Annotated in this window: 57 protein-coding genes, 1 tRNA gene and 1 pseudogene; 22 read left to right on the top strand and 37 right to left on the bottom strand. The window is 52.1% G+C overall.

The window, feature by feature from the left end; translation table 11 throughout:
- Both B3K89_RS00385 and B3K89_RS00380 read right to left on the bottom strand, forming a co-directional pair.
- Nucleotides 1–1,190: pseudogene (locus tag B3K89_RS00385) on the bottom strand (bifunctional metallophosphatase/5'-nucleotidase); the annotation flags it as partial.
- A gap of 190 nt (nt 1,191–1,380) precedes the next feature.
- Entirely contained in the window at nt 1,381–1,551 is a 171-nt protein-coding gene (locus B3K89_RS00380; RefSeq protein WP_244771351.1) for a hypothetical protein, read from the bottom strand.
- 130 nt (nt 1,552–1,681) lie between these two features.
- Between B3K89_RS00380 and yidD the strand changes: the two genes are divergently transcribed.
- Nucleotides 1,682–1,966 carry a membrane protein insertion efficiency factor YidD gene (yidD, locus tag B3K89_RS00375; protein ID WP_293890814.1) on the top strand — a complete coding sequence of 95 codons (285 nt, stop codon included), beginning with the start codon at nt 1,682–1,684 and terminating at the stop codon, nt 1,964–1,966.
- On the opposite strand, the gene udk is transcribed toward yidD, so the two are convergent.
- The 11 genes from udk to B3K89_RS00320 all read right to left on the bottom strand — a co-directional run bounded on the left by udk (nt 1,967) and on the right by B3K89_RS00320 (nt 12,467).
- Nucleotides 1,967–2,578, bottom strand: coding sequence for a uridine kinase (gene udk / locus B3K89_RS00370; RefSeq protein WP_293890811.1), 612 nt, complete (start codon nt 2,576–2,578; stop codon nt 1,967–1,969).
- Between the two features lie 41 nt (nt 2,579–2,619).
- Nucleotides 2,620–3,651, bottom strand: coding sequence for an aldose epimerase family protein (locus B3K89_RS00365; RefSeq protein WP_293890808.1), 1,032 nt, complete (start codon nt 3,649–3,651; stop codon nt 2,620–2,622).
- A gap of 86 nt (nt 3,652–3,737) precedes the next feature.
- Nucleotides 3,738–5,555, bottom strand: a complete 1,818-nt coding sequence (gene lepA / locus B3K89_RS00360; protein WP_293890805.1) for a translation elongation factor 4 — start codon at nt 5,553–5,555, stop codon at nt 3,738–3,740.
- Nucleotides 5,556–5,563: 8 nt separating this feature from the next.
- Nucleotides 5,564–7,531, bottom strand: coding sequence for an ATP-dependent zinc metalloprotease FtsH (gene ftsH / locus B3K89_RS00355; RefSeq protein WP_293890802.1), 1,968 nt, complete (start codon nt 7,529–7,531; stop codon nt 5,564–5,566).
- Nucleotides 7,518–8,954 (bottom strand): tRNA lysidine(34) synthetase TilS, encoded by a 1,437-nt coding sequence (gene tilS / locus B3K89_RS00350; protein WP_345906891.1) that lies wholly within the window; start codon nt 8,952–8,954, stop codon nt 7,518–7,520. Before tilS ends, ftsH begins: the two co-directional genes overlap by 14 nt.
- A complete protein-coding gene (pth, locus tag B3K89_RS00345) occupies nt 8,917–9,477 on the bottom strand; it encodes an aminoacyl-tRNA hydrolase (RefSeq protein WP_293890796.1) in 561 nt (186 codons plus the stop codon). Before pth ends, tilS begins: the two co-directional genes overlap by 38 nt.
- Entirely contained in the window at nt 9,474–10,109 is a 636-nt protein-coding gene (locus B3K89_RS00340; protein ID WP_293890793.1) for a 50S ribosomal protein L25, read from the bottom strand. The genes pth and B3K89_RS00340 overlap by 4 nt, the downstream gene beginning before the upstream one ends.
- A 159-nt stretch (nt 10,110–10,268) precedes the next feature.
- Nucleotides 10,269–10,340: transfer RNA gene (locus tag B3K89_RS00335), tRNA-Gln, on the bottom strand.
- Nucleotides 10,341–10,389: 49 nt separating this feature from the next.
- Nucleotides 10,390–10,671: a septation regulator SpoVG gene (gene spoVG, locus B3K89_RS00330; RefSeq protein ID WP_293890790.1), complete on the bottom strand. Its 282-nt coding sequence runs from the start codon at nt 10,669–10,671 to the stop codon at nt 10,390–10,392.
- A 42-nt stretch (nt 10,672–10,713) separates the two neighbouring features.
- On the bottom strand, nt 10,714–11,595 hold the full coding sequence (locus tag B3K89_RS00325) for a 4-(cytidine 5'-diphospho)-2-C-methyl-D-erythritol kinase (RefSeq protein WP_293890787.1): 882 nt from the start codon (nt 11,593–11,595) through the stop codon (nt 10,714–10,716).
- Between the two features lie 140 nt (nt 11,596–11,735).
- The gene (locus B3K89_RS00320; RefSeq protein ID WP_293890784.1) at nt 11,736–12,467 is read right to left on the bottom strand and encodes a uracil-DNA glycosylase family protein; all 732 of its coding nucleotides are present in this window, start codon (nt 12,465–12,467) and stop codon (nt 11,736–11,738) included.
- A gap of 52 nt (nt 12,468–12,519) precedes the next feature.
- On the opposite strand from B3K89_RS00320, the gene B3K89_RS00315 reads away from it, so the two are divergent.
- The 6 genes from B3K89_RS00315 (at nt 12,520) to B3K89_RS00290 (ending at nt 19,635) form a co-directional block, all read left to right on the top strand.
- Nucleotides 12,520–13,281 carry an HAD family hydrolase gene (locus B3K89_RS00315; protein ID WP_293890781.1) on the top strand — a complete coding sequence of 254 codons (762 nt, stop codon included), beginning with the start codon at nt 12,520–12,522 and terminating at the stop codon, nt 13,279–13,281.
- Between the two features lie 153 nt (nt 13,282–13,434).
- A complete protein-coding gene (locus B3K89_RS00310; RefSeq protein ID WP_293890778.1) occupies nt 13,435–15,144 on the top strand; it encodes an AMP-binding protein in 1,710 nt (569 codons plus the stop codon).
- Nucleotides 15,145–15,168: 24 nt separating this feature from the next.
- Entirely contained in the window at nt 15,169–16,458 is a 1,290-nt protein-coding gene (locus tag B3K89_RS00305; protein WP_320349407.1) for an amidohydrolase, read from the top strand.
- An 11-nt stretch (nt 16,459–16,469) separates the two neighbouring features.
- The gene (gene mtnA / locus B3K89_RS00300) at nt 16,470–17,507 is read left to right on the top strand and encodes an S-methyl-5-thioribose-1-phosphate isomerase (protein ID WP_293890772.1); all 1,038 of its coding nucleotides are present in this window, start codon (nt 16,470–16,472) and stop codon (nt 17,505–17,507) included.
- Between the two features lie 248 nt (nt 17,508–17,755).
- The gene (gene gdhA / locus B3K89_RS00295; protein WP_293890769.1) at nt 17,756–19,117 is read left to right on the top strand and encodes an NADP-specific glutamate dehydrogenase; all 1,362 of its coding nucleotides are present in this window, start codon (nt 17,756–17,758) and stop codon (nt 19,115–19,117) included.
- A gap of 137 nt (nt 19,118–19,254) precedes the next feature.
- Nucleotides 19,255–19,635, top strand: a complete 381-nt coding sequence (locus B3K89_RS00290) for a desulfoferrodoxin family protein (RefSeq protein ID WP_293890766.1) — start codon at nt 19,255–19,257, stop codon at nt 19,633–19,635.
- Here the strand turns inward: B3K89_RS00290 and B3K89_RS00285 are convergent.
- The 6 genes from B3K89_RS00285 to gltX are packed head-to-tail and all read right to left on the bottom strand — an operon-like array spanning nt 19,632 to nt 26,228.
- A complete protein-coding gene (locus tag B3K89_RS00285; protein ID WP_293890763.1) occupies nt 19,632–20,345 on the bottom strand; it encodes an ABC transporter ATP-binding protein in 714 nt (237 codons plus the stop codon). The genes B3K89_RS00290 and B3K89_RS00285 overlap by 4 nt on opposite strands.
- Nucleotides 20,327–21,115, bottom strand: a complete 789-nt coding sequence (locus B3K89_RS00280) for an ABC transporter permease (RefSeq protein WP_293890760.1) — start codon at nt 21,113–21,115, stop codon at nt 20,327–20,329. The genes B3K89_RS00285 and B3K89_RS00280 overlap by 19 nt, the downstream gene beginning before the upstream one ends.
- An 11-nt stretch (nt 21,116–21,126) precedes the next feature.
- Nucleotides 21,127–22,101 (bottom strand): ABC transporter substrate-binding protein, encoded by a 975-nt coding sequence (locus B3K89_RS00275; protein WP_293890757.1) that lies wholly within the window; start codon nt 22,099–22,101, stop codon nt 21,127–21,129.
- A gap of 52 nt (nt 22,102–22,153) precedes the next feature.
- Nucleotides 22,154–23,410 (bottom strand): tyrosine--tRNA ligase, encoded by a 1,257-nt coding sequence (gene tyrS, locus B3K89_RS00270; protein ID WP_293890754.1) that lies wholly within the window; start codon nt 23,408–23,410, stop codon nt 22,154–22,156.
- A 1-nt stretch (nt 23,411) separates the two neighbouring features.
- A complete protein-coding gene (locus B3K89_RS00265) occupies nt 23,412–24,743 on the bottom strand; it encodes a glycine--tRNA ligase (RefSeq protein WP_293890751.1) in 1,332 nt (443 codons plus the stop codon).
- Nucleotides 24,744–24,746: 3 nt separating this feature from the next.
- Nucleotides 24,747–26,228 (bottom strand): glutamate--tRNA ligase, encoded by a 1,482-nt coding sequence (gene gltX / locus B3K89_RS00260; protein ID WP_293890748.1) that lies wholly within the window; start codon nt 26,226–26,228, stop codon nt 24,747–24,749.
- Nucleotides 26,229–26,341: 113 nt separating this feature from the next.
- On the opposite strand from gltX, the gene B3K89_RS00255 reads away from it, so the two are divergent.
- Nucleotides 26,342–27,067 (top strand): HD domain-containing protein, encoded by a 726-nt coding sequence (locus tag B3K89_RS00255; RefSeq protein ID WP_293890745.1) that lies wholly within the window; start codon nt 26,342–26,344, stop codon nt 27,065–27,067.
- On the opposite strand, the gene B3K89_RS00250 is transcribed toward B3K89_RS00255, so the two are convergent.
- From B3K89_RS00250 to pdxA, 8 genes are all read right to left on the bottom strand, one after another.
- Nucleotides 27,064–27,906 carry an alpha/beta hydrolase gene (locus tag B3K89_RS00250; RefSeq protein ID WP_293890743.1) on the bottom strand — a complete coding sequence of 281 codons (843 nt, stop codon included), beginning with the start codon at nt 27,904–27,906 and terminating at the stop codon, nt 27,064–27,066. The two genes, B3K89_RS00255 and B3K89_RS00250, sit on opposite strands and share 4 nt — an antisense overlap.
- 8 nt (nt 27,907–27,914) lie before the next feature.
- Nucleotides 27,915–28,802: a helix-turn-helix transcriptional regulator gene (locus B3K89_RS00245; RefSeq protein WP_293890740.1), complete on the bottom strand. Its 888-nt coding sequence runs from the start codon at nt 28,800–28,802 to the stop codon at nt 27,915–27,917.
- A gap of 6 nt (nt 28,803–28,808) precedes the next feature.
- Entirely contained in the window at nt 28,809–29,456 is a 648-nt protein-coding gene (locus tag B3K89_RS00240; RefSeq protein ID WP_293890737.1) for an RloB family protein, read from the bottom strand.
- A gap of 2 nt (nt 29,457–29,458) precedes the next feature.
- Nucleotides 29,459–30,706 (bottom strand): AAA family ATPase, encoded by a 1,248-nt coding sequence (locus B3K89_RS00235; RefSeq protein ID WP_293890734.1) that lies wholly within the window; start codon nt 30,704–30,706, stop codon nt 29,459–29,461.
- A gap of 35 nt (nt 30,707–30,741) precedes the next feature.
- A complete protein-coding gene (locus B3K89_RS00230) occupies nt 30,742–31,374 on the bottom strand; it encodes a CpsB/CapC family capsule biosynthesis tyrosine phosphatase (RefSeq protein WP_298503965.1) in 633 nt (210 codons plus the stop codon).
- Between the two features lie 79 nt (nt 31,375–31,453).
- Nucleotides 31,454–31,990, bottom strand: coding sequence for a cob(I)yrinic acid a,c-diamide adenosyltransferase (locus B3K89_RS00225; RefSeq protein ID WP_293890728.1), 537 nt, complete (start codon nt 31,988–31,990; stop codon nt 31,454–31,456).
- Nucleotides 31,991–31,993: 3 nt separating this feature from the next.
- On the bottom strand, nt 31,994–33,169 hold the full coding sequence (locus B3K89_RS00220) for a hypothetical protein (protein WP_293890725.1): 1,176 nt from the start codon (nt 33,167–33,169) through the stop codon (nt 31,994–31,996).
- Nucleotides 33,170–33,181: 12 nt separating this feature from the next.
- On the bottom strand, nt 33,182–34,195 hold the full coding sequence (gene pdxA, locus B3K89_RS00215; RefSeq protein WP_293890722.1) for a 4-hydroxythreonine-4-phosphate dehydrogenase PdxA: 1,014 nt from the start codon (nt 34,193–34,195) through the stop codon (nt 33,182–33,184).
- A 119-nt stretch (nt 34,196–34,314) separates the two neighbouring features.
- On the opposite strand from pdxA, the gene B3K89_RS00210 reads away from it, so the two are divergent.
- The 11 genes from B3K89_RS00210 (at nt 34,315) to B3K89_RS00160 (ending at nt 45,636) form a co-directional block, all read left to right on the top strand.
- Complete coding sequence (locus B3K89_RS00210) at nt 34,315–34,593, top strand: hypothetical protein (protein ID WP_293890719.1); 279 nt, start codon at nt 34,315–34,317, stop codon at nt 34,591–34,593.
- 122 nt (nt 34,594–34,715) lie between these two features.
- Complete coding sequence (locus B3K89_RS00205; RefSeq protein WP_320348770.1) at nt 34,716–34,916, top strand: hypothetical protein; 201 nt, start codon at nt 34,716–34,718, stop codon at nt 34,914–34,916.
- 141 nt (nt 34,917–35,057) lie between these two features.
- On the top strand, nt 35,058–36,059 hold the full coding sequence (locus B3K89_RS00200) for an ABC transporter substrate-binding protein (protein ID WP_293890716.1): 1,002 nt from the start codon (nt 35,058–35,060) through the stop codon (nt 36,057–36,059).
- A gap of 206 nt (nt 36,060–36,265) precedes the next feature.
- Nucleotides 36,266–37,264, top strand: a complete 999-nt coding sequence (locus B3K89_RS00195) for an ABC transporter substrate-binding protein (protein ID WP_293890713.1) — start codon at nt 36,266–36,268, stop codon at nt 37,262–37,264.
- Nucleotides 37,265–37,332: 68 nt separating this feature from the next.
- A complete protein-coding gene (locus B3K89_RS00190) occupies nt 37,333–38,283 on the top strand; it encodes an ABC transporter permease (protein WP_293890710.1) in 951 nt (316 codons plus the stop codon).
- The gene (locus B3K89_RS00185) at nt 38,276–39,067 is read left to right on the top strand and encodes an ABC transporter ATP-binding protein (protein WP_293890707.1); all 792 of its coding nucleotides are present in this window, start codon (nt 38,276–38,278) and stop codon (nt 39,065–39,067) included. Before B3K89_RS00190 ends, B3K89_RS00185 begins: the two co-directional genes overlap by 8 nt.
- A 79-nt stretch (nt 39,068–39,146) precedes the next feature.
- Complete coding sequence (locus B3K89_RS00180; RefSeq protein WP_293890704.1) at nt 39,147–40,493, top strand: MATE family efflux transporter; 1,347 nt, start codon at nt 39,147–39,149, stop codon at nt 40,491–40,493.
- Between the two features lie 200 nt (nt 40,494–40,693).
- Nucleotides 40,694–41,773 (top strand): multiple monosaccharide ABC transporter substrate-binding protein, encoded by a 1,080-nt coding sequence (chvE, locus tag B3K89_RS00175; protein ID WP_293890701.1) that lies wholly within the window; start codon nt 40,694–40,696, stop codon nt 41,771–41,773.
- A gap of 56 nt (nt 41,774–41,829) precedes the next feature.
- Nucleotides 41,830–43,374: a multiple monosaccharide ABC transporter ATP-binding protein gene (gene mmsA, locus B3K89_RS00170; protein ID WP_293890698.1), complete on the top strand. Its 1,545-nt coding sequence runs from the start codon at nt 41,830–41,832 to the stop codon at nt 43,372–43,374.
- A complete protein-coding gene (gene mmsB / locus B3K89_RS00165) occupies nt 43,371–44,552 on the top strand; it encodes a multiple monosaccharide ABC transporter permease (protein WP_293890695.1) in 1,182 nt (393 codons plus the stop codon). The genes mmsA and mmsB overlap by 4 nt, the downstream gene beginning before the upstream one ends.
- 52 nt (nt 44,553–44,604) lie before the next feature.
- Nucleotides 44,605–45,636 (top strand): LacI family DNA-binding transcriptional regulator, encoded by a 1,032-nt coding sequence (locus tag B3K89_RS00160; protein ID WP_293890692.1) that lies wholly within the window; start codon nt 44,605–44,607, stop codon nt 45,634–45,636.
- Between the two features lie 2 nt (nt 45,637–45,638).
- On the opposite strand, the gene rsfS is transcribed toward B3K89_RS00160, so the two are convergent.
- From rsfS to rplU, 7 genes are read right to left on the bottom strand one after another with little or no spacing between them, the layout of a single operon-like run.
- On the bottom strand, nt 45,639–45,977 hold the full coding sequence (gene rsfS, locus B3K89_RS00155; protein WP_293890689.1) for a ribosome silencing factor: 339 nt from the start codon (nt 45,975–45,977) through the stop codon (nt 45,639–45,641).
- A gap of 6 nt (nt 45,978–45,983) precedes the next feature.
- On the bottom strand, nt 45,984–46,565 hold the full coding sequence (locus B3K89_RS00150; protein WP_293890686.1) for a hypothetical protein: 582 nt from the start codon (nt 46,563–46,565) through the stop codon (nt 45,984–45,986).
- On the bottom strand, nt 46,562–47,146 hold the full coding sequence (gene yqeK, locus B3K89_RS00145; RefSeq protein WP_293890683.1) for a bis(5'-nucleosyl)-tetraphosphatase (symmetrical) YqeK: 585 nt from the start codon (nt 47,144–47,146) through the stop codon (nt 46,562–46,564). Before yqeK ends, B3K89_RS00150 begins: the two co-directional genes overlap by 4 nt.
- Complete coding sequence (gene nadD / locus B3K89_RS00140; RefSeq protein ID WP_293890680.1) at nt 47,115–47,750, bottom strand: nicotinate (nicotinamide) nucleotide adenylyltransferase; 636 nt, start codon at nt 47,748–47,750, stop codon at nt 47,115–47,117. The genes yqeK and nadD overlap by 32 nt, the downstream gene beginning before the upstream one ends.
- A 10-nt stretch (nt 47,751–47,760) precedes the next feature.
- Nucleotides 47,761–48,843 carry a GTPase ObgE gene (obgE, locus tag B3K89_RS00135; RefSeq protein WP_293890677.1) on the bottom strand — a complete coding sequence of 361 codons (1,083 nt, stop codon included), beginning with the start codon at nt 48,841–48,843 and terminating at the stop codon, nt 47,761–47,763.
- Nucleotides 48,844–48,874: 31 nt separating this feature from the next.
- A complete protein-coding gene (rpmA, locus tag B3K89_RS00130; protein WP_244771398.1) occupies nt 48,875–49,126 on the bottom strand; it encodes a 50S ribosomal protein L27 in 252 nt (83 codons plus the stop codon).
- Nucleotides 49,127–49,138: 12 nt separating this feature from the next.
- A complete protein-coding gene (gene rplU / locus B3K89_RS00125; RefSeq protein ID WP_293890672.1) occupies nt 49,139–49,453 on the bottom strand; it encodes a 50S ribosomal protein L21 in 315 nt (104 codons plus the stop codon).
- A gap of 144 nt (nt 49,454–49,597) precedes the next feature.
- Between rplU and B3K89_RS00120 the strand changes: the two genes are divergently transcribed.
- On the top strand, nt 49,598–50,173 hold the full coding sequence (locus B3K89_RS00120; protein WP_293890669.1) for a TetR/AcrR family transcriptional regulator: 576 nt from the start codon (nt 49,598–49,600) through the stop codon (nt 50,171–50,173).
- Between the two features lies 1 nt (nt 50,174).
- On the opposite strand, the gene argS is transcribed toward B3K89_RS00120, so the two are convergent.
- Nucleotides 50,175–51,938: an arginine--tRNA ligase gene (gene argS / locus B3K89_RS00115; RefSeq protein ID WP_293890666.1), complete on the bottom strand. Its 1,764-nt coding sequence runs from the start codon at nt 51,936–51,938 to the stop codon at nt 50,175–50,177.
- Nucleotides 51,939–51,985: 47 nt separating this feature from the next.
- Nucleotides 51,986–52,960 (bottom strand): biotin--[acetyl-CoA-carboxylase] ligase, encoded by a 975-nt coding sequence (locus B3K89_RS00110; protein ID WP_293890663.1) that lies wholly within the window; start codon nt 52,958–52,960, stop codon nt 51,986–51,988.
- Between the two features lie 83 nt (nt 52,961–53,043).
- On the opposite strand from B3K89_RS00110, the gene B3K89_RS00105 reads away from it, so the two are divergent.
- On the top strand, nt 53,044–53,586 hold the full coding sequence (locus B3K89_RS00105; protein WP_293890660.1) for a biotin transporter BioY: 543 nt from the start codon (nt 53,044–53,046) through the stop codon (nt 53,584–53,586).
- 40 nt (nt 53,587–53,626) lie between these two features.
- Nucleotides 53,627–54,547: a serine O-acetyltransferase EpsC gene (epsC, locus tag B3K89_RS00100; protein WP_293890658.1), complete on the top strand. Its 921-nt coding sequence runs from the start codon at nt 53,627–53,629 to the stop codon at nt 54,545–54,547.
- Here the strand turns inward: epsC and B3K89_RS00095 are convergent.
- Nucleotides 54,544–54,889 (bottom strand): GNAT family N-acetyltransferase (locus B3K89_RS00095; protein ID WP_293890655.1); only part of this gene is annotated, 346 nt, incomplete at its 5' end. The two genes, epsC and B3K89_RS00095, sit on opposite strands and share 4 nt — an antisense overlap.

Genomic DNA, 54,889 nt, shown 5'->3' with positions numbered 1-54,889 from the left:
GGAGCGGGAGCGGGAGCGGGTGCCGGCGCAGGTACTTCAGCCTTCACAACCGGGGTCGCACCAATCTTCGCCACAATGGCCGGATCCTCGGGCACGGTCACCATCAGCGTGTATCCCATCGCTCTGGCAATCGGCTCGTAGGCCTTGGCTATCGCACTCTTGGAAGGCTCGAGAACGTCGGCTGCAGGAAGGAGCATCGGATAGACGGCCTTCACCTCGCCATTCGCAACGCTCAGCTGCACAGCACCAACGCTCTTCAGCTGCTCGTCGGCCCTGACTATCAGGGTGCCGTTCACCGTCTTCGCCATCGCAGACCCGTTGCCGTCAACAATCAAGTCGATGCCGTCGATGTTCTGCGCCACCATCTCGCTGGTGATCGGGCCCTTGTCGCCCAGATCGCTCAGGACTACCAGGTAGTCTGCATATCCCTTGGCAAGGTCGACCGCATACTGGGCATTGTCCAGGACGACGTCGCTGGTGAAGCTCACGCCCTGGATCGGCTTCGGGGCCACCAGGCCGACCACCCCAACCTTGAATCCGTTGAAGTCGTAGATCTGGTAGGGCTGGGCAACCAGGTATCCGTTCGCGTCGAGGGCGTTCACGCTCAGCGGGAGGGCCTTCTTCGTCCCGGCTATGCCGGTGGCCAGCTGGATCGCCTGCGGGGTGTAGGCATCGTAGCCGAGCTCGTCGACGACTTCGGCCGCCAGCATCGCTGCCTCGGCGGGTATCTCACCAACGTTGCCGCTGTTCAGAAGCAGCCAGTTGTCGGTGATCGCACGCCCGGCCTTCAGGGCGGTCGAGAACTTCGCAAGTCCCAGTCCGCCGTTCTCGGCATAGATGTTGCCGTTCAGGTCGTTCGTATGCACGATGAACAGATCGAATACCTTCGCTCCGTCATCATTCTTTACAATTTCCTTCACTCCGAAGGGCAGCTCCATCTCAACAGGGGCCGGGGCTACCGGTGCAGGAGCCGGTGCAGGAGCCGGTGCAGGAGCCGGAGCAGGGGCCGGTACGGGGACCGGGGCGGGCTCGGGGACGGGTGCTGCAGGAGCGACTGGCTCGGGAGCAGGTTCTACAACAGGAGCTGGCGGAATTGGCTCAACCTTGGCGGTGCTCTTACAACCTACAAGGGAAAAAGCCAACAAAGCTACCAGCATTGCTGTCATAATTGTTCTTGAAAGACGTTTCACGTGTTTCCTCCTCATGACGTTCTCATGTGTCGTTGTATACGTACTCAACAACACTATAACACACACTGCTAGAATCGGATACATCAAAAATACGCGAAAAATGCTGATTTAGACCGTTATTTACTGAAAAAAGAAGCCTGTGATTGTTATATTCACAGGCTTATGGTTATAATTTCAGATACGAAAATCCTTACATCAAGTCTTTCGGCTTGCGAGCGGTATTCCCAGATTTCTCGCAATAAGCCACGTGGCGAAGTTTTCCATTCTCGAAAACCGCCTTCATCTTGATCGGGCCGCCCCAGCGGCTCATCATAACCTTTGCCCCTTCACGGCGAGCATTCTTAGATACGTTACCAGCCATATACCTATCCCTCCATACAATTTGCTCAATTCTTGCTTACTATAGCGATTCTCACTTGTCAAGTCAAATCCCTACTTTTTCATTTTACCTGCTTGTTGCAACTTTGACAATCCAAACATAGAATGTTCCTATGAAAAAACCAGCAAAGTTGCTTAGAAACATATTTCTTATCCCGGTATACCTCTACAAAGGATTGCTCTCCCCGTTTTTTGGAGGCGGTTGTCTGTACCATCCAACCTGCTCCACGTATATGGTCGACTCCGTACTCAAGCATGGCATCGCAAAAGGCTTCATCATGGGCTTCGCCCGAATCCTGCGCTGCAGCCGGTGGTACTATGGAGGTGACGACCAGGTCCCTGAAACCTGGTCCTGGAAAGCCATACGGGATGGGTTCACCCTTTTCAGGAAACGATGATCAGCGGGAGAGTTCCTTGACGAAGGGTATCAGCACCGATAAGGCATTTTCGTTGTAGCCGCCTTCGGGAATAATGATATCAGCGAACACTTTCGTAGGTTCAATGAAGTTGAAATGCCCTGGCCTGACCACCTCGAGATACTGGTTGCAGACACTTTCAACCGTTCTCCCACGCTCGGCGATATCCCGTTTGAGACGACGGATAAACCGAATATCGTCAGGAGTATCCACATACAACTTCAAATCGAGCAGATCCCGTATCTGCTTGTCATACAAAACCATCAACCCCTCAATAATCACCAAAGGTTTAGGCTGGACGCTCACCGTTTCATCCCTGCGGCGATGATGCACGAAATCGTACAGGGGCATCTCAATACTCCTGCCTTCTTTCAACGCATTCAAGTGTTCATACAGCAGCTCAATGTCGAATGCATCAGGATGGTCGAAATTGAATGCAGTAATATTCTCATTGCTGATGTACGAAGCAGACCGATAGTAATTGTCCTGAGGAATAAACACGAAATCAGAACAGACTTCTCCGATTTTTCTTACAATAGTGGATTTACCGGAGCCGGAGCCTCCGGTGATCCCAATGATCTTAACCTCTTTCATCATGCACTCCACTGCCCGGCAGCCATACCCGGACACAATCGCTATTTACTTCCAAAACTAAAAACCGTTGTGTGCTTGAAACTTCGTTCCTTATTGAAAATGCAGGAGGGAAACTCAGGATGGTTTGGGCTGTCAGGATAATACTGGGTCTCAAAACACATGCCTGCATGCTTTGGATAGGCTACGTTCCCCTTGCCAATCTCAGCGGCCTTAAGGTAGTTGCCCGTATACAGCTGCACAGCCGGCATCGTCGTGCTGATCTTCATGGTACGGCCGCTGTTGGGTTCATAAATCGACGCAAATTCAACCAATTTTTCAGAACTGCGGGAGAGAATGAAACAATGGTCATACCCTCCGACTTTCTCGATATCACGACCGATCGTTTTCTTCTTGGTGAAATCAAATGCAGTACCGCGAACATCAATGATCCTACCCGTAGGAATGGATGCTGAATCAACTTCCAGGTATCGGTCGCAGTCAAGCTGGAGCTCGTGACCAAGTATGGTGCCGCTTGCAGCTCCGCCCAAATTGAAATACGAATGATTGGTCAGATTGATGGGAGTCGGTCCTGTTGCCGTTGCTTCATAATCCATGCGCAGATTGCCGTCTCTTGTCAGTACATACGAAACCGTGCAGTTCACTGCATGGGGAAATCCGCCATCACCGTCGGGACTGAAAAGGCTCAACACCACCCCCGGGTCACCATTCCAATCAAACGTTTCCACATGCCAGTTGCGCCAGCCCCAGTTGCTTTTACCGCTGTGAAGGTTGTTGTTTCCCTCATTCTTCTCAAGCATGCAGGTCTTGCCGTCAAGCGTGAATCGGGCATTCGCGATTCTGTTGGCAAATCGCCCAACCACCTGCCCGAAATAGGTGGTGGAAGCAAGATTATCCAGCGGGTTGTCAAACCCCAGCACGATATCGCGGATTTCACCGTTGCGGTCAGGAGTCTTCAGGGTCTTGAGAATGGCTCCAAGACTGAGAATCTCTGCAGTGAAATCTCCCTGGGTGAGCGTAATGGAAAAAATATCGTCACCTTCAGCAGTAGTGGCAACCGAGCGTTTGGTCAACATAAGACACCCCTTGTTCATAGTTCTTCTATGAAAGTATACACCCCCTCTCATCGAGGGGGCAATAAAGAATACAGCGGAGAACAGTGTTACTTTGCGTCGTCGTCGCTCTTGAGAACGGCCAGGAAGGCGCTCTGCGGGATTTCAACGTTTCCAACCATTTTCATGCGCTTCTTGCCCTCTTTCTGTTTCTCAAGCAACTTACGCTTCCTGCTGATATCACCACCATAACACTTGGCGGTAACGTCCTTGCGGAAGGCGGAGATTGTCTCACGGCTGACAATGGTGCCTCCGATGGCTGCTTGGATGGCGATCTTGTACTGCTGGCGGGGGATTTCACCTCTGAGCCTTTCACAAACTTGACGGCCGCGTGTTTGGCTGTTTCCACGGAAAACCAACTGGCTCAAGGCGTCCACGGGTTCCCCGTTGACCAGAATATCCAGACGGACCAGATCCGTGCGCTTGTAGCCGATGACCTGATAATCGAAGGAAGCATACCCGCGGCTGATCGACTTGAGACGGTCATAGAACTCAAACAACACTTCCGCCAGGGGCATTTCATAAATCAGCTCAACACGCTTCTCATCCAGATAGTTCATCCCGGTCTGCGTCCCGCGCTTCTCCATGCACAAATTGATGATCGGCCCCACATACTGTGTCGGAGTAATCACATTGGCCTGAATATAGGGTTCTTCAGCGTATTCAACCCGCATCGGGTCGGGATATTCCAAGGGATTGTCAATATTGACGGTCTCACCGTTCTTCAGGTGGACGATGTACTTTACCGAAGGGCTGGTGAACACGATGGACAGGTCGAACTCCCGTTCAATCCTCTCCTGAACGACTTCCAGATGAAGCATGCCCAGAAAGCCGCAGCGGAATCCGAAACCCAGGGCAGCAGAACTGTCCTTCTCATACACGAGGGAGGCGTCGTTGAGCTTCAACTTCTCGATGGCGCTGACCAGCTCCTCATAATCATTTGTATCCACCGGATAGATCGAACTGAAGACAACCGGCTTGACGTCCTTGAATCCGGGAAGCGGCTTCTTTGCCGGATGACTGGTGGTGGTTATGGTATCGCCGACCCGTACATCGCTGATGGTTTTCACACCGGTGATCACATACCCTACATCACCGGCATGCAACTCGCCGGTCTTGATGAGCTCAAGCTGGAAAATTCCGGCCTCCTCAACCTTGTAGACACCGCCGGAGTGCATGAACTGGATTTCGGTACCGACCTTCACGACACCATCGAAAACACGGCAATGAACAATGACACCTCGATAGGCATCGTAGTGCGAGTCAAAAATGAGAGCCTGCAACGGCAATGCATCATTGCCTTCAGGATGCTTGATCTGCTTGACGATGGCCTCGAGCAACGCATCCACGCCAAAACCGGTCTTGGCACTTACCTGGACTGCCAAGGAGCTGTCAAGCCCGAGATCGTGGTCAATCTGGTGCAGGCAAGCCTCAATGTCTGCAGATGCCAGATCAACCTTGTTGATGACCGGGATGATCGTCAAATCATGCTCCATGGCCATATACAAATTGGCCAAGGTCTGGGCCTCGACTCCTTGGGATGCATCGATGAGAAGCAACGCACCTTCACAGGAACTGATAGCCCTCGATACCTCATAGGAAAAATCGACGTGACCCGGGGTGTCGACCAAATTCAGTGAGTAGGTTTTTCCATCTTTTGCAGTATAAGGAATCATCACAGCCTGGCTCTTGATGGTAATGCCGCGTTCCCGCTCGATATCCATATTGTCAAGAATCTGGGCTTGGACGGGGCCTCGCGAAGAGTTGAGGTGAGCCATCTCAATGAAACGATCGGCAAGAGTCGACTTGCCATGATCGATATGCGCAATAATGCAAAAGTTTCGGGTCAGTCTGGAATCAGCACTCATACTCGTCCTTATTCGTTCGGTTGTTCGACTGGATCTTGTCCGGTCTCTTCAGAAGCAGTGGGTGCAATCTGGTCGAAGCCCAGAAGCACGCGAATCTGAGCATCGTCCAAGGTCTCTTTCTCCACCAATTCCTTGGTGAGAATTTCAAGCTTGTCCCGGTTTGTCGAGAGCAACGTCCTTGTCTCATTCATGGCATCATCGAGAATCACATGAATCTCTTGGTCAATTCGTTTTGCCGTCTCTTCACTGTAATCCTTGTGCTGGGTTATCTCGCGTCCAAGAAACAAGGGTTCCGATTCATCAGCCAGATTGACGAATCCCAAGCCGCTCATCCCCCATTCGGTAACCATGCGTCGAGCCAGGTCGGTTGCCTGTTTGATATCGTTGCTGGTTCCCGTGGTGGTTTCTCCATAGACCAGCTCTTCGGCTACATACCCGCCCATGCATACCTTGACCCAGTCGCTGAGCATCGACTTGGTCTTGGTATAGGGATCACGCTCCGGCAGACTCACCGTGAGGCCGAGCGCCCTGCCATGGGGAATGATTGTCACTTTATGCAAAGGGTCGAGATGTTTCAAATAGTAGTGGAGAAGGGCATGGCCGGCCTCGTGGTAGGCAGTTGCAAGCTTCTCCTGCTCATTCATCGCACGGCTCTTGCGTGCCACACCAAGCAGAATCTTGTCCCTGGCCTCTTCCATATCTTCCATATTGACCGTGGATTTGTCCTTGCGTGCTGCAAACAGGGCGGCTTCATTGACCAGATTGGCCAGGTCCGCACCACTGGTGCCTGCACTCCCACGGGCGAGCCGCTTCAAATCCACATCCTTTTCCAATTTAATCTTGCGGCAGTGTATCTTCAAGATCTCTTCACGTTCCTTGATATCGGGAAGATCCACCACAACCTGCCTGTCGAAACGACCGGGCCTGAGCAATGCAGGATCAAGTACATCTGGACGGTTTGTAGCCGCCATCACGATGACTCCTGCGGTGGTGGAAAAGCCATCCATCTCGACGAGAATCTGGTTCAGCGTCTGTTCCCGCTCATCGTTCCCACCGCCGAGACCGCCGCCGCGGGTTCGCCCGACGGCATCCAATTCATCGATGAACAGAATGCAGGGAGCGTGCTTGCGGGCTTGCTCGAACAAGTCGCGGACTCGGGCTGCGCCCATGCCGACAAACATTTCCACAAAATCGGAACCGCTGGTATGGAAGAAGGATACCCCGCTCTCCCCGGCAACAGCTTTCGCCAGCAAGGTCTTGCCGGTTCCCGGAGGACCCACCAACAGAACTCCGCGGGGTATCTTTGCCCCGACTTTGGTGAAGTGGTCAGGATGCTTGAGAAAGGCAACGACCTCTTCAAGTTCATATTTCGCCTCAACCTGCCCGGCAACATCCTTGAATGTAATTTTCGTATCGGTTTCCATGTACTCCTTGGCTCTGCTCTTGCCCAAGGTGGACATCATCTTGCCATTCAACCCGCTGGACTGACGATACAACATAATGGTAAAGCCGATGAAAATGATCCAAGGCAGAAGCTGCAAAACAATCTGCAAAAACGAGATCTCCTGCACGCTGCCGGTCACCGAGACTCCCTTCGCCTTCAAGGAGGGCAGCAGACTCTCATCAAAATACGGGATTCGCGTCTGGGCAGAAAGGCCGTTCTTCAGGACAAAACGAATCAAGGACTGTTCCTTGATCTCGACCTGCATGACCTGGTTTGCATCCACATATCCTATAAATGTCGTATAGGGAACCACTTGGTCTTTTACACCAGCGGCTGAATCAAAAAACATATAGACAAACATTATCGCCAAGGTGATGAACACAATCAGTGCGAAACGGTTTTTAGGATTGTTTGAAGGCCTGAGCGATGGTTTCTTGTTATCCTTTCCCGGACCTTGCCAATACTGGTTGGAATCTTGGTTCCCAGACTTCTTTTCCGAATCGTTTTCTTGGCTGTCTTTACTCAATTTCACTGCAATGCTTCCTTATGTTACTACTATATATATTTGTCAATCTTCGGGCAAGGGGAGCTTTAAAACGCTTGGCAAGCCGGTCCCGACCTCCATGGAGCCGGGCAAAAACGGCGACAAGGCCATTGCGGTCGACAAGCACCGGGACCGATGGATGCAGGTGTTTCGGTATCTTATAGGAAGAGAGCAGTTTCGTCACCTTCACCGTTCCCCCCTCCAAGGCAATTTCATCACAAGGTTGGACCGACCGAAGCACAGCACCTTGCAGCATCGCCTCATCGAGGGCGAGCAACGTCGGGTCGGCTGGATTTTCCTCGTAGATCTGAATGGAGAAAAGCACATTGTTTCCAAGGTCCAATGTCTGCACCTCACCAGGATTTGCAAGGGCAAGGCAAAACTGCCAATCGGATTCTCTGACCACATAATAGGAGCATACATCCTGATCCACTTGCAAGCGGTGGGCTCCGGATTCCAAGATCCATCCATCGTCATCACGACGCATTTCCAACGCACTCCTCAAGCGCTGGATGAATGAGTTTTTGATGCGGTTGCCTTCATCATGGTATGAAACGATGCGAAAGAGCACCAAATCCCGCAAAGCCGGAGAGAGGGAGTTGAACCATGAGCGGGAAAAGACAATACGGTCGGGAGAAAAAGACACTGCCTTGAGGCAGTTCTCCGTAAGCACTTCCAACAAGTGCCCTACTTCGCCAAAACGCTTGGTCATCAAGGCGACAGCCTCATATGCACCGCCGAACACGGAGAGTATCGGAGGGGTTATTGTATGGCGGATGATGTTTCTCAGGTAAGCATCCTCACCGTTGCTGGAGTCTTCCGACCAGACCATGTTGTGCTGTTTCACAGAGTTGGTAAGTTCTTCGTGAGTGCACGCCAGAACCGGCCTGACGAGGGTAATGTTGCACTCATCAACTGTACGCAGGACACGCACCCCTTCCAATGCCGCTATGCTGGACCCTTGGAAAAGCCTCATCAACAGGGTTTCCAGCCGGTCATCAGCATTATGGGCGGTGGCAAGGTAGGAACAACCGGCTTGCGAGCACTCGCTGTACAAGGCTTCGTATCGAAGGTGCCTTGCCGCCTCTTCAATGCCGCCTTTCCTGCTTGCAGCAGACTGCTCGACCCTGCCTTTGCCCAGATCGAGCACATGCAAAGGCACTCCCAACTTTTGGCAATTTTCCCTGTTCAGGGCAATCTCGGCTTCGAGCTCAGAGTCCGGCCGCAAATGATGTTGCACATACATCACATGCAAAAAATGCGGTTCATAAAGCTGTGCAAGAGCCAGAAGAAGAGCGAGGGAGTCGCTTCCTCCGGAAAATGCCACCCCGATGCGCTCATGCCTATCGATGTGGTGCTCAGCAAGAAAAGAATCAACCTTTTCCAACACGGCTGCGTCGATTGTAAGCAACCATCACCTCCTGCAACGCCCTTCCCTCCACCAGCTCGATCAAGGCTTGTGAAGCCAGGCGTATTCCATTCACTATCTTCTCATCATCAATGCGGCCAAGAACATGCTCAATTACCGACACACCCTCTTCGGGTCGACCTATCCCCACATAAATCCGAATGAAATCACTGTTTCCCAGATGGTCAATCAAGCTCTTGAGGCCATTATGGCCTGCAGACGAGCCTCCCTTGCGTATGCGAATCATTCCAGCAGGCAGATCCAACTGGTCACAGATTACAATCATATCGGAAGCATCCGTCCCGGGAAAGTGTTTGAGAACCTTTCCGCTTGCATTCATGTAGGTAAGCGGCTGAACCAGAAGGACATCATCCCCCACTTTGGCTTGACGATAGAGACGAAAACAGCGTTTCTTCAGAGTTACCTGAAAAAACGCTGCACACATATCCACTACTTCAAAGCCGACGTTGTGTCGGGAGTGCTCATACTTGGTCCCGGGATTGCCCAGTCCAAGAATCAACCTCATTTCTTCGCCTTTGCATCCTTTTCTGCTTCAACAGGAGCAGCGGCTTCAGCGACTTCCTCGGCAGGAGCAGCAACCTCGGCCTTGACACCCTTGACGGAAGCAACCGTTTTGGAAAGATCATCAAGCACTTTCACGTTGGGGGGAATCACCACATCCTTGAGGTGGAGACTCTGGTTGATTTTCAAGGCGGACACATCAGCCTCGAGAGAAGCAGGAAGATCCTTGGGCAGACATTCAATTTCAACTTCATGCATGACCTGGTCAAGGACGCCGCCCTCTTTGGTTCCAACAGGATTGCCCTTCAGCACGATGGAGACCAGTGTGCGAAGAACCTGGCCGCGGGTAACCTCAAAGAAGTCCACGTGCTTGATCTCACCGATCATCAGGTTCTCCTGATAGTCCTTCATAAGGCACTCATATGTCTTTTCCCCTACTGAAATCTTCAGCAGAGCGGTTTCAGAGAAATGGCGCATCTTATTGGTGAATTCACGGGAATCCAGAATAATGTGCACGGGAGCATTCTTTCCATAAATTACTGCCGGAATGCGTTTTGCTCGAAGCAAACGACGGGCGCCGGCACTCCCGAAATCTTCGGTTCTCAATTCCGCCTTCAAACTCTTGTTGTCAGCCATACAAACTCCTTGTACTCTCATTGGCACATGCATCGATGTCCAATTACCATAGCATTTTGGATATTCAGAATACCACTAAGAAGCGAGTATAGAGCGTTTAGCCCTACAAGGGCAAGCCCTTCACAAAAAAACAGGCAACCCATATCCTGGATTGCCCTACTGGGAAGGAGGGATTCGAACCCCCGATGCCGGCACCAAAAACCAGAGCCTTAACCGCTTGGCGACTTCCCAACAACGGATACGACAGTATACGAAAATACTGGGTTTGTCCAGCGGTTTATTACAGCTCTTCTTCGCTTGTTGCTTCACCGGTGTCGGAAGCATATGCCTGCATGATTACTTTTTGGAGATGATCGCGGAAAGCACTGCTGATCGGATGTGCAACATCCTTGAATTCGCCATTGGCCAACTGCCTGCTCGGCATTGCAATGAAATCACCATCACGGCCTTCGATGACCTTGATGTTATGGACCACGAATTGGCTATCGAACGTAACGGTCACATAAGCCTTGAGTTTTCCTGTCTGATTGACTTTCCGTACACGTACTTCTGAAATATCCACAAAAACCTCCAAACAACTACCAGCAACTTCATCGAACTTTATTTAACTCATGAGGTGGGTAATCCAACACCTGACACGAGGGCCGAAAGCGGCGACAATGTCTTTATGTGCATCATGGACTTGAGAAGCATCCTCACTGACGAAAAACCAACAGGCTCCACTACCGCTCATGCTGGAAAACCCCTTATAGCCCTTGCAAACAGTCTCTAAAGTCTCGTAAAAAATACCATTGCCCGAGCACGACTGAAAGTCATTATACAATGAACCTCTCCAATTATGGGAAGGTTTTTTGTATATTCGCAACAATTCCTGTGTGCCGTACATAGGTACATTCTGCAAATTCCCTCTTTTTTCATCCAACATCCGATATGCCGATGACGTCGATATGTCAAAAAAAGTCGGCATTACCAATAAAGCAGGCATCGAACGGCTCTCCACAGGAGCAACGTTTTCCCCTTTTCCTGTTACCAGAGCCGCACGAGAGCCGGAAAGAAAGAAGGGAACATCGCTGCCGACCTGCAAAGCGACCTCTTTCAACAGCTGTTCAGAAACCGAGCGCCCGGGATCGATGGCCTGCAACAGAGTCAACAGCGCGGCTGCATCACTTGAACCGCCACCCAGCCCTGCTTTCACAGGAATCTGCTTGTCGCACCTGATGTCCAATTGCAAAGGATACCCCCCGGCTTCATGCCAGAGGCGGGCTGCCTTGGTCAGGGTATCCTCCGAACCACTACAAACCGCTTCCAACCCATGCACTTGGACAGCAAATGTTCTGGACTTTTTCCACACCAATGAGATGGTGTCGCTCAAGCCCACCAATGCAAACAGGGACTGGATGGGATGATACCCATCCGGGTAAGGAAGTCCGACGGCCAGATGCAGATTTATTTTGGCATAGGCAGGACGCGAACACGCGGTATCCATGAATAACAGAGTATCAAAGGGAAACCTGATTGTCTAGTAAGATTTTTGCATATGTAGTTTCTCTGAGCAAGTATTTTAAAACATTATCACTCTCAAAGTGAACAAATCACCAAGAATACAATACAAATCTTGGATTGTCTTCAGCTCCACACTCCCAATGAACGAAGTTGCTCCTCAACTTTTTCCTTCCACCCATGATTGGCCTGAGGGCTGGCAGGGCTTGGATGCAATATCGAGGAGATGACTACATCGCTTCTATTTTTCGCAACATGCGTGAATTTCTGCATTGCGTACTTGCCGATTCCAATCAGATAGGTGGGTTCGAGCAGGTCGATCATATCAAGCAAGTATCGATCGCAAATTGTCTCCAGGGCAAGACGCTCCCCTGTTACCAGCATATCGGGAGTGATGTTTTTTGCTGTAGGTTTCCTGTCCATGAAGACCAAAGGACAATAATTGATGACAGCCATCTCCTTTGAAAACGCTTCGGCACTGCAGTAATGCTCTGCAATGAGGCCCCAGAGACGTTTTCCGCTCACCTCGCTTCGCTTCGTCTGCAGTCCCAACACCGGTCTGGCGGGGTGCTCCACCAAGGGCTTGGCAATTTCAGCCTCAAGCTTGAGAAAGTGCTTCACCGCCTCAACCTCACCGAAGGGAACCCCGGTCTGCGTCATCCCCCAAGGGCCCGGGTTCATTCCCAACAGCAGTGTCCTGACCGGGCAACTGAGATAGGTTCGGATATACAGCTCATGCATCGCCCATGCATACGTCAAAGGATTGTATATATAGCAGTCACAGCTGAAGCGGAGTGTTTCCACCTGTTGTGCGAACGTTCTTGTGCGCTCGATGACCCTTTCTTGCAACGTTTGCATGCATTCCCCCCTAGGCAGACGTCAAGCGTGTACCGTATGATGATACCCAAACATGGCACAAATGAATGAGAAACTCAAGGGAATCATTTTTGACAAGGATGGCACACTCTTCGACTACGCCCAGGTATGGGAGGATGTACTGAAAGAAGGAATCGACAGCGCCTTTGTGTCCATGGGCAAGGCAGGCCATCAGAAAGCCAAGAAGGCGATGCTGCATCTCATGGGAATAGACGAACACGGGGACAGCCTTCCCAAAGGACTTTTGTTCACCCACCGCCCTTTTCATATTTTTCGCAGATTCCTCACGTACTGCATCCGTTACAGGGTGAACGCCATCAAGGCAATCCGTGCCTATCACCAAAGTGTACAAAACAGCGAGGCGATTTTGAGCCGAAAACTCAGCAAGATGGACTTCTCCATCCAGCAAACATTGTTTTCAAACCTCAAGAAACAAGGATACTCCATTGGAATCATCACCAATGACAACGCCTCCTCCACATCCCTCTTCCTCTCCTTGATGGGATTGAGCGAGTATGTCGATTTCGTCTCCTGCCGCGACAGCCACTACAAGAAAAAGCCCCACCCCCAAGCCTTCCAGGAGTTCTGCAAGCAGCAAGGCCTTGGTACAAACCAGGTGGCCATGGTCGGGGACACCATCACCGACATGTTGTTTGCCAAGCGTGCAAAGGCCGGCTATACCATTGCGCTCTTGAGTGGAAGCAATGACAAGAAGAGCCTCAGGCGCCTTTCCGATGTCGTATATCCGGATATTTCCGCCTTGCTCACGGACAAACGGTTGTTTCCCGCTCTCTAGTATTTTTTAACTATGTAATCAATCATAATTAGGTCAAGGAGTTATTCGTTTCTTGACAAATAGGGTATATTCTGTGAAAATCAAACCAACAACACCCCTATCGGGCGAATAGTATGTTTGTATCATGCGTTGAAACGTGGAGTACCCCTTATCATGAAACACTCTTGGGACGATTTAGACCAATATCGCGGGGTGCTGTTCCAAGGACAGTGGCCGACCATCATAGACTTATTGCTTATCACGGAACAAAAGTTCGGCAAGAGAAATGGTTTTACAGTTTTCCGACCCGACAGGGTAGTGCTTACCTACACCCAAATCCTCGACCAGGTGAAGCGGGTGGGGTCATACCTTGGGGAACAGGGAATCAAGAAAGGGGACCGCATTGTCGTCAATGGGAAAAACAGCCCGGCCTGGGCCATAGCGTATCTTGCAACCTTGTATGCAGGGGCTGTGGTGGTGCCGCTGGACAACCAATTGCACATCGACAGGGTTGAGAACCTCAGCAGTTTTGTGGATGCCTCATTTTTCTTCGGCGACCAGACCGTCATCGACGCCCTCGATCCCGAGAAGGCTTGGTTTCACAGCCTCAAGGGTTTGGCGACGCTGAGCGGAAAAAGCGATAAGCATCCTTCCATCGATGAGCTTGCTCCCATTTCGATTGGTGAGCGTGTACCTTCAGATGAACACGACCTTGCAGCGATCCTGTTTACCAGCGGTACCACAGGAAACGAAAAAGGTGCCATGCTCACCCATGCCAATATTGTCAGCGACCTCTATCAGGCGTGTGACGGCACCTTCCTCAGCCTCGACGAAAACGATATCCTGTATGCATTGCTGCCCCTCCACCACTCGTATTGCTGTACTGCCGTACTGCTTGAATCCATCAAGCATGGAGCCGAGTGTGTCTTCGGCCAAGAAATCGCCGTCAGCCGGATGATCAACGACCTCACCCAAGGCAAAGTCACCATATTCATGGGAATCCCCCTGCTCTACAACAAACTTTTGTCCGGCCTGCTCAAACAGGTGAAAAAGAAGGGTGTCTTTGTCTATGGGTTGATCCGCACCATGATGACCATCAACGGCTTTACCAAGAAGTACCTGCACTGGAACCTCTTTCGCAAGGCCTTCAACACAATGCTGCTTGAAAAGATCGGCCTTGATCACAACAACATCCTTATCTGCGGAGCGGGTCCCTTGAGCCCGAAAGTGTTCAAACAATACCAGCAGCTCGGCCTGGACTTCATTCAAGGCTACGGGCTTACCGAAACCAGTCCCATCCTCACGCTCAATCCCATCAGTCACTTCAAGGTGGATTCGGTGGGCATGGTATTCCCCATGGTGGATATGATAATTGCAGACCCGGACGAGAACGGGGTTGGGGAAATCAGGGTCAAAGGTCCGAATGTGACCCAAGGCTACTACAAGGATGCACAGCACACCGCCGAGCTCTTTGATGAGCAGGGATACTTGAGGACGGGTGATCTGGGGTATCTGGACAAAGAGAACTATCTCTATCTCAAAGGAAGGATGAAAAACATCATCGTCACCGAAGGGGGGAAAAATGTCTACCCAGAGGAGATCGAGGATCTTTTCCAGCTCTACACCCAAGTGGAGCAGATCCTGATCCGCGGCTATCAGGAGGACAAGGATGTTCCAGCTGAAATGATCGAGGCGGTGATCTATCCCAATGCAGAATATTACGAGGAGCACCCCGTTTCCATCAGAGAGGATCTGGACCGGGTCATCAAGGAAGTGAATCAACAGGTTTCCGGATACAAGAAAATCACCCGCCTGACCATCTTGGACAAGCCGATGGATATGACCAGTACGAAAAAGATCAAGCGCAACAAGGTGACTGCTTAGGCTGTTCATGGTACAATGCCATCCATGAAACTACTCATCAGCAACGCCCTGATTGTTCCCATGACGGAGCAGGGGCTTTCTTTTCACGGCGATATCGGCATTGACGGCAAGCACATAGCCTTTGTTGGAAGCAACGACCCTTCGTTCATACCCGATCGAATCATCGACGGCTCTTCCTATATCGCCATGCCGGCTTTGGTCAACGCCCATACCCATTTAAGCATGGGCTTGATGCGCAACTACAAGGACGATCTGCCCACCCTTCAGGCCTGGCTGGCAGAAATATTCCCCATCGAGAACAAGCTCTCTGAAAAGGACATCCTGCTCGCCTCCCGGCTGGGTTTGGTTGAGCTGATCCAAAGCGGAGTGACGACCTTCGCCGATATGTACTTCCATCCCCAAGCTACAGCCGAAGCAGTGCTGGAAGCAGGACTTCGTGCCAGCATCAGCATGACGTTGTTCGGGAGTCTTGAAGAAAACAAGCACAGCTTCTTTGAACGCGAGAAGCTGCTCGGGCCCTATGTCGACCGAAGTGAAGGCCGCATCCAGATCGATTGTGCACCGCATGCCATCTACACCTGTCCCAAGGAAACGTACCAATTCGCCCACAGCTGGGCCAAGGATCATCAGGCGGTGCTGCATACCCACCTCAGCGAAACGCAAATTGAGGTCCGGGAGTGTGTAAGAGAAACAGGGAAGACACCCTTGGAATACCTGCTGGATATCGGATCTTTACAGGACGTGAAAAGCTTGCTGGCCCACTGCGTACACCTCACGGACTCGGAAGTCGGACTGCTGCGCTCACTGGACTGCAGCATCGTGCACAATCCCAGCAGCAACTGCAAACTATCCAGCGGCATCGCTCCGGTCAGCACCTATGTACAGAGCGGCCTGAATGTGGCTCTCGGTACCGACGGAGCAAGCAGCAACAACAACCTGAACATGGTCGAAGAGATGCATATTGCAAGTCTTCTGGGCAAGGTATATACGCCGACCGGGCATAAGCTGCATCCCTACGATGTCCTGGACATGGCTACAAAAGCCGGGGCGAAAGCCTTGGGGCTGGATGGAAAAATCGGCCAACTGAAGGCTGGGATGGAAGCCGATATCATCCTTGTGGATGTACATAAGAGCCATCTCACCCCGCTCAACGACCCCTTCAGCGCCTTGGTCTATGCAACCCAGGCTTCTGATGTTGATACCGTGCTCTGCCAAGGCAGGGTTCTCATGCAAGGTCGGAACCTAATGACTTTGGACCATGACCAGGTAATCAGGGATGTGCAGGAAAGCTGGGCCGAGGTTCAGCAACGATAGGAGAAACAAGCATGGATGAATCGTTTGTTGCACTGCAATTCAAAGAAGAAAAGCTGGTTCTGTTGGACCAAAGAATCCTGCCTTCCAAGGTGGAATATGTAAGCTGTGCAACCTTCGAGGAGGTTGAGTTTGCAATTCGCGACATGGTTGTTCGAGGAGCTCCCGCCATTGGTGCAGCTGCTGCTTACGGGGTATACCTTGCACTCAAGCAGTGTCCGGAGGAAGCTGATTTTTATCAGGCCTGCAGGTTTCTCAGTCTTGCCCGACCAACAGCAGTGAATCTGCGTTGGGCGATCGACCGGATGCTCTCCGTCTATGAAGAGACAAAGCCGGAAGGTCGGCCGAACACCATCCAGAGACTCCTCTCTGAAGCAGACACCATCCGCGAAGAGGATATCCAAACCAATAAGACCATCAGCAGGATCGGCAACGCGATTGTCCCGGTCGGAGCGACCATCCTCACCCACTGCAATACCGGGGCCCTTGCAACCGCAGGCTGGGGGACCGCCCTGGGGGTAATCAAACAGGCTTTTTATGACAATAAAAACATATTTGTCTACGCAGATGAGACACGGCCGCGGTTCCAGGGAGCCAGGCTCACCGCTTGGGAGTTGATGGAAGCCAAGATTCCATCCAAGCTCATTGTCGACAGTGCCGCCGCGGTCCTCATCCGAGATGGAAAGATCGACTTGGTCATACTCGGGGGCGACCGTGTCGCAGCCAACGGGGATGTCGCAAACAAGTTGGGGACCTTCTCCCTCTCGGTCATCTGCAAAGCATACGGAGTACCTTTTTACAGCGTAGTACCCGTCTCCACCATCGACTTCTCCATCCCCGATGGATCGGCCATTCCCATCGAGGAGCGTGAAGCATCCGAGGTCACCCACGTACAGGGAGTGCAGGTGGCTCCTGTCGGCATGCAGGTCTACAACCCCGCTTTTGATGTCACGCCGCACCAAAATCTTACCGGCATCATCACAGAACGGGGAATCATCCATCCTCCGTTCAAGCAAAACATTGAACGACTCAGGCGTGGAGAGACCCTCTGACTTCTCGTTCATGCAAACTTTTTTGGAAAAATTTCCTTTTTGATAAATTGGTGGAATAGGTAATAGACGGGCTCTCGATTGAGCACTCCCGCAACAGGGGGCAACACCCCCTGTGTTTCTACGCATCCCGCAAAATTACTAATCATTTTTTCGTATTTCCGAAAGCCTTTACCAAGTTTGACAAATTCATTAGTATCGTATGCAGTTTTATGTATATTTATACATGCTTATGAGGAGTGATACACACCATGCACGACGCAACCCAAAAGATTCTTGACCATGTAATCATGCTCGATCCCCATCAAAAGGAATTCATCCAAGCGGTGACATCATTCCTTGCTTCCATCGATCCCTTGGTGGACGATCTCCCACAGGTTGTGTATCACAAAGTACTCGACCGTATCGTAGAACCTGAGCGTGTCATCATGTTCAGGGTGCCCTGGATCGATGATGATGGACAGTTGCAGATCAACCGAGGATACCGGGTGCAAATGAACAGCGCCATCGGCCCGTACAAGGGAGGCCTTCGTTTCCATCCATCGGTGAACCTCTCGATCCTCAAGTTCCTGGCTTTCGAGCAGACCTTCAAGAACAGTCTCACCGGTCTCTCCATGGGTGGCGGCAAGGGAGGCAGCGACTTCAATTCCAAGGGAAAGAGCGACAATGAGGTGATGCGTTTCTGCCAAAGCTTCATGACCGAGCTTGCACGACACATTGGAGAGGATACCGATATTCCCGCCGGAGACATTGGTGTAGGCGGCCGCGAAATCGGTTACATGTACGGCCAGTACCGGAGAATCACCAACCGTTCGGTCGGAGTGCTTACCGGAAAAGGGCCTTCGTACGGAGGTTCCTACATCCGCCCCGAGGCAACCGGGTATGGATTGGTCTATCTCTCAGCTGCGATTCTCGAATCGAAGGGAAAGAGCCTGGAAGGCAAGAGCTGCCTGGTGAGCGGCAGCGGCAACGTAGCGCAGTTCACTGTCGAGAAGCTTCTGCAGATGAAGGCCAAGGTGCTTACACTCAGCGACTCTTCCGGTGTTCTCGTCGATCCCAGCGGCATAGATGAGAAGAAGCTTGCCTACATCAAGACTCTCAAGAACGTACGACGTGGAAGAATTGCCGAATATGCCACCCAGTTCAAGGAAGCGACCTATATTCCGCACAATGGAAGCCAAAAGTGCAACCCGCTTTGGGACGTCAAGGCCGATTATGCATTCCCCTGCGCCACACAGAACGAAATCAACGCCCTGGATGCACAGAACCTCGTTGCCAATGGCATCCAGCTTGTGGGTGAAGGAGCCAACATGCCCACCACCCTGGAAGCAGATGCAATTTTCAAGGATGCAGGAATCCTCCATGCTCCCGGCAAGGCGGCAAATGCAGGCGGGGTCGCCGTCTCAGGTCTCGAGATGGCCCAGAACAGCCAGAAAATGCAGTGGACACCCCAGCATGTCGATCAACAGCTCCAGCAGATTATGAAAAACATTTTTGTCTCGATCAGCAATGCTGCAGAGAAATACAGTACCAAGGACAACTATGTCGATGGTGCAAATATTGCAGGCTTTATCAAAGTCAGTGAAGCGATGATTGCACAGGGTTACGTATAACCCCCTTGGAAATGGTGCAATGCAGGTCTTCGGACCTGCTTTTTTTGTACCAGGAGCAAGAGTGTCAACGGTACTTGGGAAATTCAACTGTACGGTATGAGTTTTTTCGGGTAGAATGAGAGACAAGGAGAATACCGATGAAAGAACATGAATTTTACATTTGCAAACATTGTGGAAACATTGTTGCCAAGGTGATCGACCGTGGGCCGAAAATCTCTTGCTGTGGAGAGGAGATGATTGTTCTCAAGGCAAATACCGTTGATGCTGCCAAGGAAAAGCACGTTCCTGTTGTAAAAATTGAAGGCAACAGGCTTGAAGTGAACGTGGGATCGGTGGACCATCCGATGACCAAGGAACACCACATCGCCTTCATCTATGTCCAGACCGAGAAGGGCGGCATGCGCAAAAGTCTTCCTGTCGATGGAAAGCCTCATGCAACCTTCGCCCTTGACGACGACAAGGCCGTTGCCGTGTATGAGTACTGCAATCTGCATGGATTGTGGAAGGTGGAACTCTAGAGGCTGACCAAAGCCTGCACCAATGAGGCTTCCACAGCCAACAATGTCTGATCACCGATATTCCTCGCTTTGCGGGGAATATGTATTTTTTGGTAGAGCAAGGGTTTTTTTGGATTGCCCAGACAGCAGACTGCATCTCCAAGCAGGATCGCCTCCTTGGGGTCATGGGTCACGAACAGCGTAGTTCTCGGGTTCTCCTCCCAAAGACGGATGAAAGCATTGAGCAGAGTGACCTTGAGTTTGATGTCCAAGCTCTGAAACGGTTCGTCCAGCAGCATCAACTTCGCAGGATGGGCGAAAGCGCGGGCAATTGCCACCCGTTGGCGCATGCCCCCCGAAAGCTGGGCTGGATACAGGCAGGCACTGTCCGACAAGCCAACCATCTCAAGATAGTGCAGCACGACCGCTTCCCGCTCCACTCTGCTGGACACAAAGGCTCGCAGGGCAAGTTCAACATTGCTGAAAACGGTGCTGGAGGGAAGCAGGCGCGGCTCCTGGAACAGGTAACTGATACTCCCCTCCTCCTGTGCTTCCTTGATGACCCTTCCGCCATCCACCTCGACCAAGCCGGCTGCAATCTGCAGCAAGGTCGTCTTCCCTTCGCCCGAGGGACCTACCACCGACAGAATCGTACATTTTTCAATCTCCAGATTGAACGAATCAAAAATGCAATTCTGAGCATATGATTTGCTTATGTTTTGGAATTGCATATCGCCCTCCCCCTATCGACGCGCTTCTTCAGCTTTCCCAGAGCCCAGACGGAGGCATCAAAGAGCAAATCAAATACAGCGGTCAGCAGGACTGCCAGCAAGGTCCAGGAAAGTACCTTATCAGTCTCCAATTGGACTTGGGCAAGCTGCATCCGCGCTCCCACCCCGAAGCGTGGAACGGTAAGCACTTCGGCTGCGATTACCACCTTCCAGACCATGGAAAGAGCTGAACGTGAACCGATGATAAAAAACGGCAGGAGGGACGGAATCGTGTAGTGAAAGAGCTTGTCCCTGCCCCGGATGTCATAGAGGCGACACATCTCATCCAAGCTCTTGTCCATCTGCCGAACGCCTCCCTCAATTTGCACGTACATGACAGGAAAGCCCATCAAGAAGGCGGAGAAGAGGGGTACCGTTCCACTGGTGAACCAAATGAAGGCCAGCAGGATGATGCTCATCACCGGAATTGCCTTGAGTACCGTAACAAAAGGCTTGAGGGCGACGGAAAACAGGGGAAACTTCCCACCAAGCAGACCGATCACCGTTGCACTGGCAACGATGATCACAAAACTCTGCAAGGCCCTGATGATGGTGGCAAACACGTTTGCAAAAAACGGCCCGCCCTGCACCAGCTCCATCAGGGCGGAAAAGACAGGTCCGAGCCCAGGAAGCAGAATCTGACTATCAAGCACAACCGAGCCAAGCTGCCATACCAAAAGCAGCAAAGCCGATGAGAGAAAGAGAATCAGACCACGCTTGACCGAATGCATCGACTCATCCTTTACAGATACAAATCGTCAGAAGGAATGGTACCACCAATGGATGCCGGATTGAAGCCGTGGAGGAAGGAAAAATATGCTTGCACATCGGCTTTCGCTTCCTGGCTGGGAACAAAGACCAAGTTGCAGAAGGGAATTGCAGGGGTCGCCATGGCGCTTGCCATGATGCCTGCAGCCTCGATGGCCTGACCGGCTGCCTTCGGGTCGGCATTGACCCATGCAACCGATTCCTCATACGCCTTGAGCACCGCCGCCAAGGCGAGCGGGTGGTTCTTTGCAAAGGATTGGGACACTACAAGCACACTCATCGGATAACTCTGGAAACCTGAAAGCTGGTGATACATGTCCTGCACATCCAAAACCTCGCGGGCATTCGGGCTGCGGTTCAGAATCATGGAGACAAACGGCTGGGGAAGTACGGCAAGGGAGACCTTGCCGGCTATGACCAGCTGGGCCAGCTGGGCGGGAGCTGCCACCGAATAGTCAAGAATGACATCCTTTCCGGCCTCAAGCCCTGCCTGCTTCAGCAAAAGCTGGCTCATCTGGTCGGGAGTCGATCCTGAGCCGGGAACATGCACGGTTTTTCCCAGGAGATCCTGAACGTCAGTGATTGAATCGTCGCTGGAAAGTACGCTGAGCATGCCGTTGCCGATGACGGCGGCAAGCTTGACCTTGACGCCTTTGTTGTACAGATTTGCAGCCACATTGGTAGGCAGGCTGGCAAAATCCAGCTCGCCGTTGGCAAGTCGTGCGATGACTTCATTCGGAGAGGGGAACACAATCATATTGACGTGCACCGTGTCACTTATTTTACCCTCATTGAGGGTCAAGGCAACCGAAGAGAAACCGGTGGGCCCTGTCATGACACCAAACTGAACCTCCAAGGCTGGAGAAGTCGACGTCTCACCAACTGCTTGGGCACCCAAGCTGAAGGTGACAATCATGATTGCCAGAAGAACACTAACCAAACGTTTCATATACACTATCTCCCTATGAAGAAAGGGGGTTTCCCCCCTCTCCCTTTGTAATCTACGCTATGATGATTCGGAAGTACCGCTTCTTGCCCGCCCTGAGGATCAGCTCCCCAAAAGCATCCAAGTATGTTTTATCTATCACAGTCCTGGGATCGTCAATCCTCTTATCACCAATCCAGGCCCCGCCGCCGGTCACCAATCTGCGGGCATCGCTGTTGGTGGCGGCAAGGTCTGTGCGGCTGAACAGGTCCAGTACCGGAATGCCGCTTTCAAGTTCGGAGGCTTCGATGGTAATCGAGGGCATGCCTTCCCTTCCTTCCTGGCCGAGGTTTGCACCCTTGAACATGGCCTTGGCGGCAACTCTAGCCTTCTCGGCTTCCTCAACGCCATGGATGATTTTGGTCTGCTCGTAGGCAAGCCGCTCCTTGGCATCGTTGATGTTCACCCCATCCTTCTCATACTCGGCGATTTCCTCCAACGGAAGGAAGGTGAACAGCTTGAGGAACTTGATTACATCGTCGTCGTTTACATTGCGCCAGTACTGGTAGAAGTCGTAAGGGCTGAAGAGCTCGGGATCGAGGAACACCGCTCCCTTCTCACTCTTTCCCATCTTGTGCCCGTCGCTGCGGGTGATCAGATTGAAGGTCAGGCCGTAGCACTGTGCCCCGTTCATCCTGCGGATCAACTCAATACCGCTGACGATGTTGCCCCACTGGTCATCCCCGCCGATCTGCAGCTTGCATCCATGCTCCTGGTTGAGGATATAGAAGTCGTAGGACTGCAGCAGCTGGTAGTTGAACTCGATGAAGGAAAGTCCTCGTTCGAGCCGCTGCTTGTATGATTCAAAAGACAGCATGCGGTTGACCGAAAAATGCCGCCCGATATCGCGAAGGAAGGTGATATAGTTCAAATCAGTCAGCCAATCGGCATTGTTGAGCATGATCGCCTTGCCCATCCCATCTTTGGGATGCTCGGAGAAGTCCACCACCGTACCCAGTTGGGCCTTGATGGACTTGCAGTTCTCCTGCACCTGCTCGGGGGTGAGCATCTTGCGCATCTCAGTCTTGCCCGACGGATCGCCGATCATCGCAGTTCCACCGCCGACCAAGGCGATGGGATTGTGCCCTGCCTTCTGCAGGTGGTGCATCGCAAAGAACGGCACCATGTGCCCGATATGCAGGCTCCTGCCTGTCGGGTCGGCCCCGACGTAGAAGGTGATCTTCTCTTTGTCCATCAGATCGCTGAGCGCATCAAAATCGGTACATGCCTTGACAAACCCACGGTCGATCAAAGTCTGAAGTGCTGTATTCATCTTACCGCTCCACCCGCTTGTACTCCTTGGTCGCCTGCTTGATGGCGGCTACCAGGTCTGTAATGGCTACTCGTACTTGTTCCATGCTGTCGCGCAAGCGCAAGGTTACCGTCTGGTCCTCAAGGGTTTGATAATCAACGGTTACGCAGTACGGGGTTCCAATCTCATCCATGCGGCGATAGCGCCTGCCGATGGCCCCGCTCACATCGTAGAAGGTGGAAAAGTCATCGCGCAGCCCGCGTTCCAGCTTGGAAGCAAACTCGGCAATCCCGTCCTTCTTGACCAAGGGAAGGACTGCCACGGTGACCGGAGCAAGAAGGGGATGGAAATGCAGAACGGTTCTCACATCACCGCCTTCCAGCTCTTCCTCATCATAGGCATCACTGAGGGCCATCAGCACATTTCTGGTAAGACCGGCAGAGGTCTCCACCACATAGGGGATGTACCGCTCATTCGACTCGGGATCGAGATAGGTCATCTCCTTGCCGCTGAAAGTCTGGTGCTGGGTGAGATCGTAATCGGTGCGGCTGTGCACGCCTTCAAGCTCCTGCCACCCCATGGGGAAGAGGAATTGGATGTCGTAGGCATCCTTTGCATAGAAGGCAAGTTCATCAGGACCATGCTGGTGCCATCTGAGGCTGCTCGGCTTGATGCCCATCTTGTGATAGAAAGCCATTCTCTGCTCTCTCCAGTAGCTGAACCAATGTTCATCGCTGCCGGGCTTGCAGAACCACTGCATCTCCATCTGCTCGAACTCGCAGGAACGGAAAATGAAGTTCTTGGTGGTGATCTCATTGCGGAAGGCTTTACCGACTTGGGCGATGCCGAAGGGTATCTTGACCCGGCTGGAGGAAACTACGTTCTTGAAGTCCACGTAGATGCCCTGGGCTGTTTCAGGGCGAAGATAGACAATGGAGCTTGCATCGGCGTTCGCCCCGATATGGGTGGAGAACATCAGGTTGAAGTTCCTCGGCTCGGTGAAGCTGTCTTTTGTCCCGCAGGTCGGGCATGCACCTTTGAGGTCGATCTGGTCGGCACGGAACCGGCTCTTGCACTGCTTGCAGTCAACCATGGGATCGCTGAAATTCGAAACATGGCCGCTTGCCTCCCAAACACGGGGATGCATGAGAATGGAAGCATCAAGCCCCACAATGTCATCATGGATCTGGGTCATCTCCTTCCACCAGAAATCGCGGATATTGTTCTTCAGCTGGACACCCAGCGGACCGTAGTCATAGGCACCGTTCAATCCACCGTAGATTTCGCTCGACTGGAAAATAAATCCACGTCGCTTGCACAAAGAGACAATCTTGTCCATCGTTACTTCTGCCATGTATCATACCTCTCTCTTCAATAAAGCCAATGCGTTTTCAATGCGTGCACACGTCACTTCCTGCCCAAGCAGGCCAATGGAATCAAACAAAGGAAGGCTGACGGTGCTTCCGGTCAAGGCCACCCTCAGGGGCATGAACACCCCGTTGATCTTCAGGCCCATCTCACTTGCCAAATCGGTAAGCTTCTGTTCGGTGGCCTCATGACTCTCATGCTCTTCGAAACCTTGCCTCAGGATTGCATAGGCACGATCGAGAGCTGCTAGTGCGACTTCAAGCTCAACACCCTTTGCAGCGAACAAGTTCACATCCTCGTACTTCGGCTCCTCGAAGAGGAACCGGGTCAAATCAACCACATCACTGAGGACTTTCAAGCGCTCCTTCACCACCTTGGTGAGATTGAGCAGCTTTGCCCGTTCTGCTTCAGATGGGTTGGAAGGTAAAAATCCAGCCTTGGTCATATAGGGCAGCAACAATGCCATCAACTCCTCGTCGCTCTTTTGTCGGATGTACTGGCCGTTGAACCAATCGAGCTTCTTGTAGTCGAAAACTCCGGGAGCCTTGTTGATCTTCTCCAGGCTGAAAACCTGTTCAAGATCTTCCTTGCTGAAGAACTCACGCTGTCCATCATACGACCAACCGACCATGCTGACATAGTTTATCAAAGCTTCCGGCAGATACCCTTTTTCCTTGAAATCACGTACCGAGGTGGAACCATGACGCTTGGAAAGCTTCTGTCCGTCCTTGCCCATCACCATCGGCAGGTGGCAATACATCGGAGGCTCCCATCCGAATGCTTCGTACAGCAGGATATGCAGCGGACCTGAGGGAATCCACTCTTGGGCGCGCATGATATGGGTGATGCCCATCAGGTGGTCATCAATGACGTTTGCCAAGTGGTAGGTGGGAAAGCCGTCGCTCTTCAGCAGTATCGGGTCAGGGCTGACATCACGATTGCGCCGGGTGATATCACCCATCAGCACATCGTGAAAGGTCGTCTTTCCATCGGTGGGAACCTTGAGTCGAATGACAGGCTGTATTCCCTGCTTCACATACTCCGAACGCTCTGCCTCACTTAGGTTGCGGCAGTGCCGGTCATACCCCTGAATCTCGCTCTTCTCTTCTTGCTGCCTGAGGCGGACCGCTTCCAGCCGTTCGGGTGTGCAATAACAATAATACGCCTTGCCGTCGCGCACGAGTTGCTCGGCGTAGCTGCGATACAGATCAAAGCGCTCACTTTGGATGTAGGGACCGCAGGGTCCGCCCACGATGGGGCCTTCGTCCCAAGCAATGCCCAGCCAGGACAGCGTGTCATACAGGTCCTGCAAGAACTCGTCACTGTACCGTTCGCGGTCAGTGTCCTCGACTCGCAGAATGAATTTGCCTCCGTTCGCGCGGGCAAAGAAATAATTGAACAAAGCTGTCCTCACTCCACCGATATGCTGAAGACCGGTCGGAGAGGGAGCATAGCGTACTCTCACTTCCATCAGGATATACTCCTCTCAATGGTACTGTTGTACCGTAAAACAAAGATTATAGCAACACAAGGAAGGGTCAACCACGACCTGATTCATACAGTTGTCCATGCCAAGAAAAAAAAGTGCCATCCTTCTTGACCATACCCGGCTATTTCGATACCGTACACTCAATTGACCTTTGGAGGACCATCCTGATACCCGACGCTTTACCAGCCTTCCTGGCAGGAGGGAACACCCAACTTGCCAAGCTTTTCAAACTTCCGTTAGGACTTTTTGCCACCTTCTATACATCCCGGTTTCTCAGCATAACAAGCTTTTTCGACCTGTTCCCCATCGAATTGCTGCTGTTGCTTTTCTCTCTTTTTTCCCTGCTCTTCGCCTATGCCATCCAGAGGCCGGCAACCGAGCTTTTGCGGACCCAGTACGCCTTGTTGGTCGAGGACATCCTTCAGCACGAAGAATTTCTCAAGCTCAAAAAGTTCCGTCATCATACCAATCATATCTACGACCATGCCCGGCGTGTATCCTACCTCTCGTTTCGGATAAGCAAGGCGTTGGGCCTGGACTATCAAGCGGCAGCCCGTGGCGGCCTGCTGCACGATTTTTTCCTCTATGATTGGCGACAGAGAAAAGAACATGATGCAAAACGTTCCACGCATGGAAAGGAACACCCTTTCATTGCATTGTCAAATGCCAAGACATATTTTCCTGTAAACGCATTGGAAGAGGATATCATCACCAAGCATATGTTTCCCAAGACCCCGGCCCTGCCAAGGTACAAGGAGAGCGTGGTGGTAAACATCTGTGACAAGATTTCCGCTCTCTACGAGTATTTGGTTCGCGCCTAGCGCCTGCCATCCATCCAAGCAACCACGGCAGCCATCGCCTCATTCTGAGCATCGATATTCTTGTCGTAGGGCATCAGGTGCCCTGCCTCTTCGATATGCAGATGCTTGTTCACCCCTTTTGGCTTGCTGGTCACCAAAATCGAGGCTTCCTGGGGGATGGTTGCATCACGCCCGCCGCTGATCGAGAGGGTATCGGCAGCCAGGTGGTCGATGCAGGCCACCGCCTGCCGTCTGACTCGCTCAAGCTCCCACAGCAGTTTTGGATACTGGTACGACCAGTACTCCGAGCCCAAGAATGCATCGTCATCAGCATCGCCTTCGTAGTAGAAATGGTAGTCAGGGTCCGGCTGCCAGTCGACTTTCTTGCGTCGAACCACATGCCTGAGCAGCCTGACTTGCATCACAGGAAGCGAAGGGATGACCAAAGCAGGTGCGAGCAGGGCGAGGGTGTCTGCATCAAAAGCATCAGATATGATGGTTGAAATCGCCCCTCCCATCGAGTGTCCCACCACCGATACATGCTCGTAGCGTTGGGCGAGATAGGCAAATGCATCATACGCAGTGCCAATCCAATCCTCAGCCCTGCTGGCCAGAAAATCGTTGCTGCAGGTCCCATGTCCTGGATAGCGGGGGCAATACACATCAAAGCCGGCGGCAAACAAATCTATGCCCGGACGGATGAGCTCGCCTGGATAGCCGGTGTATCCATGGCACAACAAAACGGCTTTCCCCACCGCATCCTCATGAATCATCGCCCATGGCCTAGCACTTTTTCTCACCGGCGCCTTATCCTGATAATGATGCTCGGTAAAGTCGGGAATATCATAGGTTATGTGCATGCTGTCTCCTACCAACTCTGCTTCAGCAGATTTAAAAGGTCGATGCGGCTCCTTACCTGGGTTTTCCCATAAATATTCGCCACATGATTGTTCACCGTATTCGCACTAATGCCAAGCTGGCTTGCAATTTCCTTGTTGGTAAGGCCTTGGCTTATCAGGCGGATGACTGCAAACTCCCGCTCGGTGATATGGTACTCCTCCAGGTCCTCCAAAACAAGCTCTTTGTTCTTGACCACCTCGGACCTTCCCAACCGCACAAACTCCATGAACAGGAACGTCATGATGGTGATCGAGAGCGCCAGGAAATAGATTCCGAACAAAAGCGGTTTGAGCGAGGGGAATATCAGGGCGAGCAGGATGGCCGGTACCATCGAGGCACTGACTATTATGATTGAGATGGCCGAAGTCCTGGCCGTTTTATTTGCAATGGAATTGATGTTTTTCAGGGTCACCGACAGACAGAAAGTAATGACAAATACGAACAAAATCAGCATCAACTGGTCGGCAATCGGTTTCTGCCAGATTTCACGACTGATACCCAACATCAGATAGACAAGAGCCAGGGCATAGAACAAGCCCTTATACGGCTGTCTCCAAGGGTGGGCGATCACCCAGGTGGTGAAGTACGGGATGAAGACGATGAGAAAGGTAAGATCGGCGATTACAACAAAGGCTACGCTGTAGGTTATTATGTCGTAGACCAAGCCCGAGAGATACATGCTCGAGAGCACTTGCAAGGCCATCAGCATCATGCATCCCAACAGGGATGCATGACAGATGATGAAATACGTCGCCCACCTCTGCTTGTTGGCAATCCGATAGACAATGGCCAAGGCCAAGGTCATAGAACCCAGAGCAAAGGCAAGCATGTAGACAAGCAGCAGGATTCCATTCACCGGCCGTCACCCGTTCTTCTTGTTCAGGCCAAGTTGTTTCTGGTTGTGCGTAAGATCCGCCAGTCCGCAAATATCGGTGATGTCATTGAGCATGGCAACGATATTGGTCGGAGGCAAACCCTGCTTGCCAGCCACCAACGAGTTGTAGGCACTGGCATTGACGGCGGCCTTCGACTTGGCTGAATACAATCGCAGATGAAGGTTCATCCCCTCTCCCAGCAGATATGAGGCATCGCTGGTGAACGAGGGAAACTGCTTGGCAAGAGCAGACTCGATCATCTTTGGATCCTGCACAAAACCCTTGGGGACCTGCAGGTGCAACAGGTACCACAGCGGCAAGGAAGGATTGTTCCATGCAAGCTTGACTTTCTTCTGCTCGGCAAGTCCCAGCAATTCCGAGACCTGCTCGGGCTTGACCCCGAGATCGGCAAAACCAAAGACAACCCAGACACAGCTGAAGTTGCCGCTGTTGCGCATCTTGCTTGCGATAGTAATCAGATTGGAGAGGTCCTTGTACCCCTGCTCCCAAACGACCGTCATATTGGAGTAGCGGCAGTCCTTGCGCATCTGGGAGAAATAGAGGGCCTCCGCCTCCGAAGCCGTCACCAAAAGAATGGTTTGGCGGGGCTGCTGGGAAATTCGTTTGCGTGCCATGATTACTCCTCCTTATCCTTGTTTGCATCGATGAAACAGAACTCCGAAAGAATCGGAAGGGCACCGAACGCACCGTTCATGTATTGGTTCTGCGTCTTGTCCTTGGCGCGCGAATACTTGAAATTCGCCAAGCTGAAATAGACTGTGGCGCTTTCACTGTTCTTTTCGGCAAAATACACACCGTCACGCCTGAGCAATCCCGGCCTGAGCAACGAAGGGTTGCAGTCTACAACCAGCATCTGTGAATTGCATGCTGCATTGCCGGATTCGAATATCTCGACGATATGGCACAGTACATCGGGGTGAAGCAGCATGCCGAAGTCATCGATGATCAGGGTTTTCGGCTTGGTGAAACTCTCGAAGAACGCCACGCCGATCAAACACAGCCTTCTGAGGCTCAAGCTCTCCAAGCTGAAGAAAGAGGCATAGTGCTGGGTAACGTTGGTATGGATGAAGATAAGACGATCATCCTTGACCCGAATGTCCCGGATGTCGGTGATGTCGACGCTCCACAGGAAGTTGATCAGCTGTTGGACCCAATCGGGGTGCTCGGTGAGTTGACTGATCAGGTACTTCTCACTGATGTTGGAAACACCCATGGGAAGCAGGTGCAGGCTTTCATTGAACCATGTGTACAGCGGCCCGGTAGTCTCACTGCCTTTTTCGGCTGAAGCTGCAAGATAGGAGTGTTTCTCATCCACCTTGTCGACCAAGCGTTTCTTCTCACCGCGGTAGGCCTTGCCCCAACGATAGGTGTAGGTAAGCTTGACATCATCGAGCAGCAGGGCGCCTTCATCAAGCTTGCGCTCGAACATCAGCTTCTTCGACCGACCAATCAAGTTGTAAAGCGACTCCTCGAACACCTTCTCCCTGTCTGCCACCAAAGTATACTGAGCAATCAACGGCAATTGGCTCTGTTCATCCTTGCCAAGAAGGACACGGATGATGATGGTGGCAGGCTGACCCTTCTCCTCCGAATAGGCAAACGATGTACCGCTGAGAATCTGAAGTGGATTCTCCGTATCATGTGCGGCACACACAATACCCTTCAGCGCTTCCAGAGCACGGACAAACGAGCTCTTTCCCGCCCCATTGGGCCCCACGATGGCGGCAGTCTTGATTATCCTCAATGTATCGGTCACCGGCACAACCTTCGATTCGGGAAAACGGTTGTCCTTGACTGCCTCAAACGAAATCGTCTGAGCCGACTTCACGGACTTGAAGTTCGCTATTGTCATATCCAGCAGCATGCGCTACCTCCTCACTCACCTGTTTTCAGGCTGAATTACAAAAGTGTTTCCATCTTCTCGTACACTGCGGGCCAAGCATTCAGGCATTGGACCAAGCGTAAGGGAAGCGTTTCATCCCCATGATTGTCCGTCGCAACGAGGTCAATCAAATCACGTTTCAGATACGGAAGCGAATCCCCATTCTCCACCGCCTCCACATTGGTTTGCAAAAGACAGCCGAGCTTCAGCAACTCCGAGAGCATGGTGCTCTCAGGCTCAAGCCATCGATATCGTTCCACATGGGCCAGGATGGGAACCAGACCCTGAGAGGCTAGAGCGGCTATGCGCCCGAGCAATCGGGCAGGAGGAAGGGAGAGGCCGAACTCCAGCAGGGCGTACTTGCCGGCTATAGGCACACAGGCAAGATGCTCCTGATCGCCTACATAGAGTTCACTGCCTAAATAGGTGGTGATGCCTTGCTTGGCAGCCTCACCCTGCGCCCAGGCAAAGGTATGGCGCAAATCAGCGATATTGGTCGACACATACGGGTTGTAGATATGAGGGGTGAAGGCAATGCTGGTAATCCCGTTCTCCAAATAGAGCTGGAGCATGCGGGAAAAGCGTTCTTTGGTAACATAGCCGTCATCGATGAGTGGAAGCAGATGACAATGGAAATCACAAAGTGCCATAGGAAACTCCTCTGGCTGATTATATCCGGAATCACAAAAATGTGAAAGGAAAAAAGGAGCTCACTTGCGAATTAGGACATCAAAACTCAATCATTGCTTCCGCTTTTCTGCCTGATTGCTGCAAATGATGCTTTACCTGATGAATTTCACTGACCATGTCCGCCAAGTCGACAAGGGCTTTCGGGGCGTTGCGGCCGCTGACGACCAGATGAGGAAAGCCCTCCTTGCTCCGATGATCGGCAATCCACGTGCACACCTCTTCGGTATCCAGATAGCCCAAAGCAAGGGTGTAGGTGAATTCATCAAGAACTATCAGATCAAAAGCCGATGCAGAAATCCAGCGCTTGACCTGCTCCCATCCACGCTTGGCGAGCTCGGCATTCAGCTTGTCATTCTCCCCTTCCCATGTGAACCCGGCCCCAAACTGTTTCCAGGTGACGCCCAGCTGCAACGCACTCTTGTATTCACCACTGTTCAGGATTTCGGGGTCCTGTTTGATGAACTGGGCTACGGCACATCGGGCGCCATGGCCGAGAGCGCGGAAGAGCTGGCCCATTGAAGCACAACTCTTCCCCTTTCCATCCCCTGTATAGACCAATACCATCGCCCTTCCCATCAGTTACTCCATAACCACATACTGCATCATCATCACACCCTGTCCATCCAAGGCGCTTTCCCCGCTGATCTGCCTTTGGGCCTTCTCGCTTTGGCTCTTTGCCTCCTGCATATCCAACAGGGCGGCATACGCTTGGCGCGAACCCGACCTGTTGTACACATCGTTCATCAGGTCGACGGCCTCAGCAAACCTGCCCATCGCCTCAAGCAGCAAAGCGGCGTTGTACCCGCTGGCAATATGACCGTTCATCTCATACAACGAGAAAAACTGTCGATAGGCAGCCTCATACGAACCACGCTCGGCTAGCTTGTAGGCATCCTTGGCCGCCTCAAGCTTGGGCTTGTTGCTCATCAGGGTAAGCCGCTTGGTCTGCCAGGAAGGAGCCAGTTGCTTGGAGATGGTCGCCGAGAAGGAGCGAAGAATTTTCTCAAACATAGGCTTGAATGACGGGGCATACCCGCTGGTATACCTTCTCTCATCACGATATCCGCCTGGAGCGCCGGCATCATAGGTCCGTACCCCGATTTTTGTCTCCTGGTCCTCTTTTCCCGTAAACGAGCGAGAGAGCAGAATGGCTCCGCTGGAAAGGTCGGAGATCGTATACGTCAGAGTCAGGGTTGCCTTCTGCACCAAAAAGTACTCACGCGACGTTACTTTCTCATAGCTTTTTATATTGACTGCCGGTGCAGGACCGACGTCCTCGGTGACAAACGTCTTTACATCCCTGCCCACCACCTGCTCATCCACATCCATATAGGAGATGGTGCTGGAAAGCAGTGCCTGCATGCCTTTTGCCTTGAGCATGGCAAAGGTATTCTCCCCCACCTTGGAGAGGGTCATGTACGCATCGGTGACCTCCGGGCTGAGAACGGTGAAGTACGCGGTACTCTGCACCGCATCCAGCAGCATGCGCGAAGCCGATGCGGCAACACTGGAGGCAAGGTTTGCATCATAACCGCTGGAAAGAGTGAAATCTGTTTCGCTGAGCCCGCTGATCCAGGGGCTGAGCGGACGTCCGTACGGAAACGTATAGGGAGAGGTTGAAGCAACGGCAATGTTTCTTGCAGCGCTGAGGTCCACCTCGCCGGGAACCAAATGCCTGACGGTAATCGACGTGGCACATGAGGTGAGGAAAACCACCATTGAGGCAACAATCAGAACCTTGCTTGCAATTCTCATACTTTCTCCTCGTTAGTTGCAGGTATAGGAGGCTGCTACTTCCAACGCCCGTACCATCCCGCTCGCATCAGCCAGACCTTTTCCGGCAATATCAAAAGCCGTCCCATGGTCAACACTGGTCCTCAAAAAGGGAAGGTCCCAGGTGATGGAGATGGTCCGGTTGAAATCATATGTCTTGGCGGCGATGTGGCCTTGATCGTGATAGAGCGAAATCACCGCCCGGTATTTGCCCATGCGCGTCTGATAGAAGACAGAATCCGCACCAATAGGTCCAACCACATCAATGCCGCGGCTTCGGGCCTCCAGGATTGCCGGCTCGATGCTCACCAGCTCCTCATCGCCAAACAGGCCATGCTCCCCGCTATGGGGATTGAGGCCGGCTACGGCGAGGCTCAGGCTCAGGTCGAAGGCAGGACTGCTTTTGGTGATCCTGTCACAGGTGATTATGGTTTCAAGGAGGCTGTCCTTGGTGACGGCATCGCATGCCTGCCGCAGTGAAAGATGACGGGTATGGAAAAAGATTTTCAAGCCCATGGTATCGAACATCGTTATTGCTTTTTTCGTGTGGGTAAGCGCGGAAAGGATTTCGGTATATCCGATATGCTCGATTCCAGCAGCTCTCAATGCTTCCTTGTGCAAGGGAGGCGTCACCACAGCCTTTGCATACCCTCTCTGAACCAACTGCACAGCGGTTTGGGCGGATGCATAAGCTGCCCTGCCGCACATGGCACTGATTTGGCCGTAGGCGAAATGGTTCATGTCCACAATGTTTTGGGTGTAGAGAATCTTCCGGCTTCCCCCTGCCATCGCCTGCTCCAGGAGCTCTTGGTTGCTGACAACTGAATCGAAATCGGCTTTCAAGTCCAAGTCGGCAGCCAGCTTGGAGAAAACCGGAGCGTCTCCGATGACGATCAGACCCACCTCGGCCGGCAGCTGTGCCGTCTTCATCGCCTTCAATACTATCTCAGGGCCAATGCCCGCCGGATCGCCGCAGGGTACGGCCAAATACAGCTTTGCTTGCATCATGGCCCATGATACCAGTGTGGAGGAATGCTGTCCATAACCACAGAAACAATTGACAACAGTACCACCTTCTCTTATGTTGTAATCAGTGGGAATCCAATACGATTTCAAGGAGTACCGGCATGGCGAAATACCGTGAGGAAGAAGATGAGCTCGATGATGAGGAAGATCGTTATTTCAGTAAGCTTGAGGACGAGGAAGACGCCTATCTGGCTGATCTGTACGATGCTCCGGAAGTGATTGATTTCGGAGATGACGACGATGAGATCCTTGATGATGAGGAAGAGGAAGATGAATTGCTCGACGATGGTTTCATGGTCGAGGGCGATGAGTCATTCGAGGACGAATTCTTCGAGGAAGAAGATGAATTCGATGACTTGGATGAGGACGACATCCTCTAATTTCCGCATCAATACAGGCAAGCCTCCCTCCGGGGAGGTTTTTTCTGGAGAAGGAAAAACCGCTGTACGACCGTGAGCCTTTCAGAACAAGGATGGAGGCTTCGGTTGGGGTTGGGAAGCCGATGCAGGGAACCCTACTCATCACCCATCCGGTCGTCCAAGGCAAACTCACCTATCTGGAAAGCGGAGCCTCTTTTGATGGGACTCTGCCCCTTGGTGGGGGTGCACCGAGGATACCACCGGTGACGGAGGTCGGGAACCTACTTGGGGAGAGTACCCTGAGCAGTGGTCTGTTGCAAAACTGTGGTGGAAGTCGGATTTGATTATTGGGAACCTCCTCTTTCTCAGAAGCATGCGTACTAAGCCCGATTCCAACTCATAAAAAATCTATGTTTCTATGCATAGATACTTGCGCTTTCATTCGTTTCTCTGTATAGTAACACCAACACGTAAGGAGAAACCCCATGAACCGTAAAATCGTTTCGCTCATCGTCTGTTTTCTGATCGCCGCTCCACTGTTGTTCTCCCAGCCAACCACGGAAACCACAAGCGGATATGCAATCGGAATTTCCAAAATGGTAAGTCATCCGGCTCTCGACTCCATTGAACAGGGAATCATGGACTACCTCAATGGCACCGACATGAAGTTCAGCTTCGACCTGCAGAACTGCAATGGCGATATTGCAACAGCAATCGCAATCGCCCAGAAGTTCAAGAGTGACAACAAGGATTTGGTGATCGGCATCGCCACCCCGCCAGCCCAGGCCTTGGCCCAGGTCATCACTGACAAGCCGGTCGTATTCGGGGCGATAACCGATCCGTTGGCAGCCGGTCTGGTAATCAATTACGACAAAACCGAGGACACGAACATTGCAGGCATCTCCGACCTCAATCCGTTGAAGCTCCAGCTTGAAACATACTTTCGAATCGTGAAGCCGAAGACGCTTGGAATGATCTACACCAGCAGCGAAGCCAACGGCGTTGCCCAGATGGAACTGGCGAAGACTATATGTGCAGACAACAATGTCACCTTCGTCGGTGCAGCGGTAAGCAACTCCAGCGAAGTGAAAATGGCCGCACAGTCGATCGTAGGACGAGTTGATGCCATGTATGTCGCCATCGACAACACCGTTGTCAGCGCAATCCCCTCGGTCAGCGAAGTCTGCATGAAAGCGGGCATACCTCTCTTCAATACCGATACCACCAGCAGCGACGGCATCGATTTCCTCATGAGTTGGGGTTTCAACTACTATACGGTCGGCGTGGAGACCGGCAAGGTGGTCGAAAGAATCCTCAGGGGCGAGAAACCCAGGGATATCGGAACGGTATTCTTTGACGATCCCGCTCAGTTTGAGCTCTGGTTCAACCTCGATACTGCGAAAAAGCTGAACATCAGCATCCCCGAGGACTTGCTTGATTCAGCCAAGGTGCTGGTCCAGAACGGGAAAAAGACACTACGAGAGTAACGTTCATACTCCTTGTTTGGAGCCTGCCTTATCGGGGCAGGCTCCTTTCTTTATCATTTCGATGTTCGAATACACAACATCCGATCATACCGAATGCATAATCTATGAATTAATATTCCGCAATTTGCATAACCTGATTTACAAATGATAAAAATAAGGCTATAGTTTTGCAAACGAAAAGGATTACCTGTTTTGGAGGAAATCAGATGAACATCACACGCCGCTCTCTGCTCACCCTTGCTCTCGTTCTCCTTCTGACTCTCAGCATCTTTGCTGCAGGGCAGACCGAAGCCAAAGCAAGCGCTACGTACAAGATTGGAGTCTCAAAGCTTCTCCCCCATCCAGCTCTCGACGCTGCCGAGAAAGGCTTGATGGATCACCTTGCCACCACCGGACTGTCGGTCTCCTTCGACTTGCAGAATGCCAATGGGGACATCTCAACCGCCTCCTCCATCGCTCAAAAGTTCAAGAGCGACAAGGTCGATGTTGCAGTAGGCATTGCAACTCCCTCAGCTCAGGCCCTTGCCCAGGTTTTCCCCGTCTCTTCCGGCACCCCGGTCGTATTCAGTGCCGTCACCGATGCCGATGAGGCTGGATTGGTGGCCGCAAATATCGCCGGTGTTTCCGACAAGAACCCGGTCGATGAGCAGATCAAGCTCTTGATCGACATAACCGGAGCCAAGCGCATCGGCAACATCTACGCTTCAGGTGAAGCCAATGGCGTGGTCCTCATGGAAATGGCAAAAGCCGCCTGCCAGAAGTACGGTGTTGAATTCGTTACAAGCGCGATCAGCAATTCCAGCGAAGTCAAAATGGCCGCCCAGTCGATCATCGACCGTGTCGATGCCATATACATCGCCACCGACAACGCAGTCATCAGCGCACTTGCTTCGGTCGATGATGTCACCACCAAGGCCAACAAGGTGCTCTTCAGTGCCGATCCCAGTGGTATTGAAGGGTTGAATGCCATGATTGCATGGGGCTTCGACTACTACAGCATCGGCATCGAGACCGGCAAGGTCATCGAGAGGATACTCAAGGGTGAAGAGGCAGGCTCGATTGGAACCGTCTATATCACCGATCCGACCAAGTTTGAACTGTGGTTCAATCTTGATACCGCCAAGAAGCTTGGCTATACTATTCCGCAGTCGCTGCAGGATGGTGCTGCTGTGCTCATCAAGGACGGAAAGAAAATCAGTCAGTAGATATGGCTGGACTAGTAATCGCCGGACTTGTAGAAGACCGGCGATTTTTTCTGCGTAAGGGGTTTTACATGATTGAAGGTATTTTTGTTGATGGCTTGATCTTTTCGATCATGGTCATCGGTATTCTCATCTCCTACCGTATTCTTGATTTTGCCGACCTGACCTGTGACGGCTCGGTAGCCACCGGGGCTGCAGTGGCCACCATGAGCATTGTAGCCGGCTTTCCGATTTTTGTAGCACTGCTGCTCGCATTCCTCTCCGGGGTCATCGCCGGTATGATAACGGCGGCAATCCACAACAAACTGAAAATTCCCGGTCTGTTGGCCGGTATCCTTACCATGACCATGCTCTATTCCATCAACCTGAGAGTGCTGGGCAACAAGGCAAACGTCCCCCTCCTCAGGGTTGAGACCATGTACTCCAAGCTCCCAAAAATTTTCAGTTCCATTCCCGGCGAATGGGCGGCGCTTCTTGGAACCCTGCTCGTCGTACTGTTTGTGAAAGTGTTGATTGACATTTTCTTCCGTACCGACTTGGGAGTTTCGATGGGGGCCATGGGCGGAAACGAGCAAATGGTAATCAGCCAGGGCATCAATCCCGATGTTCTAAAATTGATGGGAATCGGGCTTTCAAACGGCCTGATCGCTCTCTCGGGCGGACTTCTTGCCCAGTACCAGGGGTTTGCAGACGCCAACCTCGGCCAGGGCATGGTGGTCCAGGGTTTGGCCGCAATCATGATCGGTGAATTCCTTTTCTCCTCCAACCGCATCTCATTGCTCACCCTTCGTGCAATTCTGGGAGCGATCATCTACAAGGCTCTCATGTTCTTCGGACGCAAGTACGGCTATTTGGTGAACATCACCCCCAATGACTTCAAGTTGCTTACCGGCATCCTGGTCATCGCAAGTCTTTTCATTGCACAGACCCGGAGTGCAGCATCTTCTGCCGGGGCAAAGAAGAAAGCCATTGCAAGGTCGCAGGCCAGGCATGAGGCGAAGGAGGATTCCACCAATGCTTGATTTGAGCAACATCACCAAAGTATTCTATCCTGGAACGGTCAACGAGAAATTGGCTTTGGACAATATCAATCTGCATGTGAACAAAGGCGATGTTGTCTGTGTCGTCGGTTCCAACGGCTCGGGAAAATCCACCCTCTTCAACCTGATCAGCGGAACCTATCCGGTGACCAACGGCAAAATCATTTTCGACGGAACCGATGTGACGGCCAGCCCGGAATACAGGCGGGCCATGACGATCGGACGCATTTTCCAGGACCCGACCAAGGGAACGGCTGCAAACATGTCCATCGAGGACAATATGATTACCGCCGAAACAAAGGGAATGAAGGGCTTGCGAATAAGCCTCAACAATGAAAAGCGGGAACAGTTCCGCTCTCTTCTGCAACTGATTGGTCTGCAGGACAGGCTCAAGGACAATGTCGGGCTCCTCAGCGGTGGCCAACGCCAGGCACTCACACTGCTTATGACTGTCATGAGCAAGCCCAAAATGCTGCTGCTCGACGAGCATACCGCAGCCCTCGATCCGCGTAATGCCCAGATAGTCATGGACCTCACCGAGCGCTTTATCGCCGAGTACAAGCTCACCGCCTTGATGGTAACGCATAATATGCAGTTCGCCATTGATTTCGGCAACCGTCTGATCATGATGGACGAAGGAACCATCATCCTGGATGTCCAGGGTGAGGAAAAGTCGAATCTCACCGTGGAAGAACTGGTCAGGCTCTTCAAGAATCTAAGGAACAAGACCTATGCCAACGACGAGGCATTGCTGACGAAGGAGTAAAAGATCCAAAGGTGCTTGCCTCCTTTGGGTGTTCAGCCTAAGATAGGGCGAGGACCAGTTTGTGAAAGTCAATAAGCCAATGCAAGCGGCGTCAGAGCCAATGTTCACCCGCCGCTTTTTGTATACCCTGATCATACCCTTGGTGATCGAGCAATTTCTTGCCGTCTCCATCGGCATGGCCGACACCGTCATGGTTGCCTCGTCAGGGGAGGAGGCGGTAAGTGCCATCAGTTTGGTCGATTCCATCACCATTTTGGTGGTCACTTTATTTGCAGCATTCGCCACCGGGGGTGCTGTTGTTTCAAGTCAGTACCTGGGTAGAAAGGACTATGCATCGGCCAATAGTGCTGCAAAGCAGTTGTTGGTGCTCTCGGTGGTGGTCTCAACCATCATGATGCTGCTGTGCCTCCCGTTTCGCCGTCAAATCATCAGCTTCATCTTCGGCTCGATCGAGGAGCAGGTCCTTTCCAACGGCTCCACCTATTTCCTCTATATTCTTGTATCCCTCCCCTTTTTAGCCACCTACAACGCCTGTGCCTCCCTCTTCAGGTCAATGGGCAACAGCAAAGTAAACCTATGGGTGAGCATCATCATGAACCTTGTCAATGTGATAGGTAACGCCTATTTCATTTTCAGTCTCAAACTGGGTGTCACCGGAGCTGGACTTGCAACACTGCTGAGCAGGATCATCGGCTCGACGATCATCCTCATTCTCATTGCCAATCCGATGAATGTAATTTCAATCCGAAATTATCGAAGGCTTGAGTGGCGCACGGAGATGATTAAACGCATACTTCGCATAGGCATCCCTACCGGTATAGAGGGTTCGGTATTCCAGATCGGCAAGCTCCTTGTCCAAGGCTTCATCGCTGTTTTCGGGACAGCTTCCATCGCAGCAAACGCAATTTCAGGCTCAGTCACCTCGTTCATCAATATCCCGGGCGGAGCCATAGGGCTCGCCTCAATAACGGTCATCGGCCAAGCTATCGGCGCAAAGCGTCCAGACCAGGCTGTCCACTACGGCAAGCTTCTCCTCCTCATCACCTATATCGCCATGACTGCACTCGCCATTCCAGGATATTTTCTCACACCCTCGATCGTCAAGATCTTCAATCTCTCCGCAGATGCAACCGCGATGGCAAGCAATGTCATTCGCATCACCATGATCTTCAGCGCCACCATTTGGCCGACAGCCTTCGCACTCCCCAATTTTCTCAGGGCCGCCGGTGATGCAAAATTCACCATGGTGGTTTCCATGTTCAGCATGTGGGCTTTCCGGGTTGCCATGAGCTATTTCCTTGCCATCACCCTGAACTGGGGTATTTATGGCGTATGGGCAGGTATGTACATCGACTGGTTCAGCCGAAGCATTTTCTTCATTGTCAGATTCTTCGGCGGCAAGTGGAAAACTAAACGCGTCATATAGGCTCTTCTGTATGATTGTCGGTAAAATTCCATTATCACCCTTTACAAATCTGAAAAGTGGGCTATCATATACTTGAATGTGCCCGGGCACTACGCAGAACATTGATTATTTCTTCCTTGAGCTGTCAGCATCCGTCCTACGTATACCCCTTTACCGTCATGGTCAATCACTGGAGTAATCCAGAAAAAAAGGAGTCGTATATGAAAAAGAGTTTATGTGTCCTCTTGATCGTGTTGCTCACTGTAGCAACTCTCTTCGGAGCAGGAACAAAAGAAGATGCCTCTGTCATCAAGATCGGCGTTTCCATGCCCACCCAGAGCCTCCAGCGCTGGAATCAGGATGGTGCGAACATGAAGAGCCAGCTCGAAGCAGCAGGGTACAAGGTTGACTTGCAGTATGCAGGCGACAATGATATCCCCACCCAGGTTGCCCAGATTGAGAACATGATCACCACCGGTTGCAAGGTGTTGGTCATCGCTTCCATCGATGGATCGGCGCTGAGTGAAGTCCTGAAGCAGGCAAAAGCAAAGGACATCGCAGTCATTGCTTATGACCGCCTGATCATGAACACCGATGCCGTCACCTATTATGCCACCTTCGACAACTTCAAGGTCGGAACCATCCAGGGTACCTATATCCGCGATGCTCTGAAACTTGACAGCACCCCCGGCCCCTACTACATCGAGCTGTTCACCGGTTCTCCCGATGACAACAACATCAACTTCTTCTTTGGTGGTGCCATGTCGATTCTTGAGCCATACATCAAGAGCGGCAAGTTGATCGTCCGCTCCGGCCAGACCACCAAGGCCCAGGTTGCAACACTCAACTGGTCTACCGAAGAAGCCCAGAAGAGAATGGAAAACCTGATCACCGCGAACGGCTACGGCCCGAAGGGCAACCGCCTCGATGCAGTCTATTCTTCCAATGACTCCATCGCCAACGGTGTGACCAACGCTCTCGTTGCTGCAGGGTACACCAAGGACAACTTCCCGATTCTCACCGGTCAGGACTGCGACAAGCCTTCTGTAAAGAACATGATCCTGGGTCTGCAGAGCATGTCCATCTTCAAGGACACCCGCACCTTGGCAAGCAAGGTAGTCGAAATGGTCAATGCAATCGTCAAGGGCGAGAAAGTTGACATCAACGACACCGAGACCTACCACAATGGTGTGAAGGTTGTTCCTTCCTACCTGTGCGATCCTGTTTTTGCAACTGTTGACAACTACAAGGCTCTGTTGATCGACAGCGGCTACTACACTGAAGCTGATCTAAAGATCTGATTCTCCTTTGATCCTTTGCGGGCAACTTCGGTTGCCCGCATCTTTGGAGGTCCTTTTTGGAAACCCTATTACTGGAAATGAAACACATCACCAAGACCTTTCCCGGGGTCAGGGCTCTTCATGATGTGAACCTTCAAGTTCGTCCGGGAGAAATTCACGCCATAGTCGGAGAGAACGGGGCAGGCAAGTCCACACTGATGAACATCCTCAGTGGCGTCTATCCTGCTTCAACGTTTGATGGTGAAATTCTAGTGCATGGAAAACCTTGCCAATTCCACACCATCAAGGAAAGCGAGGAACAGGGAATCGTCATCATCCATCAGGAGTTGGCACTCGTTCCCTACCTCACCATTGCCGAGAACATGTTCTTGGGAAACGAGCAGGGCAGAATCTTTTCCATAGACTGGGACAAGACATACAGCCGTGCCGATGAGCTGCTTGCCTTGGTTGGACTTGAAGAGTCGAGCAAGACCGCCATCAAGGATATCGGGGTGGGAAAACAACAGCTCGTTGAGATTGCCAAGGCTTTGGCAAAGAATGTCAAGGTCCTCATCCTGGACGAGCCGACTGCATCCCTGAACGATACGGAAGCCAAGAAGCTGCTTGATCTGCTGCTGCAGTTCAAAGAGAGGGGAATGACCAGCATTCTCATCTCCCATAAGCTCAACGAAGTCTCCTATATTGCCGATCGCATCACCGTCATCCGTGATGGTGAAGTAATTACGACCATGGACAAAACCTTGGAAGCCTTCGATGAGAATAAGATCATCAAAGCCATGGTTGGCCGGAATATGAGCGACCGATTCCCCAAACGGAATGCCAAAATCGGTCCAGTTAGTCTTGAAGTAGAACATTGGACCGCTTATCACCCCATATACGAGGGGGTGAAAGTCTGTGAAGATATCAATCTCAAACTGCATCGGGGCGAAGTCGTCGGCATCAGCGGACTGATGGGATCGGGGCGTACGGAATTTGCCATGAGCCTCTTCGGAAAGAGTTACGGGCGCAATATCAGCGGAAAACTCAAGATAAACGGGAAGGAAGTCCAGCTGAATACCATCAAGAGCGCCATTCAAAACAAACTCGCCTATGTCACCGAGGACCGCAAAGGCAATGGTTTGATTCTCTCCAAGTCCATCATGCAAAACACCACCCTTGCAAAACTGGAAGCCATCAGCAAGCATCAGGTCATCGACCCGGATTTGGAGCTGAAGGTTGCAAAAGAGGTGAATGAGAAACTGCACACAAAATGCTCATCAGTCCTTGAGCAGGTGAACAACCTTTCAGGTGGGAACCAGCAGAAGGTCTTGCTGAGCAAATGGATTTTTGCAGAGCCCGATATCCTGTTGCTCGATGAACCGACAAGGGGAATCGATGTCGGGGCCAAGTACGAGATTTACTGCATCATCAATCAACTTGCCGAGGAAGGAAAGTCCATTCTCTTCATCTCGAGCGAAATGCCTGAGGTTCTTGGCATCTGCGACCGTATATACGTCCTCAGTGAAGGAAGGATAGTCGGGGAGATGCCGGGGTCCGAGGCAAGTCAGGAAAAAATCATGAAATGTATTGTACAGAACCAGAAAGGAGACCAACTGCCATGAGACACAGCCTAGGCATCAAAGACACGGTGAAGAAGAACTCCATGCTTATCGTTCTTCTGGCTACCATGCTTCTCTTCCAAGTGCTCATCAGCAGCAGTGGGAGGGGCTCCCTTTTCGCCCCTGCCAATATTTCCAACCTCATCAGCCAAAACGCGTATGTTGTAATTTTGGCGAGCGGCATGTTGCTGTGCATCCTCACCGGTGGAAACATCGATCTCTCGGTTGGTTCGGTTGTAGCACTGGTCGGAGCGCTGGCGGGAACACTGATCGTCAACCTGCATTGGAACATCTATCTGTCGATTGTGATTTGCCTGTTGGCAGGTCTGGCTATCGGGGCATGGCAGGGCTTCTGGATTGCGTATGTCCGCATTCCTCCCTTCATCACAACACTAGCAGGAATGCTGTTGTGGAGAGGCGTCGCCCTTTTGATCCTCAATGGATTGACCATCTCCCCCTTCCCCGCCGAGTACACCAGATACTTCAACAGCTTCCTCCCCAATACTGAGGATGGTGCAACCATTTTCTCGGTAACCGTCTTCGTAGGGGTCGTCATCTGTCTGATTTATGGTACTTGGACTTTTTTCGATCGGTATACGAAGAAAAAGAAGGGGTATGCAACCGAGCCGCTGACCATCACGTTGACCAAGGTCATCCTGCTTTCGATTGCTGTCCTGATAGTTTTTTCCCTGCTCGGCAGACACAAGGGTGTGCCGGTGGTCTTGATTCTCCTCGCAATCATCGTATTGGGCTACAGCTACTTCACCGCCCGCACGGTGCCGGGCAGACATCTCTATGCCATGGGCGGCAATGAAAAGGCTGCAAAACTTTCAGGTATCGATACCAACCGGGTCCTTTTCTTCGCATATACGAACATGGGATTCCTCTCTGCTGTTGCCGCCTTGGTGGGTGTGGCTCGTTTCAACTCGGCTGCTCCAACAGCCGGAACCAACTATGAGATGGATGCCATCGGCTCCTGCTTCATCGGCGGTGCAAGTGCCTATGGCGGAACCGGAACCATCGGAGGAGCAATCATCGGTGCAATTTTCATGGGTGTTCTGAACAATGGTATGTCCATTCTCGGTATTGACGCCAACTGGCAGAAAGCCGTAAAAGGTATCGTAGTACTAGCAGCGGTGGCATTTGATGTTATCAGTAAGAAACAGGTGAAATCGAACTAGACACTGTTGCCAAGTTGTATGTAGTAGCTTATTCTCTGCTAAAAGGACAACCATGGCTGTTACGATTAGGGATATTGCAAAGAAGGCTGGAGTATCCAGAGGGACGGTGGACCGGGTACTCCACAATAGGAAAGGCGTCAACGAAGAGGTTGCCTCCAGGGTTCGAACCATAGCCAACGAGCTGGGATTCATTCCTAATCTTGCCGGGAAAGCCTTGGCGACCCGCAAGCAACCTCTGAGGATCGGGTGCCTGCTTCCAAGCATCGGCAATCCGTTCTTTTCTGATGTCATTGCGGGCTTTAGGCAGGCTGAACGGGAACTCGCTGACTTTGGCGTCTCTGTCGACATTATGGAAGTGAAATCGTTTGATCAATCCGTTCACCTCGATGCCATCGAGACGCTGCAGAGCAAGCGCTATGACGGTCTGTGCATTACCACCATCAACGTAGAGCCGGTTATTGCGGCGATTGACAAGATTACCGAGGCCGGCACAACCGTTGTCACCGTCAATACAGATATCAGTGATACACATCGCCTGTGCTATGTCGGACCGGATTACTATCTCGGGGGAACAACGGCAAGCGGCCTGCTAAGCTTGGTTTGCAAGCAAATCGAGCAAAAAATCCTGATTGTCACCGGATCGTTCAATATCAAGGGGCACCAGGAGCGCATCAGAGGATTTCTGGAGGGACTGACAGAACGCAAGATGCCTCATACCATAGTCGACGTCATCGAGAGTCTTGATGACAACGATAAGGCATATGAGCGAACCCTCTCCTGCCTGAAAATGAATCCCGAGACCAACTGTCTCTACTTGACTGCGGCCGGTGTGCAGGGAGCATGTAAAGCTGTTCAGGAATTGGGAAAGGCAGGGATTATCCGCATTCTTTGCTTCGATGACATTCCAACCACAAAAACACTGATCAAGGAAGGAGTCATAACCTTCACCATTTGTCAGGAGCCTCAACGACAGGGCTACGATGCCATCCAGAAGCTGTTTTTTCATCTGATGAATCAGCAGGAGCCTGTCGTCGATACCATAACCAGAACCATCATCAAGATTCGGGAGAACCTTGACGATTGATCCTACCGTTCCCGTTTCTGCCAGAGTTTTTCCAATGAATAAAATTCCCTCAACTCGGGACTCATCAGATGGATTACAATATCGGAACAGTCGATGAGTTCCCAGCCATCACCGGCGGGATTCTTGTGTCGGTTGGCAACCTCAAGACCGAGATCGTTCAGTTCTCCCCAAATCTCATGGGCGACACCTTTGAGGTGGCCGACGCTGGAGACCGTGGCGATAATGAAACAATCAGCCCAAGAACACTCCTCCGATACATCAAGGATGCTTACATCCTTGCACTTATGGTCTTCAAGAAATTGGCCGATCGCCTGGGCATTAGCCAGTACCAAGTCATTCATTCTCATTTACTCCTTACGCTGGACGCGCCTGATTTCCTCTACATAACGCTTGAGATGGGCTCTCAGGAGCTCCCAGTCGGTATTCTGCGATAGTGCAAGACTCGTTCGCAAATCAAAGACAGTTGCTTGCTTGACTGTCTCAAGCATTCCAAACGGATCAGACTGACCAGTAATGGAAGCCAGTGTATCGGCCAGGAAGGTTTTCCTCAAGTGGCTTGCCCCTTCAGATAAGACTTCAAGGCAGAGTGCGGCATCAACGTCGCCGGCCGGTACTCCCCTGGCGGTTGCAGAGAGTGTTACAGCCAATTTGCCAAAGGAAACCAAGGAATCGTAGCTTGCCTGCCTCACATTCGATGACGGCAGCCCCACAAGCTGTACAACGGCCATGGCAGGGTCGGAGTGTGAGTAGGTTGCAAACCCGTCGACCACCGCTTGCGGCAGCAACAACACTGCCAGATGGTCGTTCTCGATCCAACTGACACAGGCAAGCTCTCCATCACTGAGCAGATATTCAGCTTCCACCAGGGAAGGGCTGCAGCTGCAAAATAGTGTACTGAACAGAGCGAGCATGAGTGCCAATTTGCTCAAAACTTCCCTCCGCTGCAAAGAAAACGATAGAGCTCTTCCGAGCAGGCACTTATTTGCTTGTCTTTCGAAGCCAAGTAAACCCTCTCTTGCTCCAAAACAGCCAAACAGAGCTCTTCGGGTGTGGCCAGAGCCAAAAGACGCTCCCTATCCTGCTGCCCAAGGTGCGTTCGATTTGGTTCAAGGTAATCGGAAACATACACCAAAAGACCCATGAGTCCCATATGGATGCTGCCCAGGGAGTGGTAGCGCACGGCTGTACACACCGCTTTGGAAAATCCTCTGGCTGAGAGCAGGGAAGCGGCAACCGGAGCATGCAGCAACACCGGATATTCGCGCTCCTCGCCCAACAGGTGCAGATTGTGTGCAAGTGCGTAATCGACCAACTGCTCCTTGCTCCACTCACGTGCCATGTCATGCATGAGCGCTGCAACATACAGCTCTGCTTGGTCGAGATGAAGCGAATATCTCGTATCGAGCTGCAGGCAGGTCTGTGCAACAGCCAGGCTGTGACGGTAGCGCCTCTCACTCAAACTCTCTTTCAGCTCAGCCTCAAGAGCGGTACAGCCAATGCTCTCGTACATAGCGGGCAACCTCCTTGGGCATCAAGCGCTCGATATCATCACCAAGTTCCTGCCGTCCTTGCAACTGTCTGCATCGATTCCTGATTATCGTGGAGCTGTCCTGCAGGAGGGGATTGTCCAGATACAGGACATCGGCACCGAGGTCGCCCAGCTTTTCAGCACTGCCTTCCCGCCTGATGACTACGAAGGTGACCAGTTCCTTCAATTGTTCATAGGCATGCCACCGGTTCAATCCCGAGAGCAGATCATCTCCCATGACCACGGCAAGCCTGCCCTGGATGGAGTATTGCAGATACAGGTATTTTACGGTGTCATAGGTGTAGGATACTCCGCCGCGCACCAGTTCGCAATCTTCGGCGATGAACTGGACCGGGGGGTCGTCTGGATACAATTGGGGGTAGGAAGCAAAACCAAGGCGGAGCATGTTCATGCGATGCTCTGCGGAAGCAGGATTTACATCCTGCTTGAAGTTGTTGCGTGCAACAGGTACGAAAATGAACCTTCTATAGTTGGTGGAGGTGACAACCGTATGAACCAGATGGAGATGCCCCAAATGTACGGGATCAAAGCTTCCGCCTACCATTGCAGTCGGTTCTGCCGCCAAAACAAGCCTCCTAGTGGCTTTCGTTCTCGGAAGGATAGTATGCATCAAGGTCGACCGTTGAGGAAAAGCCCCCTTGGGCGCCTTCATGCAAAGCCTTGCTTGCTGCATCCTCATTCCGGCTAACCATGCGTATGAAAGCCTGCCTCACATCCTCAACCCCCATCTCAAGGTAGACGCAGAGTCCGATGACCTCTTTGTCAGCGTACTTCTGCTTCAACTCCTCAAGCCTCTCTGCAGTCCCCGGTTCATCGAGTTTTGTCCCGATGATTACCTGCTGCTTATTCAATAGCTCAGGCTCGTACGCCTCAAGCTCCTTGCAAAGTATATCATAAGCATCCAGATACCGGTCATCCGAAAGATCGATCAGGAAGGCAAGACCAGCGGTCCTGCTGATGTGCCTGAGAAACTTGATTCCCATGCCCGCTCCCTCGCTGGCCCCTTCAATGAGGCCGGGAATATCTGCGAGCACGATGTCGTGCTCACCGTAGCGCATCATGCCAAGCTGGGGAATCTTGGTGGTGAAGGGATACCCTGCCACCTTGGTACGTGCATTGGTAAGCATGTTCAGCAAACTCGACTTGCCTGCATTGGGAAACCCGACGAAGCCGATGTCGGCGATCACCAAAAGCTCCACACCGATGCGCATCTCTTCACCCTTTTCACCAGGTTGGGCGAAACGGGGAGCTTGACGGGTAGCTGTGCGAAAGTGATAGTTTCCCTGCCCGCCGCGGCCGCCTTTGAGAAAGACCCAGCGGTCGACACCGGTAAGGTCCTTGATGACCTCTCCGGTCTCGGCATTCTTGATGACGGTTCCGGGTGGAACAGGAATCTCGATGTCGACTCCATCACGACCGTAACACCGTTCACCACTGCCGTTTTTTCCGTTTTCTGCACGGTAGGTACGGACAAGCTTCAAGTGGGCGAGCGTTCTCAAGTTATGCTTGACGACAAATACGACATCCCCGCCTCGGCCGCCGTCGCCACCGTCCGGGCCTCCCTTGGGAACATACTTTTCCCGTCGGAAGGAAACACAACCGTTGCCCCCGTTTCCGGAGGCAACATCAAGATACGTCTCGTCTGAAAATCCAAACATGCATTCGTTATCTTCGGCTTTCGCCTATCGTTTACTCAGTTACGATGCTGATATACTTGCGGTTGTTTCTGCTGTGGAACAGAACAGTACCTTCAGCTTTTGCAAACAGCGTATAATCGGAACCGAGGCCTACATTCTGACCAGGATGGAACTTGGTTCCATGCTGGCGAACAAGGACTTCACCTGCTTTGACCAACTGGCCACCAAAGCGCTTCACACCCAGACGCTGGGAATTCGAATCGCGACCATTGCGGGAACTTCCGCCACCTTTCTTATGTGCCATCTTGCGTCCTCCTTATGCAATGATCTTGTCGATCGTGATCAGGGAGTACCGCTGGCGGTGACCCTGGGTCCTTTTATAGCCCTTGCGGCGCTTCTTTTTGAACACTCTGATCTTGTCACCCTTGAGTTCGCCTACCAGGGTCGCCTTGACCACTGCATCAGCTACATACGGGGTGCCAAACTTTGCATTGCTCTCATCCACAATGGCGAGAACGGTGGCGTACTCAAGGGAAGAACCTGCCTCACAGCTGCTGATATGATCAACCTGGACGGTTTCCCCTTCGACGGCCTTGTACTGCTTTCCGAGAATCTCTACAAGTGCGTACATGTCGATATTCATCCTTCGATTTAGTTTGTGCCTATCTCTTATACCACACTTGCAGATAAAGACTCAACAGTTTTTTAAAATAAGTGATTGAAAAACAAAGAAAAAGCTCTTGAAAAATTACCGACCGATAGGTTAGTATTGGCTATGCATACCACCTCGACCAAACAAAACCTCATCCTATCACTGCTTAAACTTGGCTCTGAACAAGGCTTGCAAGCCATATCGCTCTCGACCCTTGCAAAGGAAAACAAGATCAGCAAAGCTGCATTGTATCATCACTTTGCAAGCAGGGAAGCCATGATCGAGGAGCTGTTCTCCTATTGCAACACCCTCGCCTACCAGCAGATGGCTACCATCAGCCTATCAGGGAGCCCGGCCGAGGTCCTCAGTCGTGCAATGGATCACTGGCATGACCTGTATGCCAATGCACCGATGCGCTACTTCTACCGCATCATCCAAACAGAAGCCCTGACGCACCCGGCGGCGAAAGCAATACAGACAACCTTGGATGAGATGCTTCAAGGCCAAAGCAGAATTCTTCTGGAAAGCCTCAGTGAATCATCCCGGCTGGTCATCGAGGACATCGACCTTGCCGTTCTCACCTTCAGTTCCGTCGTCCAGCAGTTTCTCAGGCGGATACTCCTGGACGAAACAGAGGACCTGGAGTGGGAGGAGGAACGCTTCATCCAGAATTTCTGCACCCTCTACCAAGGCCGATGAATCACATCGATGCAAGAAACGGGATGCCGACCAGACCAAAGGCGTTCTTCAGCACCTGCAGGACCATTGTAGCGAGCTCGATGCGGCTGCGTACCAAATCAGGGGTGGCCGCCTTGAGCACCGGATTGTCGTGATACCAGCGGGAAAAGAGCTTGGACAAGTCATACAGGTAGGAGCAGAGCAAGGAAGGATCGTACGAAGCACCCGCCTTCCGGACCACCTCGGGATAGAGGGCGATCTGCTTGATCAACTCACGCTCATCACTGAGGGTGAGCAGGCTGCTGTCAAAGCCAAGCTTCTGGATGTCTGCATACTCACTCTCATACTTACGCAGCATGCTTGAGATTCTTGCACCCATGTACTGAAGATACGGACCCGTATTCCCGTTGAAAGAGATGGACTCGGCCGGATTGAAAATCATATCCTTGGTGGGAGTAACCTGCAACAGATAGTAGTTCAATGCCCCCAAGGCAATGCTTTGGCTGGTTTTCTCAATATCATCAACCAAGGCTTCGCGTTCCTTTGCCTCGATTTCCTTGCGGGCCAGCGACGTAAGGGTGTCTACCAACTCGTCTGCATCGACTACAGTCCCTTCCCTGCTCTTCATCTTCCCGTCCGGCAGGTTGACCATGCCGTAGGAGAGATGATGCAGGTCCTTGGCCCAGTCATAACCAAGCCGATCAAGGACATAGAAAAGAACCCGGAAATGGTACTGCTGTTCGCTGGCCACGACGTAAATGAGGGAATCAAACGGCCAATCCTTGTGGCGCATGATGGCCGTCCCAACGTCCTGGGTCATATAGAGACTGGTTCCATCCTTGCGAAGCAGAACCTTCTTATCAAGCTTGATAGGCTCGAGGTCGACCCATACCGAACCGTCCTCCTCGCGATAGAAGACTCCCTGTTCGAGGCCCTTGAGAATCTCATCCTTGCCGTACTTGTACGTTTCAGACTCATAGTAGTAGGCATCGAAACTGATACCCATCTTCTGGTAACTCTCGTGCAGGCCGTCGAGCGTCCAGCCGTTCATCAACTTCCATAGTTCGATAACCTGCTCATTGCCGGCCTCCCACTGCCTGAGCATCTCTTGGGCCTGGTCCTCAGCAGTAGGATCCTCCTTTGCCCACTGGGCAAACATCACATAGTACTTTCCAACCAAGTGGTCACCCTTGATGCCGCTGGATTGCGGGGTTTCCCCATTGCCGAACTTTTGGTAGGCAAGCATCGATTTGCAGATATGCACCCCGCGGTTGTTGATCAAGTTGACCTTGCGGACAGTCGCACCGTTTGCCTTGAGGATTGCAGCTACGCTTTCACCAAGGCTGTCGTTGCGCATATGGCCCAAATGCAACGGCTTGTTGGTATTCGGGCAGCTGAACTCAATGGTCACACGCTTTTCGGCCATACTCTTATTGGTTCCATAGAGCTCTTTTTGCTCGGACAGTTGCACAGAGAGCGCAGTGGCAAGGGCCGCCGTGTCGATGCGCACGTTCAGATACGGTCCGGCAACCAGCAAATCCCCCAACGGACGGTCTTCAACCTTCTCAAGGCGGGTCTTGAGGGAGGATGCAAGCATGGGAGGGGCGGTTCTCAGCATTTTTGCGTACGCAAAAAGCGGGAAAGCCAAATCACCCAGCTCGGGTTTCGGCGGCGTCTGAACAGCAAGGGGAGGAAGCTGTACATCCGTCCCAAACACTTCTTTTGCATAGAGAGCCAACTGTTCTTCAATGAGCGACTTCCAAGTCTCGCGTACGGCATCAAGCATCTGTTCGTTCCTTTCTCTGTAAATACCGACTATACACCAAAAAAAACTCAGACTTCAAGTCGAATGCTGATCTCGGCGGAGCTGAGCACACGCTGCATCCCACTTTCATCCTCCACAATCAGGTGGGCATCATCGTCGATTCCCACTGCTGTTGCAGAAAAAGCCTGCCTGCCTTGATGAACCGTAATGTTGCGGCCCAACAAGAGAGAGCGATCACGATACACCGACAAGAAGGAGCGGTCCGGCAACCTGGAAACCAATGCATGCAGGTTGTGCACCACCTCAGAGACCAGGGCATTTGCATCAAAGGAGGGCGGCACTGAAGCGGGACCGTCATACAACGAGGTCGCCAAAGGCCTCAGCTCTTCGGGAAAGGCGGCCTGCGGGATGCAGAAATTTATTCCGATGCCTACAACCACCGCACTCAGGCTTCCGCTCTCTACCCCCAACACCCCCTCGGTGAGGATCCCGCATACTTTTTTCCCTTCCCAATAGAGGTCGTTGACCCACTTGATCCGACACTGTTTGCCACTGACATGTTCTATAGCCTCCAAGGCAGCCACACTGGCGGCACTGGTGATGAGTTGCGCCGATTCCAAGGTGAACCCCATCGGCAGCAGGACACTGAGATAAAGGCCTCCCTTCGGGCTGAAAAAGGTACGGCCGAGCCTTCCCCTGCCTCCGCTCTGATAGGTTGCAACAACTACAGCCGGTCGTTGCCCGTGTTCGGAAGCAAGGACTTTCGCATAGCGGTTGGTTGAGTCGAGCGAATCGAAAAGATGTACTTCGAAGGAAGGAAGCAACCCAGCCAATCGTTCCTTGTTCAGCAGGGTGGTGGCGGTCAACAACCGGTAGCCCCTGCGGGAGATGCCTTCGATGACATGGCCTTGGTCACGCAGGCTCTCCATGGCTTTCCACACGGCGCTTCGGCTAATGCCCAACCCTGTGGCAAGCTCTTGGCCTGAAAGATAGCGATCGCGGTTCTGTTCCAAAAGATGGAGTACTGTTTGCTCACTTGTCATAACCGTGATGGTAGGCAAGAGGACTTTAATTGTCAACCTGATTCGTGTTTACAATTACAAAACCTCCATGGTACAGTCGAACCATGCAATACAAACGACTGTTAATGATTTCGCTTTTCAGTGCCCTGATCATCATAGGAGCATATCTGAGGTTTCCACTCCCACCGGTCCCCATCACCCTGCAAACGCTCTTTGTACTGCTTGCAGGTTTTCTCGGGGGAACAAGGACAGCCCTAGCAAGTACGGCCGTCTATCTTTTGCTCGGTGCCATCGGACTTCCCGTCTTTTCAAGCGGAGGGGGTCTGGGCAACCTGATGGGGCCGACAGGAGGCTTCTTGATCGCTCTGCTGCCTGCTGCATGCATTGCCGGATTCGCAGGGAATTTTGCCCAAAAAGCAGAAAAACCAAGAACATACTACACACTCTGCCTGCTTTACGGGCTTATCGCGACGCTTGTCGTCTATCTGGTGGGAGTCCCCTTTTTGAAATACAACCGTTCACTCTCGTGGAGTGTCGCCATCCAAGCCGGAATGCTGCCCTTTTTGATCGGAGACTGCATCAAACTGCTGGCTGCGGCGCACCTGGCCAGAAGCTTTCATCCAAGAATGGCCCAGTTGCTGGGCTGAGCTCTTGCATAAAAGCCTACAAGGCACGTATGGTATGGTCATGAACCAGTGCACAGAACAGCAATTCGATGCTTCAGCCTATATTCCCGCATTTTTGGGAACCTTTGACAGGGTGGCCGGCAATGCCAATTTCCACGGTCTCAAGCCGCTTCCCCAGATGCTCGTCATCGGCGATATTTCCAACGAGCTGCTTGAGCTCATGTTTCCAGGCCGCTGCGGTCGTGACCAAGCAAATTTGAGCTTGCAAGAAATTTTAACCATGCAGTTGAACAAGGTCTGTTCCTTGCTCAAAGGACAGCTTGTGCTCGCCTACCGGTATGACAATCCCTCACTCGAGATTTGTGAAGCACAGGAAAAAGCCGACCAAACAGTAAGAAACCTGTGTGAACGACTGCCCCGGTTGCGGGCGAGCCTGAAAATGGATGCACGGGCGGCCTTCGAGGGAGACCCTGCAGCACGGAATATCAGGGAGGTCATTCTCTCCTATCCCTGCATCAAGACCCTCACCATCCACAGGGTGGCTCATGAGCTGTTTATGATGGAAGTTCCCCTTCTGCCGAGAATGATGAACGAGTATGCCCATAAAGAGACGGGCATCGACATCCACCCCGGGGCTGTGATCGGCAACTCATTCTTCATCGACCATGGTACGGGTACCGTCATCGGGGAGACGACGGTGATCGGGAACAATGTAAAACTCTACCAGGGAGTGACATTGGGAGCCTTGAGCTTTCCCAAGGATGCCTGCGGCGCTCTGATCAGGGGAACCAAGCGGCATCCAACCATCGAGGATAATGTCACCATCTACTCCAATGCAACCGTATTGGGGGACATCACCATCGGCCGGAACGCAGTCATCGGGTCCAACGTCTGGATAAAGGAATCGGTTCCTGCCGACACCATGGTGATGATCCAAGAGCCGCAAATCACCTTCAGGGATTTGAAGATGCGCAAGTCTTAGGGTCGGGCTTCATCGTTGCATAGTGCATAGCGGAGGTGGTCCTCCCACCTCCCGTTCAAAAACAAGTAATCGCGGCACACTCCCTCATCGAGAAACCCAAGCCGTGTGACCAAACGCCTGCTTGCCTCATTCGAGCTCATGATATGAGCCTCGAGACGGTGCAGTTTCATATGGTCGAAGGCATACGAAATGACTGAAGCAACCGCCTCGGTGCCGTATCCCTGCCTCCAGAACCCAGATCCGATGCTGTAGCCGATTTTTGCCGAAAGGCTTGCACCCCAAACGATATGGTTGAGATATACGGTACCCACTATATGCTTCCGATCCTGTTTTAAAAAAAAG

The sequence above is a fragment of the Sphaerochaeta sp. UBA5849 genome, assembly GCA_002432715.1.
Classification (GTDB): Bacteria; Spirochaetota; Spirochaetia; order Sphaerochaetales; family Sphaerochaetaceae; genus Sphaerochaeta.
This window is presented reverse-complemented; position numbering and strand designations above follow the sequence as displayed.

Bases quoted from the DNA above. Each gene is read 5' to 3' on its own strand.
- B3K89_RS00380 (WP_244771351.1), bottom strand. From the start codon at position 1,551: ATGGCTGGTAACGTATCTAAGAATGCTCGCCGTGAAGGGGCAAAGGTT.
- yidD (WP_293890814.1), top strand. From the start codon at position 1,682: ATGAAAAAACCAGCAAAGTTGCTTAGAAACATATTTCTTATCCCGGTA.
- udk (WP_293890811.1), bottom strand. From the start codon at position 2,578: ATGAAAGAGGTTAAGATCATTGGGATCACCGGAGGCTCCGGCTCCGGT.
- B3K89_RS00365 (WP_293890808.1), bottom strand. From the start codon at position 3,651: ATGTTGACCAAACGCTCGGTTGCCACTACTGCTGAAGGTGACGATATT.
- lepA (WP_293890805.1), bottom strand. From the start codon at position 5,555: ATGAGTGCTGATTCCAGACTGACCCGAAACTTTTGCATTATTGCGCAT.
- pth (WP_293890796.1), bottom strand. From the start codon at position 9,477: ATGAGGTTGATTCTTGGACTGGGCAATCCCGGGACCAAGTATGAGCAC.
- B3K89_RS00340 (WP_293890793.1), bottom strand. From the start codon at position 10,109: ATGGCTGACAACAAGAGTTTGAAGGCGGAATTGAGAACCGAAGATTTC.
- B3K89_RS00325 (WP_293890787.1), bottom strand. From the start codon at position 11,595: ATGGATACCGCGTGTTCGCGTCCTGCCTATGCCAAAATAAATCTGCAT.
- B3K89_RS00320 (WP_293890784.1), bottom strand. From the start codon at position 12,467: ATGCAAACGTTGCAAGAAAGGGTCATCGAGCGCACAAGAACGTTCGCA.
- B3K89_RS00315 (WP_293890781.1), top strand. From the start codon at position 12,520: ATGGCACAAATGAATGAGAAACTCAAGGGAATCATTTTTGACAAGGAT.
- B3K89_RS00310 (WP_293890778.1), top strand. From the start codon at position 13,435: ATGAAACACTCTTGGGACGATTTAGACCAATATCGCGGGGTGCTGTTC.
- B3K89_RS00305 (WP_320349407.1), top strand. From the start codon at position 15,169: ATGAAACTACTCATCAGCAACGCCCTGATTGTTCCCATGACGGAGCAG.
- mtnA (WP_293890772.1), top strand. From the start codon at position 16,470: ATGGATGAATCGTTTGTTGCACTGCAATTCAAAGAAGAAAAGCTGGTT.
- gdhA (WP_293890769.1), top strand. From the start codon at position 17,756: ATGCACGACGCAACCCAAAAGATTCTTGACCATGTAATCATGCTCGAT.
- B3K89_RS00290 (WP_293890766.1), top strand. From the start codon at position 19,255: ATGAAAGAACATGAATTTTACATTTGCAAACATTGTGGAAACATTGTT.
- B3K89_RS00285 (WP_293890763.1), bottom strand. From the start codon at position 20,345: ATGCAATTCCAAAACATAAGCAAATCATATGCTCAGAATTGCATTTTT.
- B3K89_RS00280 (WP_293890760.1), bottom strand. From the start codon at position 21,115: ATGCATTCGGTCAAGCGTGGTCTGATTCTCTTTCTCTCATCGGCTTTG.
- B3K89_RS00275 (WP_293890757.1), bottom strand. From the start codon at position 22,101: ATGAAACGTTTGGTTAGTGTTCTTCTGGCAATCATGATTGTCACCTTC.
- tyrS (WP_293890754.1), bottom strand. From the start codon at position 23,410: ATGAATACAGCACTTCAGACTTTGATCGACCGTGGGTTTGTCAAGGCA.
- B3K89_RS00265 (WP_293890751.1), bottom strand. From the start codon at position 24,743: ATGGCAGAAGTAACGATGGACAAGATTGTCTCTTTGTGCAAGCGACGT.
- gltX (WP_293890748.1), bottom strand. From the start codon at position 26,228: ATGGAAGTGAGAGTACGCTATGCTCCCTCTCCGACCGGTCTTCAGCAT.
- B3K89_RS00250 (WP_293890743.1), bottom strand. From the start codon at position 27,906: ATGCACATAACCTATGATATTCCCGACTTTACCGAGCATCATTATCAG.
- B3K89_RS00240 (WP_293890737.1), bottom strand. From the start codon at position 29,456: ATGGCACGCAAACGAATTTCCCAGCAGCCCCGCCAAACCATTCTTTTG.
- B3K89_RS00235 (WP_293890734.1), bottom strand. From the start codon at position 30,706: ATGCTGCTGGATATGACAATAGCGAACTTCAAGTCCGTGAAGTCGGCT.
- B3K89_RS00230 (WP_298503965.1), bottom strand. From the start codon at position 31,374: ATGGCACTTTGTGATTTCCATTGTCATCTGCTTCCACTCATCGATGAC.
- B3K89_RS00225 (WP_293890728.1), bottom strand. From the start codon at position 31,990: ATGGGAAGGGCGATGGTATTGGTCTATACAGGGGATGGAAAGGGGAAG.
- B3K89_RS00220 (WP_293890725.1), bottom strand. From the start codon at position 33,169: ATGAGAATTGCAAGCAAGGTTCTGATTGTTGCCTCAATGGTGGTTTTC.
- pdxA (WP_293890722.1), bottom strand. From the start codon at position 34,195: ATGATGCAAGCAAAGCTGTATTTGGCCGTACCCTGCGGCGATCCGGCG.
- B3K89_RS00210 (WP_293890719.1), top strand. From the start codon at position 34,315: ATGGCGAAATACCGTGAGGAAGAAGATGAGCTCGATGATGAGGAAGAT.
- B3K89_RS00205 (WP_320348770.1), top strand. From the start codon at position 34,716: ATGCAGGGAACCCTACTCATCACCCATCCGGTCGTCCAAGGCAAACTC.
- B3K89_RS00200 (WP_293890716.1), top strand. From the start codon at position 35,058: ATGAACCGTAAAATCGTTTCGCTCATCGTCTGTTTTCTGATCGCCGCT.
- B3K89_RS00195 (WP_293890713.1), top strand. From the start codon at position 36,266: ATGAACATCACACGCCGCTCTCTGCTCACCCTTGCTCTCGTTCTCCTT.
- B3K89_RS00190 (WP_293890710.1), top strand. From the start codon at position 37,333: ATGATTGAAGGTATTTTTGTTGATGGCTTGATCTTTTCGATCATGGTC.
- B3K89_RS00185 (WP_293890707.1), top strand. From the start codon at position 38,276: ATGCTTGATTTGAGCAACATCACCAAAGTATTCTATCCTGGAACGGTC.
- B3K89_RS00180 (WP_293890704.1), top strand. From the start codon at position 39,147: ATGCAAGCGGCGTCAGAGCCAATGTTCACCCGCCGCTTTTTGTATACC.
- chvE (WP_293890701.1), top strand. From the start codon at position 40,694: ATGAAAAAGAGTTTATGTGTCCTCTTGATCGTGTTGCTCACTGTAGCA.
- mmsB (WP_293890695.1), top strand. From the start codon at position 43,371: ATGAGACACAGCCTAGGCATCAAAGACACGGTGAAGAAGAACTCCATG.
- B3K89_RS00160 (WP_293890692.1), top strand. From the start codon at position 44,605: ATGGCTGTTACGATTAGGGATATTGCAAAGAAGGCTGGAGTATCCAGA.
- rsfS (WP_293890689.1), bottom strand. From the start codon at position 45,977: ATGAATGACTTGGTACTGGCTAATGCCCAGGCGATCGGCCAATTTCTT.
- yqeK (WP_293890683.1), bottom strand. From the start codon at position 47,146: ATGTACGAGAGCATTGGCTGTACCGCTCTTGAGGCTGAGCTGAAAGAG.
- obgE (WP_293890677.1), bottom strand. From the start codon at position 48,843: ATGTTTGGATTTTCAGACGAGACGTATCTTGATGTTGCCTCCGGAAAC.
- rpmA (WP_244771398.1), bottom strand. From the start codon at position 49,126: ATGGCACATAAGAAAGGTGGCGGAAGTTCCCGCAATGGTCGCGATTCG.
- rplU (WP_293890672.1), bottom strand. From the start codon at position 49,453: ATGTACGCACTTGTAGAGATTCTCGGAAAGCAGTACAAGGCCGTCGAA.
- B3K89_RS00120 (WP_293890669.1), top strand. From the start codon at position 49,598: ATGCATACCACCTCGACCAAACAAAACCTCATCCTATCACTGCTTAAA.
- argS (WP_293890666.1), bottom strand. From the start codon at position 51,938: ATGCTTGATGCCGTACGCGAGACTTGGAAGTCGCTCATTGAAGAACAG.
- B3K89_RS00110 (WP_293890663.1), bottom strand. From the start codon at position 52,960: ATGACAAGTGAGCAAACAGTACTCCATCTTTTGGAACAGAACCGCGAT.
- B3K89_RS00105 (WP_293890660.1), top strand. From the start codon at position 53,044: ATGCAATACAAACGACTGTTAATGATTTCGCTTTTCAGTGCCCTGATC.
- epsC (WP_293890658.1), top strand. From the start codon at position 53,627: ATGAACCAGTGCACAGAACAGCAATTCGATGCTTCAGCCTATATTCCC.